47 protein-coding genes and 1 tRNA gene (1 of these 48 only partly in view) are annotated in these 56,988 nt (G+C 65.0%); 27 read left to right on the top strand and 21 right to left on the bottom strand.

Features of this window, described 5'->3' with window-relative positions; genetic code table 11:
• The 5 genes from ACHWUQ_RS06880 to ACHWUQ_RS06860 all read left to right on the top strand — a co-directional run.
• A protein-coding gene (locus ACHWUQ_RS06880; protein ID WP_239810913.1) for an ABC transporter ATP-binding protein crosses the window boundary here: on the top strand, window positions 1-121 show its 3' end. The gene continues 659 nt to the left of window position 1, outside the view; only the last 121 of its 780 coding nucleotides appear in the window; its start codon lies beyond the left edge, outside the window; the stop codon is at window positions 119-121.
• Window positions 122-123: 2 nt separating this feature from the next.
• Window positions 124-855, top strand: coding sequence for an ABC transporter ATP-binding protein (locus ACHWUQ_RS06875; RefSeq protein ID WP_021027916.1), 732 nt, complete (start codon window positions 124-126; stop codon window positions 853-855).
• 450 nt (window positions 856-1,305) lie between these two features.
• On the top strand, window positions 1,306-1,953 hold the full coding sequence (locus ACHWUQ_RS06870) for a DUF47 domain-containing protein (protein WP_133854979.1): 648 nt from the start codon (window positions 1,306-1,308) through the stop codon (window positions 1,951-1,953).
• Window positions 1,954-1,984: 31 nt separating this feature from the next.
• On the top strand, window positions 1,985-2,995 hold the full coding sequence (locus ACHWUQ_RS06865; protein WP_239810915.1) for an inorganic phosphate transporter: 1,011 nt from the start codon (window positions 1,985-1,987) through the stop codon (window positions 2,993-2,995).
• A 71-nt stretch (window positions 2,996-3,066) separates the two neighbouring features.
• Window positions 3,067-3,996, top strand: coding sequence for an alpha/beta hydrolase (locus ACHWUQ_RS06860; RefSeq protein ID WP_394680699.1), 930 nt, complete (start codon window positions 3,067-3,069; stop codon window positions 3,994-3,996).
• Window positions 3,997-4,017: 21 nt separating this feature from the next.
• On the opposite strand, the gene ACHWUQ_RS06855 is transcribed toward ACHWUQ_RS06860, so the two are convergent.
• Together ACHWUQ_RS06855 and ACHWUQ_RS06850 are read right to left on the bottom strand one after the other, a co-directional pair.
• A complete protein-coding gene (locus ACHWUQ_RS06855; protein WP_312417234.1) occupies window positions 4,018-4,497 on the bottom strand; it encodes a hypothetical protein in 480 nt (159 codons plus the stop codon).
• A gap of 17 nt (window positions 4,498-4,514) precedes the next feature.
• A complete protein-coding gene (locus tag ACHWUQ_RS06850; protein ID WP_394680698.1) occupies window positions 4,515-5,042 on the bottom strand; it encodes a GNAT family N-acetyltransferase in 528 nt (175 codons plus the stop codon).
• 107 nt (window positions 5,043-5,149) lie between these two features.
• On the opposite strand from ACHWUQ_RS06850, the gene rpsP reads away from it, so the two are divergent.
• From rpsP to ACHWUQ_RS06820, 6 genes are all read left to right on the top strand, one after another.
• Window positions 5,150-5,401, top strand: coding sequence for a 30S ribosomal protein S16 (rpsP, locus tag ACHWUQ_RS06845; protein ID WP_116927508.1), 252 nt, complete (start codon window positions 5,150-5,152; stop codon window positions 5,399-5,401).
• Between the two features lie 103 nt (window positions 5,402-5,504).
• A complete protein-coding gene (rimM, locus tag ACHWUQ_RS06840) occupies window positions 5,505-6,077 on the top strand; it encodes a ribosome maturation factor RimM (RefSeq protein WP_239810920.1) in 573 nt (190 codons plus the stop codon).
• 39 nt (window positions 6,078-6,116) lie between these two features.
• Window positions 6,117-6,893, top strand: coding sequence for a tRNA (guanosine(37)-N1)-methyltransferase TrmD (gene trmD / locus ACHWUQ_RS06835; RefSeq protein ID WP_312833627.1), 777 nt, complete (start codon window positions 6,117-6,119; stop codon window positions 6,891-6,893).
• Between the two features lie 133 nt (window positions 6,894-7,026).
• A complete protein-coding gene (rplS, locus tag ACHWUQ_RS06830) occupies window positions 7,027-7,410 on the top strand; it encodes a 50S ribosomal protein L19 (RefSeq protein WP_027011119.1) in 384 nt (127 codons plus the stop codon).
• 90 nt (window positions 7,411-7,500) lie between these two features.
• Window positions 7,501-8,244 (top strand): CoA pyrophosphatase, encoded by a 744-nt coding sequence (locus ACHWUQ_RS06825; RefSeq protein WP_239810922.1) that lies wholly within the window; start codon window positions 7,501-7,503, stop codon window positions 8,242-8,244.
• 47 nt (window positions 8,245-8,291) lie between these two features.
• On the top strand, window positions 8,292-9,269 hold the full coding sequence (locus ACHWUQ_RS06820; protein WP_239810923.1) for a CobD/CbiB family protein: 978 nt from the start codon (window positions 8,292-8,294) through the stop codon (window positions 9,267-9,269).
• A gap of 133 nt (window positions 9,270-9,402) precedes the next feature.
• Here the strand turns inward: ACHWUQ_RS06820 and ACHWUQ_RS06815 are convergent, their stop codons facing one another.
• Complete coding sequence (locus tag ACHWUQ_RS06815) at window positions 9,403-10,569, bottom strand: MFS transporter (RefSeq protein ID WP_394680697.1); 1,167 nt, start codon at window positions 10,567-10,569, stop codon at window positions 9,403-9,405.
• 154 nt (window positions 10,570-10,723) lie between these two features.
• Between ACHWUQ_RS06815 and ACHWUQ_RS06810 the strand changes: the two genes are divergently transcribed.
• Window positions 10,724-11,704: a LysR family transcriptional regulator gene (locus ACHWUQ_RS06810; protein ID WP_394680696.1), complete on the top strand. Its 981-nt coding sequence runs from the start codon at window positions 10,724-10,726 to the stop codon at window positions 11,702-11,704.
• A gap of 17 nt (window positions 11,705-11,721) precedes the next feature.
• Here the strand turns inward: ACHWUQ_RS06810 and rsgA are convergent, their stop codons facing one another.
• Genes rsgA through ACHWUQ_RS06795 form a run of 3 tightly spaced genes read right to left on the bottom strand, consistent with a single transcriptional unit; the run spans window position 11,722 to window position 14,361 of the window.
• Window positions 11,722-12,705: a ribosome small subunit-dependent GTPase A gene (gene rsgA / locus ACHWUQ_RS06805; RefSeq protein WP_312833621.1), complete on the bottom strand. Its 984-nt coding sequence runs from the start codon at window positions 12,703-12,705 to the stop codon at window positions 11,722-11,724.
• A 5-nt stretch (window positions 12,706-12,710) separates the two neighbouring features.
• The gene (locus tag ACHWUQ_RS06800) at window positions 12,711-13,055 is read right to left on the bottom strand and encodes a 4a-hydroxytetrahydrobiopterin dehydratase (RefSeq protein WP_394680695.1); all 345 of its coding nucleotides are present in this window, start codon (window positions 13,053-13,055) and stop codon (window positions 12,711-12,713) included.
• Window positions 13,048-14,361, bottom strand: a complete 1,314-nt coding sequence (locus tag ACHWUQ_RS06795; RefSeq protein ID WP_394680700.1) for a M48 family metallopeptidase — start codon at window positions 14,359-14,361, stop codon at window positions 13,048-13,050. The genes ACHWUQ_RS06800 and ACHWUQ_RS06795 overlap by 8 nt, the downstream gene beginning before the upstream one ends.
• Before the next feature lie 36 nt (window positions 14,362-14,397).
• Between ACHWUQ_RS06795 and orn the strand changes: the two genes are divergently transcribed.
• Window positions 14,398-15,009, top strand: a complete 612-nt coding sequence (orn, locus tag ACHWUQ_RS06790) for an oligoribonuclease (RefSeq protein WP_312462791.1) — start codon at window positions 14,398-14,400, stop codon at window positions 15,007-15,009.
• Here orn and ACHWUQ_RS06785 read toward each other — a convergent pair.
• Window positions 15,002-15,757, bottom strand: coding sequence for a hypothetical protein (locus ACHWUQ_RS06785; protein WP_394680694.1), 756 nt, complete (start codon window positions 15,755-15,757; stop codon window positions 15,002-15,004). The genes orn and ACHWUQ_RS06785 overlap by 8 nt on opposite strands.
• A gap of 388 nt (window positions 15,758-16,145) precedes the next feature.
• On the opposite strand from ACHWUQ_RS06785, the gene ACHWUQ_RS06780 reads away from it, so the two are divergent.
• Window positions 16,146-18,194 carry a DEAD/DEAH box helicase gene (locus tag ACHWUQ_RS06780; protein WP_394680693.1) on the top strand — a complete coding sequence of 683 codons (2,049 nt, stop codon included), beginning with the start codon at window positions 16,146-16,148 and terminating at the stop codon, window positions 18,192-18,194.
• Window positions 18,195-18,312: 118 nt separating this feature from the next.
• Here the strand turns inward: ACHWUQ_RS06780 and ACHWUQ_RS06775 are convergent, their stop codons facing one another.
• The 6 genes from ACHWUQ_RS06775 to ACHWUQ_RS06750 form a co-directional block, all read right to left on the bottom strand.
• Complete coding sequence (locus ACHWUQ_RS06775; protein WP_394680692.1) at window positions 18,313-19,551, bottom strand: multidrug effflux MFS transporter; 1,239 nt, start codon at window positions 19,549-19,551, stop codon at window positions 18,313-18,315.
• A 169-nt stretch (window positions 19,552-19,720) separates the two neighbouring features.
• Window positions 19,721-20,263: an ATP/GTP-binding protein gene (locus ACHWUQ_RS06770; protein ID WP_239810932.1), complete on the bottom strand. Its 543-nt coding sequence runs from the start codon at window positions 20,261-20,263 to the stop codon at window positions 19,721-19,723.
• A gap of 19 nt (window positions 20,264-20,282) precedes the next feature.
• Complete coding sequence (locus ACHWUQ_RS06765) at window positions 20,283-21,179, bottom strand: hypothetical protein (protein WP_394680691.1); 897 nt, start codon at window positions 21,177-21,179, stop codon at window positions 20,283-20,285.
• 321 nt (window positions 21,180-21,500) lie between these two features.
• The gene (locus ACHWUQ_RS06760) at window positions 21,501-21,986 is read right to left on the bottom strand and encodes a copper chaperone PCu(A)C (protein ID WP_394680690.1); all 486 of its coding nucleotides are present in this window, start codon (window positions 21,984-21,986) and stop codon (window positions 21,501-21,503) included.
• 159 nt (window positions 21,987-22,145) lie between these two features.
• Window positions 22,146-22,221: transfer RNA gene (locus tag ACHWUQ_RS06755), tRNA-Lys, on the bottom strand.
• A 171-nt stretch (window positions 22,222-22,392) separates the two neighbouring features.
• Window positions 22,393-23,370, bottom strand: a complete 978-nt coding sequence (locus tag ACHWUQ_RS06750) for a GMP reductase (protein ID WP_239810935.1) — start codon at window positions 23,368-23,370, stop codon at window positions 22,393-22,395.
• A 293-nt stretch (window positions 23,371-23,663) separates the two neighbouring features.
• On the opposite strand from ACHWUQ_RS06750, the gene ACHWUQ_RS06745 reads away from it, so the two are divergent.
• Both ACHWUQ_RS06745 and ACHWUQ_RS06740 read left to right on the top strand, forming a co-directional pair.
• Window positions 23,664-26,117, top strand: coding sequence for a UvrD-helicase domain-containing protein (locus ACHWUQ_RS06745; RefSeq protein WP_394680689.1), 2,454 nt, complete (start codon window positions 23,664-23,666; stop codon window positions 26,115-26,117).
• 311 nt (window positions 26,118-26,428) lie between these two features.
• Window positions 26,429-27,562 carry an FUSC family protein gene (locus tag ACHWUQ_RS06740; protein WP_394680688.1) on the top strand — a complete coding sequence of 378 codons (1,134 nt, stop codon included), beginning with the start codon at window positions 26,429-26,431 and terminating at the stop codon, window positions 27,560-27,562.
• Window positions 27,563-27,612: 50 nt separating this feature from the next.
• Here the strand turns inward: ACHWUQ_RS06740 and ACHWUQ_RS06735 are convergent, their stop codons facing one another.
• The 3 genes from ACHWUQ_RS06735 to ACHWUQ_RS06725 form a co-directional block, all read right to left on the bottom strand.
• Window positions 27,613-28,410 (bottom strand): BPSS1780 family membrane protein, encoded by a 798-nt coding sequence (locus ACHWUQ_RS06735; protein ID WP_394680687.1) that lies wholly within the window; start codon window positions 28,408-28,410, stop codon window positions 27,613-27,615.
• Between the two features lie 136 nt (window positions 28,411-28,546).
• Entirely contained in the window at window positions 28,547-29,503 is a 957-nt protein-coding gene (locus tag ACHWUQ_RS06730; RefSeq protein ID WP_312417264.1) for a homoserine kinase, read from the bottom strand.
• A 124-nt stretch (window positions 29,504-29,627) separates the two neighbouring features.
• Window positions 29,628-30,002, bottom strand: a complete 375-nt coding sequence (locus ACHWUQ_RS06725) for a hypothetical protein (RefSeq protein ID WP_394680686.1) — start codon at window positions 30,000-30,002, stop codon at window positions 29,628-29,630.
• A gap of 52 nt (window positions 30,003-30,054) precedes the next feature.
• Here ACHWUQ_RS06725 and polA point away from each other — a divergent pair, with 52 nt between their 5' ends.
• Together polA and ACHWUQ_RS06715 are read left to right on the top strand one after the other, a co-directional pair.
• Complete coding sequence (polA, locus tag ACHWUQ_RS06720) at window positions 30,055-32,856, top strand: DNA polymerase I (RefSeq protein WP_394680685.1); 2,802 nt, start codon at window positions 30,055-30,057, stop codon at window positions 32,854-32,856.
• 233 nt (window positions 32,857-33,089) lie between these two features.
• Window positions 33,090-34,058, top strand: coding sequence for a ZIP family metal transporter (locus tag ACHWUQ_RS06715; RefSeq protein WP_394680684.1), 969 nt, complete (start codon window positions 33,090-33,092; stop codon window positions 34,056-34,058).
• 21 nt (window positions 34,059-34,079) lie between these two features.
• On the opposite strand, the gene ACHWUQ_RS06710 is transcribed toward ACHWUQ_RS06715, so the two are convergent.
• Both ACHWUQ_RS06710 and ACHWUQ_RS06705 read right to left on the bottom strand, forming a co-directional pair.
• Complete coding sequence (locus tag ACHWUQ_RS06710) at window positions 34,080-34,868, bottom strand: LytR/AlgR family response regulator transcription factor (protein ID WP_394680683.1); 789 nt, start codon at window positions 34,866-34,868, stop codon at window positions 34,080-34,082.
• A gap of 65 nt (window positions 34,869-34,933) precedes the next feature.
• Window positions 34,934-35,968 carry a sensor histidine kinase gene (locus ACHWUQ_RS06705; RefSeq protein WP_239810944.1) on the bottom strand — a complete coding sequence of 345 codons (1,035 nt, stop codon included), beginning with the start codon at window positions 35,966-35,968 and terminating at the stop codon, window positions 34,934-34,936.
• Between the two features lie 122 nt (window positions 35,969-36,090).
• Here ACHWUQ_RS06705 and argH point away from each other — a divergent pair, with 122 nt between their 5' ends.
• From argH to pbpC, 4 genes are all read left to right on the top strand, one after another.
• Complete coding sequence (gene argH / locus ACHWUQ_RS06700) at window positions 36,091-37,548, top strand: argininosuccinate lyase (protein ID WP_394680682.1); 1,458 nt, start codon at window positions 36,091-36,093, stop codon at window positions 37,546-37,548.
• Window positions 37,549-37,590: 42 nt separating this feature from the next.
• Window positions 37,591-38,577 (top strand): Bug family tripartite tricarboxylate transporter substrate binding protein, encoded by a 987-nt coding sequence (locus tag ACHWUQ_RS06695; RefSeq protein WP_394680681.1) that lies wholly within the window; start codon window positions 37,591-37,593, stop codon window positions 38,575-38,577.
• A gap of 175 nt (window positions 38,578-38,752) precedes the next feature.
• Window positions 38,753-44,722 (top strand): MG2 domain-containing protein, encoded by a 5,970-nt coding sequence (locus ACHWUQ_RS06690; protein WP_394680680.1) that lies wholly within the window; start codon window positions 38,753-38,755, stop codon window positions 44,720-44,722.
• Window positions 44,719-46,986: a penicillin-binding protein 1C gene (gene pbpC, locus ACHWUQ_RS06685; protein ID WP_394680679.1), complete on the top strand. Its 2,268-nt coding sequence runs from the start codon at window positions 44,719-44,721 to the stop codon at window positions 46,984-46,986. The genes ACHWUQ_RS06690 and pbpC overlap by 4 nt, the downstream gene beginning before the upstream one ends.
• A 52-nt stretch (window positions 46,987-47,038) precedes the next feature.
• Here pbpC and ACHWUQ_RS06680 read toward each other — a convergent pair whose 3' ends face one another.
• Both ACHWUQ_RS06680 and ACHWUQ_RS06675 read right to left on the bottom strand, forming a co-directional pair.
• On the bottom strand, window positions 47,039-47,359 hold the full coding sequence (locus ACHWUQ_RS06680; RefSeq protein ID WP_230772580.1) for a heavy metal-binding domain-containing protein: 321 nt from the start codon (window positions 47,357-47,359) through the stop codon (window positions 47,039-47,041).
• A gap of 18 nt (window positions 47,360-47,377) precedes the next feature.
• On the bottom strand, window positions 47,378-48,652 hold the full coding sequence (locus ACHWUQ_RS06675; protein ID WP_394680678.1) for a lytic murein transglycosylase: 1,275 nt from the start codon (window positions 48,650-48,652) through the stop codon (window positions 47,378-47,380).
• Window positions 48,653-48,849: 197 nt separating this feature from the next.
• Between ACHWUQ_RS06675 and xdhA the strand changes: the two genes are divergently transcribed.
• The 4 genes from xdhA (at window position 48,850) to ACHWUQ_RS06655 (ending at window position 55,032) form a co-directional block, all read left to right on the top strand.
• Window positions 48,850-50,451 carry a xanthine dehydrogenase small subunit gene (xdhA, locus tag ACHWUQ_RS06670; protein WP_394680677.1) on the top strand — a complete coding sequence of 534 codons (1,602 nt, stop codon included), beginning with the start codon at window positions 48,850-48,852 and terminating at the stop codon, window positions 50,449-50,451.
• 1 nt (window position 50,452) lies between these two features.
• A complete protein-coding gene (gene xdhB, locus ACHWUQ_RS06665; protein ID WP_394680676.1) occupies window positions 50,453-52,876 on the top strand; it encodes a xanthine dehydrogenase molybdopterin binding subunit in 2,424 nt (807 codons plus the stop codon).
• A 97-nt stretch (window positions 52,877-52,973) separates the two neighbouring features.
• A complete protein-coding gene (locus tag ACHWUQ_RS06660; protein ID WP_230772563.1) occupies window positions 52,974-54,275 on the top strand; it encodes an NCS2 family permease in 1,302 nt (433 codons plus the stop codon).
• A gap of 121 nt (window positions 54,276-54,396) precedes the next feature.
• Window positions 54,397-55,032, top strand: coding sequence for a YbhB/YbcL family Raf kinase inhibitor-like protein (locus tag ACHWUQ_RS06655; RefSeq protein WP_394680675.1), 636 nt, complete (start codon window positions 54,397-54,399; stop codon window positions 55,030-55,032).
• 50 nt (window positions 55,033-55,082) lie between these two features.
• On the opposite strand, the gene ACHWUQ_RS06650 is transcribed toward ACHWUQ_RS06655, so the two are convergent.
• Complete coding sequence (locus tag ACHWUQ_RS06650; RefSeq protein ID WP_394680674.1) at window positions 55,083-56,744, bottom strand: L-lactate permease; 1,662 nt, start codon at window positions 56,742-56,744, stop codon at window positions 55,083-55,085.
• A 63-nt stretch (window positions 56,745-56,807) separates the two neighbouring features.
• On the opposite strand from ACHWUQ_RS06650, the gene ACHWUQ_RS06645 reads away from it, so the two are divergent.
• Window positions 56,808-56,988, top strand: a 181-nt coding sequence (locus ACHWUQ_RS06645) for a hypothetical protein (RefSeq protein ID WP_394680673.1), incomplete at its 3' end; no start/stop codon positions are given.

Here is a 56,988-nt window from a genome sequence, read left to right as displayed (position 1 = left end):
GGGCCTGTGCGACCGGGTGACGGTGCTCGACTACGGCAAGCGGCTGGCCGAGGGCTCGCCGGCCGAGGTGCAGAAAGACGAAAAAGTGATTGAGGCCTATCTGGGCACCGGAGGACACTGAGCATGGTTGACAAGACATCCAACCCCGTACTGCTGAAGGTGCGTGGGCTGAAAGTGGCCTATGGAGGCATTCAGGCCGTCAAGGGCGTCGATTTCGAGGTGCATGAGGGCGAGCTGGTGTCCCTGATCGGCTCCAACGGCGCGGGCAAGACCACGACGATGAAGGCGGTGACGGCCACACAGGCGATCAATGACGGGCAGATCGAGTTTCTGGGCGAGAACCTCAAGGGCCGGGGCGCCTGGGACCTGGTCGCCAAGGGCCTGGTGATGGTGCCCGAAGGGCGTGGCGTCTTCACGCGCCAGACCATCACCGACAACCTGATGCTGGGCGCCTATCTGCGCAAGGACAAGGCAGGCATTCAGGCCGACATCGAGAAGATGTTCAACATCTTCCCGCGTCTGCGCGAGCGCAAGGACCAGCTGGCCGGCACCATGTCCGGCGGTGAGCAGCAGATGCTGGCGATGGCGCGCGCGCTGATGGCGCAGCCCAAGCTGCTGCTGCTCGATGAGCCGTCGATGGGGCTGTCGCCGATCATGGTGGACAAGATCTTCGAGGTGGTGCGCGATGTCTATGCGATGGGCGTGACCATCGTGCTGGTCGAGCAGAACGCCAGCCGTGCGCTGGCCATTGCCGACCGGGGCTATGTGATGGAGTCGGGCATCATCACGATGACCGGCCCGGGCCAGCAGCTGCTGGCCGACCCCAAGGTGCGTGCCGCCTACCTGGGCGAATAGCCGCCGGGCCGATCCGCGCTCCCCACAGCACTGCATGCCAGTGCTTTTTTTATCGCTGCCGCATCGGGATACGCATCCAGCCGGCAGCCCCAGGTCGTGCGCAAGCACCGGGCGGCAAGGGCGGGGAGGCGCGCTTTGGAGGGCAGCGCCAGCGCGCCTGGTTCGCTCTGGAGAAGGTGCAAAGGGCAGGGCGCAGCCAGCGCTGTTTGAGGCACGGCGGCCTCAAGTGCGACAAAGAAATGACAATTGCATTTAAAATTGGTGAATTTTGCAGTGCAGCAATGCGCCGTGAATGACAGATTTTGCGCACGGCCAACCGCTGACACCGCTGACAATTCAAGGGGTTGCAGGGTCGTGACGGGGCCCGGGGGCCGGGCTGGCAAGCCAGTGTCCGGCCGGGAGTGCGCAGGTTCTTTTCCTTTTTTGCATTGAAACCGAATAGGTGCACCCATGCTCTTTGGCAAACTCTTGCCGCGCGAAGGCAATTTCTTCGAACTGTTCAACCAGCACGCTGACCGCATCGTAGAAGCGGCCCACGCGTTTTCCCAACTGGTCGCCAATTACAACGACCCCCACCTGCGCGAAAAATACAACCAGGACGTGGACAACGCCGAGCGCGCTGCCGACCGCGTCACCCATGAGGTCAACCGCACCTTGCACAAGACCTTCATCACCCCCATCGACCGCGAGCAGATCCACTCGCTGATCAATACGATGGACGATGTGGCCGACCTGATCCAGGACTCGGCCGAGACCATGGCACTCTACGATGTGCGCCATATGACCGAAGAAATCACCCGCCTGACGGACCTGAGCGTCAAGTGCTGCGAGCGCGTGCGTGATGCCGTCAAGATGCTCGACCGCATTGCCGATCCGGCCACCACCGAAGCGGCCATCAAGACCTGCGAAGAGATTGACCGCCTCGAGAGCGACGCCGACCGCGTGATGCGCTCGGCGATGAGCAAGCTGTTCCGCGAAGAGCCCGATGTGCGCGAGGTGATCAAGCTCAAGGCCATCTATGAGCTGCTCGAGACCATCACCGACAAGTGCGAGGATGTGGCCAACCACATCGAAGGCATCATCCTGGAAAACTCCTGATCCGTTGCAGCAAGCAGGAGACTGAACTTCCATGGAACCGATGCAAACAGCCCTGTGGGTGATTGTCGTGCTGGTGGCGCTGGCCATCTTGTTCGACTTCATGAACGGGTTTCATGACGCGGCCAACTCGATTGCGACCGTTGTCTCTACCGGCGTGCTCAAACCCACCCAGGCGGTGGTGTTTGCGGCATTTTTCAACTTTGTGGCGATCTTTGTCTTCCACCTGAGCGTGGCGGCCACCATCGGCAAGGGCATTGTTCACCCGGGCATTGTCGATACCCATGTGATCTTTGGCGCGCTGGTGGGCGCGATCGCCTGGAACCTGATCACCTGGTACTACGGCATTCCGTCCAGCTCCTCGCATGCGCTGATCGGCGGCATCGTGGGCGCGGTGATTGCAAAGGCGGGCTCCGGTGCGTTGGTGGCCAGCGGTATCTGGAAGACCGTGGCCTTCATCTTCGTGTCGCCGGTGCTGGGTTTCCTGCTGGGCTCGGTGATGATGGTGATCGTGGCCTGGCTGTTCCGCCGCACCACGCCGGGCCGGGTCGACAAGTGGTTCCGCCGCCTGCAGCTCGTCTCTGCCGGTGCCTACAGCCTGGGGCACGGCGGCAATGATGCGCAAAAGACCATCGGCATCATCTGGCTGCTGCTGCTGTCCACGGGCTACGCCTCGCCCAACGATGCCGACCCACCGTTGTGGGCCATCGTCTCGTGCTATGCGGCCATTGGCCTGGGCACGATGTTCGGTGGCTGGCGCATCGTCAAGACCATGGGCCAGAAGATCACGAAGCTCAAGCCCGTGGGCGGCTTCTGTGCCGAAACCGGTGGCGCGATGACCTTGTTCATTGCCACGGCACTGGGCATTCCGGTCTCGACCACGCACACCATCACCGGTGCCATCGTCGGTGTCGGCTCCACCCAGCGCATGAGTGCGGTGCGCTGGGGGGTGGCGGGCAACATCGTCTGGGCCTGGGTGCTGACCATTCCGGCCAGCGCCTTTGTGGCAGCGTTTGCTTACTGGGTAAGTTTGCAAATCTATTGATGGCGGATGGTTGATAGCCAAAACGCGGCTGGCGGATATGATCTGCCAGCCGTTTTACTTTGGACATCACCATGGCCATGCGCGATTTGCCTTTGACTCCGTTATTTTTCCCGCTGCATCCCCTGGGCTGGGTGGCTGCCGCCATGGCCTTGCTGTGCTTGGGGGGCGTTGCGGTGGCCTGGTTGCTGGCAGGGTGGCTGGCTCAGCCACACCGCCAGCACATCGGTGCAGCGCCCCCGGAGCTGGGCGCCGTAGCGGTGGAGATCGCATCTGCAGACGGTGCGGTACGGGGCTGGTATGCCCCCGGTGAGCCCGGCCGGGGCGCCGTGCTGCTGCTGCACGGCATACGATCCGACCGCCGTGCGATGCTGCCACGGGCGCTGGCCCTGCAGCGCATGGGCCATGGCGTATTGCTGATGGATTTGCCCGCGCATGGCGAGAGCGACGGCGGCATGCTGTCGTTCGGCCCCCGTGAGGGTCTGGGGGTTGCCCAGGCACTGACCTGGCTGCAGGAGCAGCTGCCGGCGGAAAAAGTAGCGGTGATCGGCGTGTCCTTGGGTGGTGCGAGTCTATTGATGGCCGAGCTGCCGCAATCACCCGATGCCGTGGTGCTGGAAGGCGTGTTTCCCACCCTGCGGGCGGCAGTGGACAACCGGGTGCGCGCTGTGCTGGGCCACTTGGCGCCATTGGCGCGGATCGCCACGCCTTTGTTGCTGTGGCAGATGCCGCTGCGCCTGGGCCTGGAGCCGAATAAGCTGCGGCCCATTGACCGCCTGGCGAGCTGGACCCTGCCGGTGATGGTGCTGGGCGGCACGGAAGACCGCTACACCCCGCCTGCTGAAACCCGGCAGATGGCAGAGGCTGCAAACCAGGCCAGGCGATCGCCGCAGCCGCTATGGCTGGTGCCGGGCGCAGCCCATGTGGACTTGCACCAGTTCGCGCCGCAGGCCTATGAGGAACAGGTGTTTGGCTTCTTGCAGGCGCATCTGCACACGCGCTGAGGGCCTGGCGCCGCCCATTCCTTATTGCGAAATCTTGCGCGCTTCCTCGATCTGGTACTGGAAGTAATGCTCAAAGCTGTAGGCCAGGCTGGCCATCAGGATCGTGGTGCCGATCAGCAGCGACGCCACAATGCCGAAGATCGTCAGCCAGCGGGTGCGGCCGGGCAGTGCGTCTTCGGGCAGCCCGGGGTTGTGGCGTGCGTTCCACTTCTCGGGCGCCATCAGCCCGTAGATGATGGCCACCAGCGCGCAGGCCGCAATGGTGAAGCCCAGCAGCGGCACCAGCAGCCAGCTGACCTGGTCGTCAATGCCATGGCTGGCAATGCGCTCCATGCCATACAGGCCCAGCGCCGTGGGAATGGGCAGCATCCAGCCGATCATGTCACCCAGGCCATACAGGTAGAAGCGGTGCAGACCCAGCGGCCCCCCCAGAAAGGCCAGCCAGGTGGCCAAGGTCTTGCTCTTGCTGCGCGGCATCGCGTGGGTGAGGGGGTGGCTCATAAGGCGGGTAGGGTGGGTTAGGTGGTGGGGGCGCTGTGGTCTCCGTCGCCCAGGGTTTTTTCCATCATCACGATATCCAACCAGCGGCCAAATTTCCAGCCCACCGAGCGCATCACGCCCACCTGGGTAAAACCGGCTGCGCGGTGCACGCCGACCGAGCCGAGGTTGTTGGAGTCACCGATCACGGCGATGAGCTTGCGCACACCGGCAGCCTCGCAGTGCGCGATCAAGGCGTTCATCAGCAGGCGCCCCAGGCCCCGGCCATGTTGGCCATCCGCCACATAGATCGAGTCTTCGGCCGAGAAGCGGTAGGCTGGCCGCGCCTTGAACCAGTTCGCATAGGCATAGCCGAGGATCTGACCATCAGCATCCTCGGCCACCAGGTAGGGGAGCTGGCGCGACAATACCTCGTCTCGGCGCCGGGTCATTTCCTCTTCGCTGGGGGCTTCGGTCTCGAAGCTGCCTGTGCCATGCAGCACATGGTGGGCATAAATGCGGGTGATGGCGGGAAGGTCCTGGAGGGTACTGGCACGAACACTTGGCATGATTGAAAGAAGTTTGTATAATCTGCGGCTTTACTGCGTGTCGCTGGCCGGGTGGCTAGTTGCGTGTCTCAAACGTGGTAAGAAAACTAACCACCCGAAGGATTATTATGGTCGTAATTCGACTCTCCCGCGGCGGCTCCAAGGCCCGTCCGTTCTACAACATCGTCGTTGCTGACAAGCGCGTGCGCCGTGACGGCTCGTTCATCGAGCGCGTGGGTTTCTACAACCCACTGGCCAAGGAAGGCGTTGAAGGTCTGCGCGTTGCTCTGGACCGCGTGGCTTACTGGAAGAGCGTTGGTGCTCAGGCTTCCACCACCGTGGACCGTCTGGTCAAGCAAGCTGCTGCCAAGGCTGCTTAATTTGCCTCTCTCGTCACGGGTGGTGCTCCGGTACCATCCGTGCATGCGGGCCGCTGCTGCGATGAGCACTGCGGCCCGTTTTTTATTGCCCTGTTGAACTGCCATGCCCGCTACCGAGTTGTTGTTAAGCCCTGCCACCTTGCCCGATGACGCCATTGAAGTGGCGCGCATCGCCGATGCCTGGGGCGTCAAGGGATGGTTCAAGGTGATTGCCCTCAGCCCCGACCCGCAGGCGCTGCTCAAGTCCAAGCTGTGGTTCATCCAGCCCCCAGAGAAGGGCGCGCGCCACTTCCAGGGTGTGGCCCAGCTGGAGATGCGCCAGGCGCGGTTCCATGGCGATGGCATGGTGGGCTGGGCCCAGGGCGTGGACGACCGTGACCAGGCGGAAAAACTCAAGGGTGCGCGGGTGTTCATCTCGCGCGCCGATTTCCCCAAGACCGAAGACGGCGAGTACTACTGGGTGGACCTGCTCGGTCTGGCCGTGGTCAACCGCGAAGGTATTGCACTGGGCACCGTCAGCGACCTGATGGCCTCCGGCCCGCAGACCGTGCTGGTGCTGAACTACGAAGAAGACGGCAAGACGCAGGAGCGCCTGATCCCGTTTGTCGACGCCTTTGTCGACGAGGTCTCGCTGCCCAACAAGCGCATCACGGTCGACTGGCAGCCGGACTACTGATCGTGCCGGGCACACAGGCCGCCAGCGGGGAGAATTTCCATGCGCTTTGACATCATCACCTTGTTCCCCGAGCTGTTCAGCCCCTTTGTCGAGGTGGGCGTGACGCGCCGCGCCTACAGCAGCGGCCAGGTGGCAGTGCAGTGCTGGAACCCGCGCGACTACGCCCCGGGCAACTACCGCCGCGTCGATGACCGCCCCTTTGGCGGCGGCCCCGGCATGGTGATGATGGCCCAGCCGCTGGCCGATTGCCTGGCCGCCATCCGCGCTGCGCGTGCCGAGGCCGAGCCTGCGCCGCTGGTGCTGTTCTCGCCGATTGGCGAGCGCATGGACCATGCCCAGGTGCAGCGCTGGTCCGATTCGCAGGGCGCCATTTTGCTGTGCGGCCGCTATGAAGGTGTGGACCAGCGCTTTATCGATCGCCATGTCGATAGGCAGTTGAGCCTGGGCGATTTTGTGCTCTCCGGTGGCGAGATCGCTGCGATGGCCCTGCTCGATGCGGTGGCCCGCCTGCAGCCGGGCGTGCTGCATGACGAGGGCAGCCACCAGTTCGACAGCTTCAACCCGGCGCTCGATGGCCTGTTGGATTGCCCCCACTACACCCGCCCGGAGGTCTGGGAAGGTGAGCCGGTGCCTGCGGCGCTGCTGTCGGGCCACCATGCCAATATCGAGCGCTGGCGCCGTGAGCAAAGCCTGCGCAACACGGCCATGCACCGCCCTGAATTGCTGGACCAGGCGCGCAGCCGCAACCAGCTCAGCCGCAAGGATGAGCAGCTGCTGGCCAGTGCCGATTTGGTGAATTTGGCAAAACCGCTATAATTGCGGGTTTTACGATCCTCTACACGGCCGCTTTTTTCAATGGTGAGAGAAGCAACACGCCGCAACTGCCCCGTACACCGTGCTGGGCGCGGCTGCCAAATTCATGGCGCGCGTATGATCGTTGGATGAAACCATGAACCTGATCCAGATTCTCGAGCAAGAAGAAATTGCTCGCCTGAACAAGACCATTCCTGAATTTGCCCCTGGCGACACCGTGATCGTGAGCGTGAACGTTGTTGAAGGTACGCGCAAGCGCGTGCAGGCTTACGAAGGCGTGGTGATTGCCAAGCGCAATCGCGGTCTGAACAGCGGCTTCACCGTGCGCAAGATCTCCAGCGGCGAAGGCGTGGAACGTACGTTCCAAACCTACAGCCCCATGATCGCCGGTATCGAAGTCAAGCGCCGCGGCGATGTGCGCCGTGCCAAGCTGTACTACCTGCGTGAGCGCAGCGGCAAGTCGGCTCGTATCAAGGAAAAGCTGCCAGCACGCAAGGCAGCACCTGTGGCAGCTGCGTAATAACGCTGCGACAGAGCCCAGTGCTGAAAGCCGCTACAGTGCAAGCTGTGGCGGCTTTTTTACATGGGCCGCTGCTTGCTGCCCCCGTCTATGTCTCACCTATCCTCTCCCTCGCCTTCGTCATCCCCCGCCGCCGCTACCCGGGTTTCGTCCGTGCTGGACCCGCGCCGCGCGCCGGTGGTGCAGATCGATTCGGCCCTGCCGGCGGTCGCCCCGCGCATGTTGCTGGCCGATTCGCTGCGCCAGGCCTTTGCCGCCCACCCCCATGGTGGGGAACCGGAGATCTTCCGCGAGCGCAGCTGGACGGACCGCCCCCCCGCCAAAGCCGCCGTGCTGGTGGCGCTGGTGCAGCGCCAGGAGATGCATGTGCTGCTGACCCAGCGCAGCGCCAGCCTGAGCAACCATTCGGGGCAGATTGCGTTTCCGGGCGGCCGCCAGGACCCGGAGGACCGCGATATCAACGACACCGCGCTGCGCGAGGCCTGGGAAGAGGTGGGGCTGGCGCGTGAGCGCGTCGAAATCATTGGCCGCCTGCCCGAGTACGCCACCGGCTCGGGCTTTGAGGTGACGCCCATCGTCGGGCTCGTGCAGCCACCGTTTCACCTGCAGGCCAACCCGGGCGAGGTGGATGAGGTGTTTGAGGTGCCACTGTCCTTCTTGATGAACCCGGCGCACCACCGCTGGCAGCAATTGGACACGCCGGAGTTCAGCCGCCGCTGGCTGTCGATGCCCTATGACGACCCTGCGTCGGGCCACCAGCGCTTCATCTGGGGGGCTACGGCCAGCATGCTGCGCAATTTGTACCGGTTTTTGGCGTTTCCACCCGCGTTGTAGTTTGTAACGGCTTGTGTGATACATCACAGCCGGTATGATCACTGTCCATGAGTTTTTTCGCCACGCTGATGGCCCTGCTGCTGGAGCAGGCCAAGTCCCTGTCTCGTGACAATCCGGTCTATGCCGGCGTGCGGGCCTGGGTGCAATGGCTCAGCCGCAACCTCGATGCAGGCGAACAGCGCCACGGCTGGCTGGCCTGGAGCGTCGCGGTGCTGCTGCCCACCGCGCTGGCCATGGGCATGCACTGGCTGCTGGTCGCACTGGTGGGCTGGCCGCTGGCGATGGCCTGGCATGTGCTGGTGCTCTATGTGACCCTGGGCTTTCGCCAGTTCAGCCACCATTTCACCCGTATCCGCCATGCGCTGGAATCCGGCGACGAAGAGCAGGCCCGCCAGTACCTGGCCGATTGGCAGCAGGTCAACGCCGATGATCTGCCACGGCGCGAGATCGTCCGCCATGTCATCGAATACTCGGTACTGGCCGCGCACCGCCATGTGTTTGGCGTGCTGGCCTGCTACTCCATCGGCTCGGCGCTGGGCCTGGGGCCTGCCGGCGCGGTGTTTTTCCGCATGGCTGAATATGCGTCGCGCTTTGCGCGCAAGTCGCCCGAGCCGGCCGCCCTGGTGCAAGGCGCTTTCGAGACGGTCGCCGCCAAGGCCTGGACGGTGGTGGACTGGCTGCCCTCCCGGCTGACCGCGCTGAGCTTTGCCGTGGTGGGCAATTTCGAAGAGGCCATCGACGGCTGGCGCTTTCAGACCCAGCATTTCCCCAATGACAACGACGGCGTGATTCTGGCCGCCACCGCCGGCGCCATCGACGTTCGCCTGGGCGGCGTGGCCTTGCGTGCCCGCAGTGTCGATATCGATGCCGCTGCGCCGCTGCAGATCCAGGGCGATGGCGCCACCACCCCGGGCCGTGACCCGGAAGTGGCCCACCTGCGCAGCGTGGTAGGCTTGGTGTGGCGCTCCGTCGTGGTCTGGATGTTGCTGCTCGCGCTGCTCACCCTGGCGCGCCTGTTGGGCTGAGCCGCTAACACAACCCTTGATACGTCGTTGCCTGTCCGGCCGCGCCAAGCCTTGTCGTACTACTGTACTGCCTGCGGCTTGGCGTGTAGTCTCAACCGCAAACCTGCGGTTTGCTGGGCCGTGTTAACGGCTACTAGGCAGTCTGCAGCGCAGCGCTTGGGCTGCGGCGCTGGCCCATCGCCACCAGCACCAGGCCGATGGCCGACAGCGCTGCAGCACCCCAGATGATCGACAGCAGGCCTGCGCCGGCAATCAGGCTGCCGCCCACCCAGGCACCCAGTGCATTGCCCAGGTTGAAGGCCGCAATGTTCAGGCTGGAGGCCAAGGTGGCGCCCTGGCTGCCCACACCTTGCATCACCCGCATCTGCATGGGGGCAACGGTGGCGAACGCGACAACGCCCAGCACCGTCACATAGGCCATGGCCACGCCGGCCGAGATGCCAAAGGCCCAGCGGCCTGCCAGCAGCACGGCTACCAAGGCGCCCAGGGTGATCCACAGTGCACGCACCACGCCCCGGTCGGCCAGCTTGCCACCGGCGATATTGCCCACGGCCGAGCCGGCACCAAACAGCAGCAGGCTCACGGCCACACCGGTGTTGCCCATCTGGGTGATCTGCGACAGCAGCGGCTCCACATAGGTGTAGAGCGCAAACACGCCACCAAAGCCGAAGACCGTCATGCCCAGGCCCAGCCACAACGGCGTGCTCGCCAAGATGGAGAGCTCATCGCGCAGTGCAGCAGGCGCAGCTTGCTGGAGCTTGCTGGGCACAAAGGCGGCCAGAATGCCCAGGGCTACGACACCGACACCCGCTACGGCCGCAAAGGCCATGCGCCAGCCAAAATGCTGGCCGATCCAGGTGCCGGCCGGCACGCCCAGCAAGGTAGCCAGGGTCAGGCCCGAGAACATCAGCGCAATGGCCGAGGCCTGCTTGTCCTTGGCCACGAGGCCGGTGGCGACGACGGCACCGACGCCAAAGAAGGTGCCGTGGGTGAGCGAGGTCAGCATGCGCGCGCCCATCAGCCAGCCGTAGCTGGGGGCCATCGCTGCGGCGATGTTGCCGGCGATGAAGATCAGCATCAGGCCCAGCAGCAGCCATTTGCGCGGCCAGCTGCGGGTGGCCAGGGTGAGCACGGGTGCGCCAATGGCCACGCCAAACGCATAGCCGGAGATCAGGGTGCCGGCCGTCGGGATGCTGATGCCCAGGTCCTGGCTGACCTGGGTGAGCAGGCCCATGATGATGAATTCGGTGGTGCCGATGCCAAAGGCACCGGCGGCGAGCGCCAGCAATGAGACAGGCATGAGAGTTTTCCTTGTGTGATGCGATGGCCGGTGGCCTTGTTGAGGAGATGGATTGTGAAGCGCCGCCGCATTCTTGTGTAGCCGGAACAGTGGAAAGGTATTTGTTCCCACATGGAATAAATAGGTGCAGAATTTGCCACCACCATCTGCAGCGATGACGCTTTTGACCATGCGCAACCCCGCCTTTCCCGCCAGCCCGACCTTTGAGACCAACCGCTCCGGTGAGCTGGAGGTGTTTGTGCAAGTGGCCGAGCACGGCAGCTTCTCGGCTGCGGCCCGCCACCTGGGCGTGTCGCCGTCGGCCACCAGCAAGATCGTGGCCCGCATGGAGGCGCGGCTGGGCGCGCAGCTGCTGCTGCGCAGCACGCGCCGCGTGCAGCTGACACCGGAAGGCCGCCAGCTCTACGAGCGCGGCCAGCGCGTGCTCGCTGACCTGCAGGAGGCCGAAGCGGCTGCATCGCTGCGCAGCACGCCCAAGGGGGTCGTGCGCATCAACTCCAGCTCATCGACGGGGCAGGCCATCCTGGTGCCGCTGATGGCCCGGCTGATGCAGCAGTACCCCGGCCTGGTGCTGGATCTGAGCTTTACCGACGAGGTGGTCGACCTGATGGAGGCGCGGGCCGATATCGCGATCCGCTGGGGCAAGCTGCCGGCCTCGGACATGGTGGCGCGGCTGCTGGGCCATACCCGGCAGGTGATGGTGGCGGCACCGGCCTATCTGGATGCGCATGGCGTGCCCACGCACCCTAATGCGCTGGGCGGCCATGTGCGCATTGGCTGGAACTACCAGCGCACGGTGCCGCACTGGCCGTTCCGGGTGGCGGGGCAGGATGTGGAGGTGCCGATTGGCGAGCTGCTGCGCGTCAACGATGGCGATGTGATGCGCAACCTGGCGGTCGAAGGCGTGGGCCTGGCGCGGCTGTCGCTGTTCCATGCCTGGCACGATATTGCTGCAGGCCGGCTGCAGGTGGTGCTGGAGGCCTTCAACACCGGGGTGCTGGAGCCCATCCATGCGGTCTACCTGGGCAAGCCCGAACGCCTGCCGTCGCGCACGCGGGCGGTGCTTGATTTTCTGAAAGCCCATGTCGACCTGGCCCATGCCGAGACCCTGCCCAAGCAGTGGTGCCGGGGCTGAAGTCTGGATAAACAGCTTCAGTAGGCGCTCAGGTTGAGCTCGTCAAACAGCTCGCTGTAGATGCGGTAGCGGTTTTCGCTGATCGGCAGTTCGGCATGGCCGTTTTGTACCGCGTTGATCACGCCGCAGCCGGGCTCGTGCAGATGGGTGCAGTTGTAGAACTTGCATTCCTTGGCATGGGCGCCGATGTCGGGCATGCAGGCGGCCAGCTGCGTGGGCGCGATGTGGTACAGGCCAAACTCCTGGAAGCCGGGTGAGTCGATCAGCGCCGTCTTGCGCGCCTCGTCCACCCAGTACAAGGTGGTGCTGGTGGTCGTGTGCTTGCCGGTGTTCAGCGCCTGCGAGATCTCGTTGGTCGCGACATTCGCATCCGGTATCAGCAGGTTGATCAAGGTGCTCTTGCCGACGCCCGAGGGGCCGAGCACCAAGGTGGTCTTGCCTTCGAGCAGGCCGTAGATGGCGTCGCGGTCTTCCTCGTCAGCGCCTTCCAGCGCGAAGGGCAGCACCATGTAGTGTGGCGGGTCTTCGGCCTGGTCGCGCATGGTGCGGTAGGGCTCCAGCCGCTCCCAGGCGCGCAAAAAGGGCTCGCCCAGGTCCATCTTGTTGAGCGCGATGATCGGCGTGATGTGCGCTGCCTCGGCCGCAATCAGCGCCCGGGCCAGCTGCACCTCGCTGAAGACCGGCTCGGCCGCGATCAGGATCAGCAGCTGGTCCAGGTTGGCGGCAAAGGTCTTGGTGCGGATGTCGTCCTGGCGGTAGAAGACATTGCGGCGCTCCAGCACTTTCTCGATCGTGCCCTCATCGCCCTGGCCGGGCGGCGGGGCCAGCCAGCGCACCTGGTCGCCGACGACGGCTTGGCTCTTCTTGCCCCGAGGGTGGCAGATGCGGCGCACGCCGTCAGGCGTCTCCACCACGCAGTGGCGGCCATAGCTGGCGACGACCAGGCCGGTCTGGGTACCACTGTGGCTGGGGGCGCTGGCGCGTCTTGCAGGTTTGGCCATGTCTCTCAGGCCAGCTGCAGCATGGCTTCGATGCGGCGCGCGCATTCGAAGTCGGTGACCGACAGCCCCTGCACATCATGGGTGTTGAAGCGCACCACACAGCGGTTGTAGTGCACCGACAGGTCCGGGTGGTGGTCCTGCGTATGGGCCACCAAGGCCACGCCGTTCACAAAGGCCATGGTCTCGTAGTAGTTGGCAAAGCGGAAGGTCTTCTCGATGGCCACATCGGCGCCATCACCGCTCAGCACCCAACCGGTCAGTTGGCTCAGCTGTGTCACCACCTCGGAGGCGGACAGCGCGCGGCGGCTCTGGGTGGACCAGTCTTGTTTGGGCAGATGGGTTTCAGTCATGGGCCAATTGTTGCATGTGGCGGATACGCTCTACGGCAGGCGGGTGCGAATAGTAATAGCGCACATAGACCGGATCGGGCGTCAACGTGGAGGCATTGTCCTCGTAGAGCTTGAGCAGGGCGGACTGCAGATCGGCCGCGCGCGTCTGCTGGAGGGCATAGGCATCGGCCTCGAATTCATGCTTGCGCGAGGACTGCGCCATCAGCGGTGAGACAAAGCTGCTGAATACCGGAATCACCAGCATGAACAGCAGCAAGGCCAGCGCATCGTTGGGGCTGGAGCCGGGCAGGCCCGGGATGTTCAGGTTGGGCGTGACGCCCAGGCCGGTATAGAACCATCCCTGCTGCGACAGCCAGCCCAGCAGCGCAAAGCCCAGCAAGGTCAGGCCGAACAGGCCCAGCATGCGCTTGATGATGTGCTTGTGCTTGAAGTGTCCCAGCTCATGGGCCAGCACGGCTTCGACCTCGCCGCCATTGAGCTTTTGCAGCAAGGTGTCGAAGAACACGACGCGCTTGCTGGCGCCAAAGCCGGTGAAGTAGGCATTGGCATGGGCGCTGCGGCGGCTGCCATCCATCACAAACAGCCCCTTGGCCGCAAAGCCGCAGCGCTGCATCAAGGCCTGCACCCGGGCCTTGAGGCTCTCGTCTTCGAGCGGCTGGAACTTGTTGAACAGCGGTGCGATGAAAGCCGGGTAGATGACCATCAGCAGCAGGTTGAAGCCCACCCAGAAGGCCCAGGCCCAGAGCCACCACCACTGGCCAGCCGATCCCATCAGCCACAGAATGACGGCCAGGATGGGCAGGCCCACCAATGCGCCCATGGCCGTGCCTTTGAGCAGATCGGCCAGCCACAGGCCGGGCGTCATCTTGTTGAAGCCAAAGCGCTGCTCCAGCACAAAGGTCTGGTAGTAGCTGGCTGGCAGATCGATGAGGCCGCTGATCAGCGCAAAGGCGGCGACCAGGGCCAGCTGCTGCCACATGCCGCCGCCCAGTGCATCCAGCAGACTGGCGTTGAGCAGATCCAGGCCACCCAGCAAGGTCCAACCCAGCAATGTGGCGGTGCCTATCGCCAGGCCCAGCAGCCCAAAGCGCGTTTTGGCGATGGTGTAATCGGCCGCCTTGTGGTGCGCCGCCAGGCTGATGCGGTCGGCAAAGAGGGCCGGGACGGCATCGCGGTGGGCGGCCACATGGCGCATCTGGCGGCTGGCCAGCCAGAGTTTGATCAGCACACTGGCGGCCAGTGCGATCGCGAATATCAGGGTGAGCAGCAGCGATGGAGTCACAAGTGGGGGTGTTGGTGGGGGAATACCGGACAGTGTAGGGCATAGGCGACAATCGCCCCCATGCAAAACAAGAACACCCTGGATACACAGGCCGACCCCGTGCCTGAGCTGGCCAAGTCCGATCTGAACCTGGTCTGGCTGGACTGCGAAATGACCGGTCTGAACCCGCAGGAGCACCGTGTGATCGAGATCGCGCTGGTGGTCACCAATGCCGACCTGAGCGTGCGTGTTGAAGGCCCGGTGATTGCGATCCACCAAAGTGATGAGGAACTGGCCAAGATGGATGCCTGGAACCGGGGCACCCATGGCCGCAGCGGGCTGACCGAGCGGGTCAAGGCCTCGGCGATTGACGAGGCCGCTGCGCAGGCCGAGGTGCTGCGCTTCATGAAGCGCTATGTGCCCAAGGCCAAGGTGCCCATGTGCGGCAACAGCATTGGCCAGGACCGCCGTTTTCTGGCGCGCTACATGCCCGATCTGGAGGCCTATTTCCACTACCGCAATGTCGATGTGAGCACGCTCAAGGAGCTGGCACGCCGCTGGCGCCCCGAGCTGGTCACCGGCTTCAAGAAAGCGCAAAAGCACACTGCGCTGGCCGATGTGCATGAGTCGATTGACGAGATGCGGTACTACCGCCAGCATTTTCTGCAGCTGGCGCCCGCAGCAGCTACCTGAGGTCGAAACGGTTGACCTGGCTGGTTTCGGTCACCAGGGTATCGGTTCTTCCGGCCTGGTGGGTAACGGCGATTTCTTGGAGGGTGAGCCCACGGTAGGGGCCTGCCGCTGCCACCCAGGTCGTGGTCCGCGTCTCCCGGCTCGCACCGGGTTGGCCTTCCTGGCTGGCTGCCACGGTGCTGACGAAGCGGCATGCCTCCACGGTTCCAAGAGCGGCCGTGATGGTTTCCCGGCCTGCGTAGGTTCGCGTCTCGGCCAGCGTGGTCACGGTCTTTGTTTCTCCGTCCGCATTCGAGAAGCTCTCCGTTTGCACGATGGTTTGTGAGGTGGTCTGGCCGGGCTCCATCGCGATGACCGACTGGCGCGGCGGGGCCAGGCTTTGCCGGCTGGTGGAGCCGATATTGAATGCGTTGTAGCCGTGGTACAGCAGCGCTCCCCCTTCGATGCTGTAGTGCAGGCTGGTGCGCCCGCTGTTGGGTGCGGGATTGATATAAATGTTGTTGATGCCGTTTTCCTCCGTCTGGCTGGTGACCCAGTGGTAGACAAGGGAGGTCAAAGCCGGCGCATCATTCAAACGGCTGCTCTGGCTGACATAGATTTGCGTGTCCTTGCGGTAAAAACCGGCATTGAAGCAGTCGCTGGAATTCTTGGCTTCTTCTGAACTGTCTCCGCCACCGCCACAAGCGGCCAACAGGGCTGCACTGAGCAGGCCGGTCATCGCGATGAAAGTTCGTGGATGGCGGGTCATGCGGTCTCCTTGTAGGGGTGTATCCCGAAACATCGTAGAGGCCAGGGAGCGCTGGTCAATCACAATGGCTTGGTTTGTTGCGTTTTCCCCTAGGTCTGGGCTTGGGTGTCCAGCAGCGCTGTTGTTGCACAGATGTCCTACGCTTGATGCGGGAAAACCCGAAACGTGCGATAATTTGCGCTTCCCCGCCAAAACTGGCGGTTGATACGCACATCTCCCTTCATTCTCTGGGCGTCCAGGCCATGCGATTCGCAGCATGGCCGATTCGAACAAGCCCGCGGCAATCTGTATGGCCGTTACCGTTTGATGGTTGATGTTTTTAAACCATGAACGGTACGGAACTGCGTCGCGAAACGCGCAGCGGCCGGCCTATTGCTATTGTTCAAAAATGACGCAAGACCTCCATCTGCAGGGCGAAACCGCGCCTGCGCAAAACACTGTTGACGCTACCCAAGAGATCGTCAATACCACGCCCCTGTCCGCTGAAGCCATCGGCGCTTCGCAAGAAGGCAACACCGAGCTGGTGGCTGAGACCGAAGCCGAAGCGCTGCCTGAAGAGCCGAACGGCTTTGTCGAGCTGGGCCTGGCACCCGAGCTGTTGCAGGCCGTCAAGGACCTGGGCTACACCCAGCCTACCGCTGTGCAACGGCGCGCCATTCCTTTGGCGATGATTGACGAAGGCAACGACAACCAGCATTTCACCGATCTGATGGTGTCGAGCCAGACGGGCTCCGGCAAGACCGCTGCCTTCCTGCTGCCCGTGCTGCACACGCTGATCCAGCAGCAAGGCCAGGCCGAAGCTGCTGAGCGCGCTGAACACGAACGCCTGGTGGCAGAAGCCCTGGCCCGTGGCGAGCAAGCGCCCAAGCGCGCCAAGCGCAAGAACCCGCTGAGCCCCCGCAATTTCAAGGCCGCCCAACCTGGCGCGCTGGTGCTGTGCCCCACCCGTGAGCTGGCCCAGCAGGTGGCCCACGACGCGATTGAACTGGTGCGCCACTGCCGTGGTCTGCGCGTTGCCAACATCGTGGGCGGCATGCCTTACCAGCTGCAAATCGCCAAGCTGCAAAATGCCGACCTGGTCGTCGCGACGCCTGGCCGTCTGCTGGACCTGCAGCGCTCGATGCAGATCAAGCTCGACAAGGTGCAGTTCCTGGTGGTTGACGAAGCCGACCGCATGCTGGACCTGGGCTTCTCGGACGACCTGGCCGAAGTCAACCAGCTGACCGCACAGCGCAAGCAGACCATGATGTTCAGCGCGACCTTCGCGCCCCGCATCCAGCAGTTGGCCATGCGCGTGATGCATGACAACGGCTCTGGCGTGCAGAAGATCACCATCGATTCGCCCCAGGAAAAGCATGCCAACATCAAGCAGGTGCTGTTCTGGGCCGACAACTCCCAGCACAAGCGCAAGCTGCTGGACCACTGGCTGCGTGATGCCTCGATCAACCAGGCCATCGTGTTTGCATCCACCCAGGTGGAGTGTGACGGCCTGGCCAACGACCTGCAGCAAGAAGGCTTCTCCGCTGTGGCATTGCACGGGGCGCTGAGCCAAGGCCTGCGCAACCGCCGCCTGATGGCGCTGCGCAATGGCCAGGTGCAGATCCTGGTGGCAACCGATGTGGCTGCCCGTGGTATCGACGTGCCCACGATCACCCACGTGTTCAACTACGGTCTGCCGATGAAGGCCGAAGACTACACCCACCGCATTGGCCGTACCGGCCGTGCTGGCCGCTCGGGCCTGGCGATCACCTTCGCCGAGTTCCGTGACCGCCGCCGTGTGTTCGATATCGAGGCTTACACCAAGCAGCAGTTCAAGCCGGAAGTGATTCCAGGCATGGAGCCGCAGCAACGCTTCCCTGCACGCAGCGAAGGCGCGCGTGGCGCAGGCCGTGGTGGTGACCGTGGCCGTCCAGGTGCGGGCCGTGGTGGCGAGCGCCGTGGCGGTGGCGGCTTTGGTGCCGACCGTGGTGGTTTCGGTGCCCGCCGTGACGGCGAAGGCTATGGCCGCAAGCCAGGCTTTGGCGAGAACGCTGGTTTTGGTGGTGCTCCACGCGGTGGCGACAGCCGTCCGCGTTTCGAGCAGCGCGATGACCGCGCACCACGCTTTGAGCAGCGCCCTGACCGTGGCGGCGACCGCTTCCAGGACCGTGGCCCGGACCGTTTCCAGGATCGCGGCGCTGATCGCTTCCAGGACCGCGCACCCCGCCCCGAAGGCCGCAGCTTCGACCGCGCGCCTGAGCGCCGTGGCGACCGCTTTGGCGGCGACAACCGTGGCGCTGACAGCCGTGGCCCACGCAGCGCAGGCCCCCGCCATGCCGGTGGTGGTGACTTCGCCCAGCGCCGCCCAGGTGGTGAAAGCCGCTTTGGTGGTGAGCGTGGTGGCCGTCCCTACAGCCCCGCCGGTGGTGACCGCAAGCGCACCGAGCGCAGCCGTTAATCAGCGCATCGCGCAATGACAAAGAGCTTCCCGAGGGAAGCTCTTTTTTTTGCCTGCCGCTCAAGGCGGCTCGTGGATGGCGGGACCTTGGCGCCTGGTGTGGCGCATCCGTCAGGCGTCAGACCGCGTTGTGGCGGCCTATGTCGGGCCAGCGGTGGTGAAAATAGATCCAGCTGACCAGGCCGGTCAGCATCAAGCCCATCGACGCGATGGCCAGTGCCACGGTCGAATGCATGACCAGGGGCGCGAGCACACCTGCGACGATGCCATTTGCCACCGACGTGACGACGGCCTGCAGCGAGGAGGCGAGGCCCCGGCGCTCCGGGTGCAGATCCAGCACCAGCAGGGTGACCACCGGGGTCATCAGCGCCCAGCCGAAGGAATAGATGCCCAGCGGCAGCAAGGCCCAGGCCGGGTGAGGGGGCAGCACCAGATTCAGCAGCAGGTAGATGCAGGAGGTCAGGAACATGATCAGAAAGCCGTGGCGTACCTGGCGCTTCGGGGGTATCTTGCCCGCCAGCCTGCCGCTGACCCAGGCGCCCAGCATGATGCCGCCGATGGTGCAGATGAAGAACCAGAAGAACTGGGTCGGCTGCATGTGCATGTGGGTGCCCAGAAAGGTGGGGGCCGACAGGATGTAGATGAACATGCCATTGAACGGCACACCGCTGGCGGCAGCCAGCAGCAAGAAGCGCGGGCTGCTGCACAGCTGCCAGTAGCCGCGCATGAGGTTGCGCACATCAAAGGCCTGGCGTTTTTCGGGCGGCAGACTCTCGGGCAGCAGGCGCCAGTTGTAGGCCCACAGCAGTGCGCCGATGGCCGTCAGCAGCCAGAAAATGGATTGCCAGCTGGCATAGGCGATGAAGACGCCGCCGATCATCGGCGCCACTGCAGGCGCGATGCCGAAGTAGATGGTGATCTGGCTCATCACCCGCTGGGCCTGGGCAGGCGGGAAAAGATCGCGCACCACCGCACGCGAGACCACAATGCCGGCGCCGGTGGTGCAGCCCTGCAGCGCACGGAACAGAATCAGCTGCGCGGGCGTCTGGGCCAGCGCGCAGCCGGCCGATGTCAGCGCGAAGGCGGCCAGGCCCCACAGCACGACGGGGCGGCGGCCAAAGCTGTCCGACAGCGCACCGTGGAACAGGTTCATGAACGCGAAGCCAAACAGATAGGCCGACAGCGTCTGCTGCATCTGCAGCGGCGAGGCGTTGAGCGATGCCGCAATCCCCTCAAAGGCGGGCAGGTAGGTGTCGATCGAGAACGGGCCGAGCATGCCCAGCAGGGCCAGCATGACCGCCAGGATCCATTGGGGCGGGGGCGGTGTGGTTGCGTCTGCAGGGCGTGGTGGGTTCATGGCCAGCGCGCCACCGGCCCAGAGGCAGGGGGCGTCGTCAAATAGAGGTGAAGACAGGGCTGCGCTGCAGCCTGGGGCCTGCCCGGTGCGCAGGCAACAGGCGCCGAGCTTACCTCAAGCGCCGGGGTGCTGCAGTCGCTGCGGTATAGGAGCGCACTGGGCGAGCTGCTCAACGGGGCTGCACTTCGTCAGGCAGCATCGCGGCGATGATGTCCAGGGTGTCGAGCATTTGCGAAGGGTTGCGCGGATCGGCGCTGAGCACGGGCACGACGCACTCGGCATGGGCCGACAGCCGCACGGTGAACATCTCCTGCTGCGCGGCGGATGCCGGGCGCGCAATCAGCACCACGATGGCCTGGATGTTGGGTGCCGCATGGCACTGCTGTATCAGGTTGATGGTCTGCTCCATCGCCTGAGGATCATGGATATCGACCATGACGATAGCGCCAAAGGCCAGGGACAGCGCCCATTCGCGCACAAAGTCGTAGCGCTCCTGGCCGGGGCAGCCGTAGACCTGCAAGGTGTCCTCATCGTCGAGCTTGATTTCGCCAAAGTCGAGGCCCACCGTGGTGGTCTCTTTCGCATGGGCTTGCTTGTCCAGGTTGGGGACGTCGCATTCGATCGCCAGGCTGCCGCAGAGGCTGCGGATCGCCGTGGTCTTGCCGATACCCATGGGGCCCAGCAGCACGATGCGTTTGATGGGGTGGTGCATGCGGTCCTCCCGTCAGGTGTTAATGCGGGTCGCTGGCGCGGTTCTGGTGGATCCAGCGGCTCAGTTGTCGGAAAAGGCCCAGCTTGGCCGCTGCCGGGCCGGGCTCGGCGGCGTGGGCTGCTGGGGGCGCGGGGGTGGCCATGGCAACGGCTGGGGTGGCTGGGGGTGGCGCTGTCTCCACGAGCACGCCCTTGCCCCGCAGGACCTGGAGCACGCGCAGGATCTCCGCGCGCTCGAGCTGCGTGCGATCGGCCAATTCGTCCAGGTCACGGTCACCGGAGATCATCGCTGCCAGCAACTGCCGGTGCGCCTGGCCCGCCATGCTGCCGGTCAGCTGGGTCCAGCGCTTGATGCGAAACCGGGTGCCGGCCGCCGGCAGCTTGCCAGGCGCAGCAGGCACAGCCGTGGCGTTCGCCACCGTCACATCGGCCGCCGGCTCCGGCAGCGGCTCGGCGACCACGGTCGGCAGGCTCAGGTCGGTGGCCTTGAGGAAGGCCGCATCGGCATTCTTGAGCTGTACGTCATGCCCCAGGGTCATGCTGTGCTGGCGGCGGTTCTTCAGCGTCTCGCGCAGGCGCTTGCCATGGGCTTGCACGCTGAGGTGTTCGAGCACCTGGGTCAGGCGTCCCACGCTGTAATCGGGTGGCAACTGGGCATCGATCTGGTCGGGCCACTGGGCGCGTGCCGCCTGGGCCTGGTCGTCGGTCGCAATCAGCAGCACGAACGAACCGTGGGAGCGGTTCTGGATGGCGTCGGGCGCGCTATGGGCGTCGATCACCCACAATTCGGTAGCAGGCTTGGCGGTCTGAGAAGGCTGTTTGTCACGCCAGTGCTTGGCCGCGACCTCGAACAAATAGCTAAAGCGCAGTTGATGGGCTTCACTCAAATGGGCGGCATGCAGGATCAACTCGGACATAACAACTCTCCCTGGCACATTCACCTTCAAGCGTTGCGAAACCGCAGTTCGCGCCAGGCATTCGCTTGGCGTGGACGCTGTTCCATTTTCAAAGCTTGTAATAATATGTCAATGTTGTAGATCTATTAATAATCGGTAATTAATTAATAGCTACTATAGTTTGATCTTGGTGCCAGATTAGGCGGGGGATGCCTGAAAAGTGTAACTGCCTTTCCGGGCAGCTCTGTGGCCCAGCGTTGGCAACGCGACAGAGATGTTTGGCAAGGCTTATTTAGTATTCAAATAAACAACAGGCCAGTGCGGGCCTGCGGTGGTCGCCGGTCAGTGCTGGTGTTGGTGGCCACCTGGCGCGGGCTGGCCTGCGGCTGCCGGGGCCAGCGCGCGTACCGGGGCGGTAACGGCAATGCTCTCCTTGGCGCCGTCAGCGTGCACCACGTCCAGCGTCAGCTCGACATTCTCGCCAGCGACCAGCGGCTTTTTCAGGCCCATCAGCATGATGTGGTAGCCGCCCGGCTTCAGCGTCACGGTCTGGCCGCTGGGCAGCTTGACGCTGGGCACTGCCCGCATCTTCATGACGTTGTCCTGCATGCGCATTTCGTGCACTTCAGCGCTGCTGGCGGCGTTCGTCTTCACGCCGACGAGTTGGGCGTCGTCATGCGCAGAGCGCAGCTCCAGGAACACGCCGGAGGCCTGCTGCTGTGCGACGGTCGCGCGCGCCCAGGGATTGCTGACCGTGACATGGGCAAAGGCGCTGGAAGCGGTTGCAAACGCGAAGGCGGCGAGCAGGGAGGGGAGCAGGGGGCGCATGGTAGAGGACGGAGAGAAGTGGCAGGGGGGATGAATGATGGCTGCATTCTACAAGTGCAGCTGAATGGGCGCTTCCAGCCACTGCGGTAGTACGGCAGGCAGCGGGGGTGGGGAAGGCAATAAAAAACGGCCTAGGCGAAAAGCCTAGGCCGTCAAGAATGGTGGGCCCTGAGTGATTCGAACACTCGACCAACGGATTAAGAGTCCGCTGCTCTACCAACTGAGCTAAGAGCCCACATTTTCTGCTGTCAGCAGTGCGCTGCAGCAAGCCTTGTATTATGCACTAATTTTTACGCCTGCTCGGAAAAATCCCCATATCAACCCTGATTTTTTCCGGCAGGCCGGGTGCCGCAGAGGCAAAAACGGCCCGTACGCTGCCGGGCCGTGCCTGTCTGCGGCGCGCGGTTTACATCAACAGATGTTCGCCCGCATTGTCGCCGCCCAGGATCACATAGTTGACCTTGCGGATGTCCATCAGGTGCTTGCCGCCTGCGTAGCTGATGGAGGACTGCACATCCTGCTCCATCTCGGTCAGCGTGTCCTGCAGCTTGCCCTTGATGGGTTCGAGGATGCGCTTGCCTTCGACGTGCTTGTACTCGCCTTTGTTGAAATCGCTGGCCGAGCCGTAGTACTCCTTGAACAGCTCACCATCGAGCTCGACCGTCTTGCCGGGCGATTCTTCATGGCCGGCAAACAGCGAACCGATCATCACCATCGTCGCGCCAAAGCGGATGCTCTTGGCGATGTCGCCGTGGCTGCGGATACCACCGTCGGCAATGATGGGCTTGGTCGCCACACGTGCGCACCACTTGAGCGCCGACAGCTGCCAGCCGCCGGTGCCAAAGCCCGTCTTGAGCTTGGTGATGCAGACCTTGCCCGGGCCCACGCCCACCTTGGTGGCATCGGCGCCCCAGTTTTCCAGATCGATGACCGCCTCGGGGGTGGCCACATTGCCGGCGATCACAAAGGCCTCGGGCAGCTTGTCCTTGAGGTAGATGATCATGTTCTTCACGCTGTCGGCATGGCCATGGGCGATGTCGATGGTGATGTATTCGGGGCAGATGTCGTCGGCGACAAAGCGGTCCACCACCTCGTAGTCCGCCTGCTTGACGCCCAGCGAGATCGAGGCGAACAGGCCTTGCGACTGCATGGCCTTGGTGAAGGCCACATTGTCGATGTCAAAGCGGTGCATCACATAGAAGTAGCCGTGTTGCGCCAAAAACTTGCAGATCTTCTCGTCCAGCACGGTCTTCATGTTGGCAGGCACCACCGGCAGGCGGAAGGTGCGGTTGCCCAGGACCACGCTGGTGTCACATTCGGAGCGGCTTTCCACGCGGCACTTGCGGGGCAGCAGAAGAATGTTGTCGTAGTCGAAGATTTCCATTTGATTCCAAGCTCCATAAAAGGTCGCAGCGAACCATTTCGCAGCGATGGGGCGCTTGGCTTGGAGACCGGTCGGGCAGGGCGCTTCGCGTTGGAAGACCCTCTTTTGCGCTGTTGCAGACACAAAAAAACCGGGTCACAAGAAACTTGGGCCCGGTGACTGATTCTAGCAGCAAGCACCGGCTTTGCAAAAGCCTTGCCGGCCGCTGCAGTATGTGCCCTCGCTGCGCGCGGCCCGTGGGCGCATCGCGTGCCGGCAGCTCGCCAGCTTGACGTTCTCCCTACAATGGGGGGATGGATTCGAATGATTTGTTTGCACTGCCGTCCGATGCGGGTGGCGATGGGCATTTGCCGCTTCTCAATGGCCTCAACGACGAGCAACTGGCCGCTGCCACCTTGGAAGGGGGCCATGCGCTGATCCTGGCCGGTGCCGGCTCGGGCAAGACCCGGGTGCTGACCACGCGCATTGCCTGGCTGCTGCAGACGGGCCGTGCCACGCCGGGCGGTATTCTGGCGGTCACATTTACCAACAAGGCGGCCAAGGAGATGCTGACCCGCCTGTCGGCGATGCTGCCCATCAATGTGCGCGGCATGTGGATCGGCACCTTCCACGGGCTGTGCAACCGCATGCTGCGCGCGCATTACAAGTCGGCGAATCTGCCGCAGACCTTCCAGATCCTGGACACGCAGGACCAGCTCTCGGCGATCAAGCGCCTGTGCAAGCAGTTCCAGGTCGATGAGGAAGCGCTGCCGCCCAAGCAGCTGCAGTACTTCATCAGCGGCTGCAAGGAAGAGGGCTTGCGCCCCTCCGACGTGCAGGCGCGCGACATGGCCGAGCGCAAGAAGGTCGAGCTCTACCAGCTCTACGAAGACCAATGCCTGCGCGAAGGTGTCGTGGATTTTGGCGAGCTGATGCTGCGCTCCTATGAGCTGCTGCGCGACAACGCTCCCATCCGGCAGCACTACCAGCACCGCTTTCGCCACATGCTGGTCGACGAGTTCCAGGACACCAACCGCCTGCAGTACCTGTGGCTCAAGCAGCTGGCGGGCGAGATGGTGGGCGGCCAATTCCAGTCCCACAGCAGCGTGATTGCCGTCGGCGACGATGACCAGAGCATCTATGCCTTCCGTGGCGCGCGGGTGGGCAACATGCAGGATTTTGTGCGCGAGTTCGAGGTGCGCCAGCAGATCAAGCTGGAGCAGAACTACCGCAGCTACAGCAATATCCTCGACAGCGCCAACGCGCTGATCAGCCACAACAGCAACCGGCTGGGCAAGAACCTGCGCACCGACCAGGGCCCGGGCGAGCCGGTGCGGGTGTCCGAGAGCGCCACCGACATGGCCGAGGCGCAGTGGATGGTCGAGGAGATCAAGTCGCTGATCAAGAGCGATGGCTTTGCGCGCAGCGAGATCGCCGTGCTCTACCGCAGCAATGCCCAAAGCCGGATTCTGGAAACCAGCCTGTTCAACGCCGGCGTGCCTTACCGCGTGTATGGCGGCCTGCGCTTTTTCGAGCGTGCAGAAATCAAGCATGCGCTGGCCTATCTGCGCCTGCTGGAGAACCCGCATGACGACACCAGCTTCATGCGGGTGGTGAACTTTCCGCCGCGCGGCATTGGCGCCCGCACCACCGAGCAACTGCAGGAAGGGGCGCAGGCCGCCGGTTGCTCGCTGTACGACGCAGTGACGGCCGTGGCCGGCAAGGCGGGCACCAAGCTGCAGTCCTTTGTCGCGATGATCGATGTGCTGCGCGAGGAAACCCAGGGCAAGACCCTGCGCGAGACCATCGAGCGCATGCTGGTGGTGAGCGGCCTGATCGAGCACTACCAGACCGAAAAGGAAGGCGCCGACCGCATCGACAACCTGGGCGAACTGGTGACCGCTGCCGAAAGCTTTGTCACCCAGGAGGGCTTTGGCAGGGATGCCGTGGCCATTCCGCTCGATGAGCAACAGGCCATGGGCGTGCCCGGCAGCGGCCAAAGCCCCGTCAGCCAGGGGCTGGACCCGGATGCGCCGCTGCTCGACACTCCGCTGCCCGATGCGGCCAATCCGGCCATCGTGAACCCGGACACCGGCGAGACCTTGTCGCCGCTCGTGGCCTTTCTGACCCATGCGGCGCTGGAGGCGGGCGATAACCAGGCGCAGGCGGGCCAGGATGCCGTGCAGATGATGACCGTGCATGCCAGCAAGGGTCTGGAGTTTGACGTGGTGTTCATCGGCGGGCTGGAAGAGGGCCTGTTCCCGCACGAGAATGCGATGACCGACACCGGCGGGCTGGAGGAAGAGCGCCGTCTGATGTATGTGGCCATCACCCGGGCGCGCAAGCGCCTGTACCTGAGTACCTCGCAGACGCGCATGCTGCACGGCACCACGCGCTACAACGTGCGCAGCCGCTTTCTGGACGAGCTGCCCGAAGGCGCGCTCAAATGGCTCACGCCCAGGCATTCCGGCTTTGGCAGTGGCATGGGCAGCCTGGCTTACGGCGGGGGCGGCGGCGGCGGTCGCTCGTCGGGCGGTGGCTATGGTGATTCCGCGCCCAGCATGTGGGGCAAAACCCCCGTGCCGGTGCAAAAGGCCGAGCCCGCGCATGGCATCAAGAAGGGCGCCAATGTGTTCCACAACAAGTTTGGCGAAGGCAAGGTGCTGGCGGTCGAAGGCACGGGCGACGATGCCCGTGCCCAGGTGAATTTTCCGCGCCATGGCACCAAGTGGCTGGCGCTGTCGGTGGCCAAGCTCACGGTGGTCTGAGCTGCGCGCGGGTCTCAGCCCGCAGTGCAAGCCTGGCAGGTGTTGGGGTGATAGTGGGCGCCAACCTCGGGCTTGCATTTAATAGTTGCATAGGATACTATATGGGCTGCTCATCCGCTTGAGCAGCCCCGCCGCATTCTGGTGCACCCCTGCTGCCCAGGCGGCGCTGGCCGTCCTCCATCCGCGCAGGGGGCGGCGCCCGTGCTGCTTGCCGGCGGGTGAGTCGCCACTTCCATGTCCCAGCCACATGCGCTGGCCGCACCGCCGGCCGGTCTGCGCGTTCGCCAGTCGCTGGGTAGACGAGAATGCCCATGACCCCTGTCCGCAAGATTGACGTTTCCACCCCTTCCGTAGGCCGCCCCCAGGCGCTGCGCCATCTGCTGTCGCCGCGCCAGCTGCGCGACAGCGCGCGTCTGCAGCCGCTGCCGTCGCTGCATATTGCGCTGATCGCGGCCATGCAGGCGGCGCTGGCGGTGCTGCTGGCCTTGGTGGTGGCGCGTCTGTCGCCCTGGCCCCAACTGGTCGGCCCGTTGGGGCTGGGCGCATTGGCGGCGCTGTTTGGCCGCTTTGCGGCGCCGGGCCGGCGCATGCGCATCGTCGGCATCTGCGCGGCCATGCTGTGTGCAGCGGTGTTTCTGCCGTCCCTCGCGTCCTGGGCCGGGCTGCCCGCCCAGGGCATGGTCTGGCTGCTCGCGCTGGTGGCGGGCGCGGCCACGTTGGCGGTCAGCCACTGGCGCCTGGGTGGGCCGGGCGCGGTGATTGTGGTGTTCGCCGCCGGTGCCTCGCTGGCGCCGGTACACAGCGGGCAGCAGCTGCTGGAACGCACCTTGGGTACCTTGGCCGGTGGCCTGTTGGCGGCCCTGGTCTGCTGGGCCACCGATGGCCTGCGCCACCAGGCGGTGCAGCGGGTGCAGCTTCCTGCGCAGCCGCTGCGGCCCTGGCCCGCCGAGCTGGCTGCTGCCGGCCGCATGGTGCTGGGTGCCGGTCTGGCGGCCTGGGTGGCCCAGGCGGCGGGCTGGCAGCATCCGGCGTGGGCGGCAATCGGCGCGACGGCGGTGATGCAGGGCAGCCACCTGCACATCACGATGAACCGCGCGCTGCAGCGCATGGTGGGTACGATGCTCGGCGCGCTGGTGGCGGGTCTGATTCTGTCGCTGGAGCCGTCCTTCTGGTGGATCGCTGCCAGCATCGTCGTGCTGCAGTTCATCACCGAGGTGAGCATTGGCTACAACTACGCGCTGGGCCAGATCACGGTCACGCCGATGGCCTTGCTGATGACGCATCTGGCCTCATCGCCCCAGGCGCCGCTGGGCATGCCGGTGGAGCGGGTGCTCGATACCGTGCTGGGCGCAGCGCTGGGCATTGTGTTTGCGCTGGTCCTGTCCAGCGTGGAAGACCGGGCGCACCTGCACCGCCTGCACCATGGCGAAGGCCCGCAGCCATGAAAAAAGCCCGGCTGTAGGGCACAGGCCGGGCGGGGATGGGTGGGGCAGTTTTAAAGTGCGACGCTGTCCAACTGCTCGGGCGCTTCAAAGCAGTCTCGGAAGCTGAACACCACCGAAGTCAGAAACATCGTCGCCAGCATCAGCGAGCCGGCAATGGCGATGGCTGCCGCTGCCCAGGCGCCCAGCAAGGTGCCCAGCAGTGCAGACAGCAAGGCCATGGCAATGCCAAAGCCAATGCCGACAGCCATCCAGGCCAGGCCAAACATCGTGAAGGCGCCGATATTGCGGCTGCAGGCAATCAGGCTGAAGAACACCGCCTTGATGGCAGGCACACGGTGCCAGTAGATGAGGCCCGGCGCATGCCAGAACAGCAGCGACAGCGGGATGTACAGCAGCATGGTGGCGAACATGGCCTGCTGGAAGGCCGGTTGCTCGACGATCTCACGCGTGATCTCGCCGCCCATCAGGTTGAGGCGGGCAAACTGGCCGCCGTCGAACAGCGCGGAAAAGCCCAGCACCAACAGGAACGACAGCGCATAGAACACGCCCAGCACGACAAAGGAATTGCGCCGTTCCTTGTCGACGCGCAGCGCAGCCAGTACCACTGCCAAGGTCGGGCGCGTGCCCTGGGCCGTCAGCGCGGCGCCAATCATCATGCACAAGGTGGAGACCGGCAGCAGCGCCAGCGCGATGAAGGTGCCGGCAATCGGGATGGCCCCGATCAGCGACATCACCATCATCGACAGAAAGAACAGCGAGGTCAGGGCCAGCGCCTGGGTCTTGAAGGTTTTGAAGCCGTCTTGCACCCAGGTCACACCCTGGCGGGCAGTGGCGATACGAAGTTTCATGCACCAGCGCGCTGCAGCGCAGGCTGCAGCGATAAAAATCAAAGGGGATGGCGCACTGTAACCCATGCGCCCAAGGGGCAGGAGCCCATGTGGGCATGGCGTGCGCGGGCGGGCCCCGGTGGCTTGGAACCGGTTCCTAGACCAGTTGGTATGGCGTGGCCAGGCGCTCACGCAGCACGCGCTCGAAATGGGTCGGGTCATGGGGCTTGAGCAGCGAGGCTTCGCGCGGCAGGTAGAAGTCCCAGAGGCGCGAGATCCAGAAGCGCAGCGCGCCTGCGCGCAGCATGGCATTGAGCAGCTCGCGCTCGCAGGCCTGCAGCGGACGTACCGCCTGGTAGGCGGCGAGCAGTGCATCGGCACGGGCCTTGTCGATGGCGCCGGTGGCCAGGTCGATGCACCAGTCGTTGATGACCACGGACAGGTCAAACAGCCAGGTATCGACACCGGCGAAATAGAAATCAAAGATGCCCGTCAGGGTGTCGCCCTCGAACATGGCGTTGTCGCGGAACAGGTCGGCATGGACGGGTCCGCGTGGCAGCGCCGTATAGGCCGAGCTTTGTGCCACATGGTTCTGGTAGGCCAGCTCGCTGCGCAGCAGTTCGGCGGTGGCGGTGTCCAGGTAGGGCAGCACCACCGGCACGGTCTCGTTCCACCAGGGCAGGCCACGCAGATTGGGCTGCTGGCGCGGGTAGTCGAGCGCGGCCTGGTGCATTCGGGCCAGCACCTCGCCCAGCGATTGGCAATGCGCCGCCTGGGGCGCCAGCTGGCTCTTGCCGGGCAGCTTGCCAACGATGGCCGCCGGCTTGCCCTCGACCTGCAGCAGGATGTCGCCGGTCTTGCCATCGGCCTGGGGTTCGGGCACGGGAATGCCGGCCTTGGCCAGGTGCTTCATCAGGTACAGGTAGAACGGCAACTGGTCGGCGCGCAGGCGCTCGAACAGGGTCAGCACGTACTCGCCCTGGCTGGTGGTCAGAAAGTAGTTGGTGTTTTCAATACCGCCTTCAATACCGCGCAACGAGACGAAATCGCCCAGTGGGACGCGCTTGAGCAAGGCCTTGGCAGCCTTGTCGGATACTTCGGTGAAAACAGCCATGGATGTATATCGTCGCTACAAAAACAAGGCCAGCCTCTGTGGCTGGCCTGGCCCGCAAGGCGGGTGCAAAGAAGCGATTATCGCAAGCCCCGGCGGCGCCGGGCTTTTCGCTCTGGTATCGCGCTCAGAAATTACCGATGTTCCAGACGCGCTTCTTGCTCTGGGTGTCGCCAAAGCCATCGGGGCGGGCGCGGGCGCCGTCGGTCGGCTTGACCTCATAGCCGGGCATGTTGCCCATCTTGGGCTGCACATGGATGCTCTGGGTCTGGCCACCAATGCGCACCTCGTCGATACGGCTGCCCGCATCTTCCACCCGGATGTATTCGGCCTTCTGGTTGTACTTGTCGTTCGCGGGCGCCGCGTCGGCAGGGGCCGCAGGCTGTGCAGCGGGCTGGGCTGCAGGCTGCTCGGCAGGAGCGGCGGGTTGCTGGGCCAGCGCAGGGGCTGTCAGCACCAGTGCCAGGGCCTGGGCGATGAAAGAAGTGGTAATTGCGCGCATGGCTCAATTGTAAGTTGTCGCCCGGCGTTTGCGTACCGGGCACAATGTCAATATGCGTAATCCTCCTACTTTAGTGCTGGTGGACGGTTCCAGCTATCTGTACCGTGCCTACCATGCGATGCCCGACCTTCGTGCGGTTCCCGGCGACTCTGCCAGCCCGGCTACCGGGGCCATCCGGGGCATGATCAACATGATGCAGGCGTTGCGTAAAGACATACAGGCCGACTACGCCGTCTGTGTTTTCGACGCCAGCGGCCCCACCTTCCGCGACGATCTCTACACCGAGTACAAGGCCACGCGCTCGCCAATGCCCGATGACCTGCGCTCGCAGATTGCGCCCATCCATGAGGTGGTGCAGCTGCTGGGCTGGAAGATTCTGGCGGTGCCCGGGGTCGAGGCCGACGATGTCATTGCCACCCTGGCCCGAATGGCATCGCAGCAGGGCATCCAGGTCATCGTCTCCAGCGGCGACAAGGATTTGAGCCAGCTGGTCAACGAGCATGTGACCATCATCGACACGATGAACGGCAAGCGCCGCGATGTGGCCGGGGTCACGGCCGAGTTTGGCGTGCCGCCGTCGCAGATGGTCGAGTACCAGGCCTTGGTGGGCGATACGGTGGACAACGTGCCCGGCGTCAGCAAGGTAGGCCCGAAGACGGCTGCCAAGTGGCTGGAGGAACACGGCTCCTTGGACCAGCTGATCGCCAAAGCCGACACGATCAAGGGTGTTGCCGGCCAGAACCTGCGCGATGCGATTGCCAGCGGCCAGCTGGCGCTGAGCCGCCAGCTGGTGACGATGAAGACCGATTGCGCGCTGGACGACTACATCCCGGGCCTGCCCGCCTTCGATGGCATTACGCTGGGCGAGCCGGATGCCGCCGGCCTGGCACCGTTCTATGAGCAGTACGGCTTCAAGGGCCTGGCGCGGTCGCTGGGTTCTGCCGCAGCGCCCGCTGCGGGCAAGGCCGCAGCCGGCCCTGCCGGCCAGGCCGGTCTGTTTGACAGTGCCGATGCCGCGGTGACCGAGGTCGCCATCGAGGCCCAGCAGCGCGATGTGGTCTACCACACCATCCTGACCGAGGCCGATCTGGATGCCTGGTTGCTCAAGCTGCAAACGGCCGAATTGGCGGCGCTGGATACCGAAACCGATTCGCTCGATGAAATGCAGGCCCGCATCGTCGGCATCTCGTTCAGCGTGCAGGTGGGCGAGGCGGCCTACATCCCGCTGCGCCACGAGGGCATGGACGTGCCCGAGCAGCTGCCGATGGATCTGGTGCTGGCCAAGCTCCAGCCCTGGCTGGAAGACGCCAGCAAAAAGAAGCTGGGCCAGCATGTCAAATATGACCAGCATGTGCTGGCCAACCACGGCATTCGCGTGCAAGGCTATGCGCATGACACCATGCTGCAGTCCTATGTGCTGGAGGCCGACCGCCCGCACAACCTCGGCAGCCTGGCGCTGCGCCACACCGGCCGCACGGGCATCAGCTACGAAGACCTCTGCGGCAAGGGCAAGGGCCAGATCCCGTTTGCCCAGGTGCCGGTGGACAAGGCTGCCGCGTACAGCTGTGAGGATTCCGACCAGACCCTCGATGTGCACCGCGTGCTGTGGCCGCGCATCGAAGCCCATCCTGGCCTGGCGCATATCTATGCGCTGGAGATGGAGACCAGCGAGGCGCTGTTCCGCATCGAGCGCAATGGCGTGCGCATTGATGCGCCCGAGCTGGCGCGCCAGAGCAATGACCTGGGCCGCCGCATTCTGGCGCTGGAAGCCGAGGCCTACGAGATCGCCGGGCAGCAATTCAACCTGAGCAGCCCCAAGCAGCTCGGCGAGATCTTTTTTGACAAGCTGGGCCTGCCGGTGGTGAAGAAAACCGCCACCGGCGCGCGCAGCACGGACGAAGAAGTGCTGGAAAAGCTGGCCGAGGATTACCCGCTGCCAGCCAAGATCCTGGAGCACCGCTCGCTGTCCAAGCTCAAGGGCACCTACACCGACAAGCTCGCGCAGATGGCGCTGCCCAGCGATGGCCGCGTGCACACCCACTATGCGCAGGCGGTGGCTGTCACCGGCCGCCTGTCGAGCAACGAGCCGAACCTGCAGAACATTCCCGTGCGCACCGCCGAAGGCCGCCGCATCCGCGAAGCCTTTGTCGCGCCCGAAGGCAAGCTGATTGCCAGCGCCGACTACTCGCAGATCGAGCTGCGCATCATGGCGCATCTGTCGGGCGACGAGGCGCTGCTGAATGCCTTTCGCGATGGGCTGGATGTGCACCGCGCCACCGCCGCCGAGGTGTTTGGCGTGGCATTGGACCAGGTCAGCAGCGAGCAGCGCCGCTATGCCAAGGTCATCAACTTTGGCCTGATCTACGGCATGAGCAGCTTTGGTCTGGCCAAGAACCTGGGCATCGAGACCAAGGCCGCTGCCGCCTATATCGACAAGTACTTCCAGCGCTACCCCGGCGTCAAGCGCTACATGGACCAGACCGTCGAGCTGGCCCACACGCAAGGCTATGTCGAGACCGTGTTTGGCCGGCGCCTGGTGCTGCCCGAGATCAATGGCGGCAACGGCCCGCGCAAGAAAGCGGCCGAGCGCGCCGCCATCAATGCGCCGATGCAGGGCACGGCAGCCGATCTGATCAAGAAGGCCATGGTGGCCGTACAGGCCAAGCTCGATGCCCAGAAGCCCGAGGTGCTGGTCATCATGCAGGTGCACGATGAACTGGTGTTCGAGCTGCCGGCGGCCGAGCAGGACTGGGTGCGCACGGAGATCCCGGCCATCATGGCCGGTGTGGCCGACCTGAAGGTGCCGTTGATCGCCGAGATCGGTTTTGGCCCGAATTGGGAAAAAGCGCACTGATGCGGATACCCAGCGCTGCCTGGCGAAGGCAGCCGCTGAGGTTCCAGATGGACCGCCCCAAGCCCCGGCATGCGCCCAGGATTTGGGGCGGTTAATGCAACTGCGTTGCAACTAAGTGCTACCATGCGCGGCATGTTGGATGGGGCAGGGTGCCCGGTGGCTGCGCAGGCGCGCGGTGCTGCACTGGGGTGATGGCGTTGTTTGTTGAGCCGGCCCCGCTGAAGGATGGTTTCATGACTTTGATCGCAATCGTGCTGGCGACCCTTGCTGCCGGTTTGGGCAGCGTGTGGGTGGCCGCAGCGCTGATGCGCACAGGTATCGGCAGCCAGGGCCGCTTTGGTGCCCAGCACCTGCTGAGCCTGGCCGCAGGCGCCTTGCTCGCTACCGCCTTTGTGCATTTGCTGCCCGAGGCTTTCGAGAGCCAGATCAACCCCAAGGCCTTGTTTGTGGTGCTGCTGCTGGGTCTGGTATTTTTCTTTTTGCTGGACAAGGCCGAACTCTGGCACCACGGCCATGAGCACCGCCATGCGCTGCCTGAAGAGCGCGGCCATGCCCATGGCGGCCATGCGGAAGGTGACCGTGCGGATGGCGAGCACGCCGATGGCCAGCATGGCCATGCGCACCACCACCACGGCCACACGCACAACCACAGCGCAGGCGGCTGGTCGCTGCTGACCGGTGACAGCGTGCATTGCTTTGGCGACGGCATCCTGATTGCGTCGGCCTTCATGGCCGATAGGTGGCTGGGCATCGTGGCGGCCATCTCGGTGCTGGCCCATGAGGTGCCGCACCATATGGGCGACCTGGTGGTGCTGTCGGGCAATGGCAGCCGCAGCCAGAGCAAGGTGGCCTTGCTCAAGCTGTCGCTGGCCGGTGCGGTGACGGCGCTGGGCGGCGTGGTTGGCTATTTCCTGGTCAGCTCACTGGCAGACTTTCTGCCGTACTTCCTGGCCATTGCATCGAGCAGCTTTATCTATGTGGCACTGGCCGATCTGATTCCGCAGCTGCAACGCCAGCTGACGGCCAAGCAGACGGTGCAGCAGGTGGTCTGGCTGGCCATCGGCATGGTGGTGGTGAGCGCGGTCAGCACCTGGGCGCATGGCGACCATGACCACCATGGCCATGCACACGGCCCGGCCGAGCAGCATGAGGCCCATGGAACGCAGGACGCGCATGGTGACCACGACGGTCACAAGCACTGAGACAGAAGCGAAAGGGTAGGGTCAGCCTGCGCGCAGGCCACTGCCCTTGTTGGCCAGCAAGGCACGCACCACCGGCAGCTGGCGCCGCGAGACCAGCAGCACATCCGGGATGCCAAACAGACGCAGCTGCCAGCCCTCGCTGTCGTCTGCATCACAGGCCTTTTCCAGGCAGCGGATGGCGGACGGTGCCACCAGTGCATTGCGGTGCACGCGCAGATAGCGCTTGGTAAAGCGCGTTTCCAGATCATTGAGGCTGCCCGACCACAGATACTCATGCGTGGCGGTGCGCACAGTCACATATTTCAGCTCGGATTTGAAATACAGCACATCGGCCAGGCGCACCCGTTCGGTACGGCCCCGGTCGGTGATCAGCAAGGTGTCGGCATCCAGGTCGGGCTCGGGCAGGGCAGGGGCCAGGCGCAGTGCATGGGCCTGGGCGACCAGGGCCACCTTGTGCAGCGCGGCAACCAGGCGCTCGCGCCGCACCGGCTTGGTCAGGTAGTCGGCGGCATTGACCTCGAAAGCGCTCAGCGCATGCTCGGGGTGGGCGGTGACAAAGACCACCGCCGGCGCCGGGGGCTGCTGCTGCAGCTGGCGCGCCAGCTCCATGCCGCTCAGCCCAGGCATGTGGATGTCCAGCAGCAGCACATCAAAGGCCTGGCCCAAGGCGGCGGCACTGGCCAGCGCCTGCAGCGCCTCGGGCGCATTGGCGGCCTCGTGCACAGCGGTTGGCGCTGGTGTCATCTCGACCAGCAAGCGCCGCAGCCGGCTGCGGGCCAGGGCTTCATCATCCACAATCAATACTCGCATGGGCGCCTATGCTAGCGGAGGCGGGGCCTGGCTGCCAACACCGGCCGTCGTGTATTTGCGCCCGCTCAAGCGGGGATGCTGATGCGCACCATGTAGATGCCGTCCTTGCTGGTCGCCTTGAAGTCGTACTCCAGGTCATAGAGCAGGCGCAGCCGCTTTTTCACATTCAGGATGGCGGTGCCGGTGCCGGCACGCCGCTCCGGCTGCGGGGCGCTGAACGGGCGCGGCGTGGTGTTGATGATCTGGATCTGCACCATATTGCCCCGCCTGCGCGTGGCAATGCTGATGCGGCCATGGCCGTGGCTGGGCTCGATGCCGTGCTTGACGGCGTTCTCCACCAGCGGCTGCAGAAACAGCGGCGGCACGGTGGCGTCATCGGCGCGCGAATCCAGGTTCCAGCGCACGGCCATGCGGTCCTCAAAGCGGATCTGCTCGATCGACAGGTAGCGGCGCGCCAGCATCACCTCTTCGGCCAGGGTCGAGGCCTCGCGCTTTTCGGTCAGCGCATGGCGGAACAGGTCGCTCAGGTCCTCCAGCATGGCTTCGGCCTTGTGCGGGTGGTCCTGCACCAGCGCAATGGCGCTGTTGAGCGCATTGAAGAGGAAATGCGGGCGGATGCGCGCCTGCAGCTCGGCCAGCCGCGCGGTGGTGGCCGCCGGCGTGCGGGCCTGGGCGCGCCACTGCAGGCCCACCACGACCATCGCCGCCAAAAAGCCGCCCGCCGCAGCGCTGGCCAGCCAGGCGGTGTGTGACGACAACGTCGCCCATTGGTAGAGCATGGCCGCCAGCAGCCCGCAGGCCACGCCCAGCGCGGCGCCGGCCAGGTACTGCACGCGCGTGCTGCAGCGCTGCAGCTGCTTTTTCTGCTGGCAGGCCAGCACCAGCCACAGCAGGCTGGCCGGCAGCACCACGGCGGTGAGCAGTGCCAGCTGAAAGAACCAATCGAGCAGGCTGCTGGTGCCAAAGGCCGCCGCAATCGCCACCACGGTCTCGACCAGGGCCACCGTGCGGCCGATCACACTGGCGGTGCAGGCATCAAACACATAGGCCGTGCCGACGATGGCTTCGCGCGGTGCTGGATTAGTTGATGTTGCTGGCATGGTCGTGCAGGGTCGATAAAATCCTGGTTTTTCGCCCAGGGCTTCGGCGGGCCACAGGCACAGCACCGGAGGCTGTGTTTCCGCAGCGCAACTGGCAGCTTAACCCGAATACTGCGACCTTCATGTCTACACCACACGCTTCGTCTCCTTCGCACAACCAGCTCGATTCCAAGTCCGAAGCCTGGTCGGCGCTGTTCTCCGAACCCATGAGCGATCTGGTCAAGCGCTATACCTCCAGTGTGTTTTTCGACAAGCGCCTGTGGCAGGCCGACATCCAGGGCAGTCTGGCCCATGCACAAATGCTGTGTGCCCAGAAGATCATCGGCGAGCAGGACCTGGCCTCCATCGAGCAGGGCATGGCGCAGATCACCTCGGAAATCGAAGCGGGCAGCTTTGAGTGGAAGCTGGACCTGGAAGACGTGCACCTGAATATCGAAGCGCGCCTGACCCAGCTGGTGGGCGATGCCGGCAAGCGCCTGCACACCGGCCGCAGCCGCAATGACCAGGTTGCCACCGATGTGCGCCTGTGGCTGCGCGGCGAGATCGATCTGATCGAAGGCCTGCTGGGCGAGCTGCAGCTGTCCCTGGTGGAAGTGGCCGAAAAGAACGTCGACGTGATCCTGCCCGGTTTTACCCACCTGCAGGTGGCCCAACCGGTGAGCTTTGCCCACCACCTGCTGGCCTATGTGGAAATGTTCAAGCGCGATGCCGAGCGCATGCTGGACGTGCGCAAGCGCGTCAATGTGCTGCCGCTGGGCAGCGCCGCGCTGGCCGGCACCACCTACCCGCTGGACCGCGAGCGCGTGGCCCGCACGCTGGGCATGGAAGGCGTGTCCCAGAACTCGCTGGACGGCGTCAGCGACCGCGACTTTGCCATTGAATTCACCGCAGCGGCGTCGCTGTGCATGGTGCACATCAGCCGCCTGTCCGAGGAACTGATCATCTGGATGAGCCAGAACTTCGGCTTTGTGCGCATTGCCGACCGCTTCACCACCGGCTCGTCGATCATGCCGCAGAAGAAGAACCCCGATGTGCCCGAGCTGGCACGGGGCAAGACCGGCCGCGTGGTCGGCCACTTGATGGGCCTGATCACGTTGATGAAGGGCCAGCCGCTGGCTTACAACAAGGACAACCAGGAAGACAAGGAGCCGCTGTTCGACACCGTCGACACCTTGAAGGACACCTTGCGCATCTTCGCCGAGATGATCGGCGGCCAGGTGAACCCTGCGACCGGCACCAAGGAGGGCGGCATCACCGTCAACGCCGACAACATGCGTGCCGCGGCGCTCAAAGGCTATGCCACTGCCACCGACCTGGCTGATTACCTGGTCAAGAAGGGCCTGCCTTTCCGCGATGCCCACGAGACCGTGGCCCATGCCGTCAAGCTCGCCTCGCAAAAGGGCGTGGACCTGACCGAGCTGCCGCTGGCCGAGCTGCAGGCCTTCAACCCCAACATCGAAGCCAATGTCTTCGAGGCACTGAGCCTGGAAGGTTCGCTGAACGCCCGCAATACGCTGGGTGGCACGGCGCCTGCCCAGGTGCGCACGCAGCTGGCCAAGCACCGCACACGTCTGGCATAAGCCTTGCTTGAACGGTTCTTCTTTGATTCCTGAAAGCCCAGCATGTCCTTGCGCCGCCGCCATTTCTCCCAACAACTGCTGGCCGCTGCTGCGGCCGGGTGGCTGGCCAGCCCCAGCTGGGCGGCGGGCTACAACAAGGGCAAGCCGGTGCGGCTGTTGGTGGGCTTTCCACCGGGCGGCGGCACCGACGTGATCGCACGCCTGCTGGCCGAGAAGATGAAGGACAGCCTGGGCACCTCGGTGGTGGTGGAGAACAAGCCCGGCGCGGGCGGCCAGATTGCGGCCCAGATCCTCAAGGCCTCGCCGGCCGATGGCGCCACCTTCTTCGTCACCCACGACCACACCATCTCCATCCTCCCCCAGGTCGTCAAGAACCCGGGGTTTGACCCGCATGCGGACTTTGTGCCGGTGGCGGGATTTGCCAGCTTTGTCAATGCGATTGCGGTCTCCGACGGCCTGGGCGTGCGCACGTTCGAGGCCTATCTGCAGTGGCTCAAAAAGCAGGGCGGCAAGAGTGCGGTGGGCATTCCAGCCCCGGCATCGACGCCGGAGTTCCTGGTGCGGGTGCTGAACCAGCGCTTCAAGACCGATCTGGTGTCCGTGCCGTACCGGGGCAGCGCGCCGATGCTGGCCGACATGATGGGCAACCAGATCCCCGCCGGCATTGGCTCGGTGCAGGATTTCATCGAAAGCCACAGGGCCGGCAAGATCCGTGTGCTGGCGGTACTGGGCGGCAAGCGCCAGCAGGCCTTGCCCGATGTGCCCACCTTCAGCGAGCTGGGCTTGCCGGGCCTCGAAGACATGCCCTACTACGGCATGTACGCTGCGGCCGGCACGCCAGCCGAGATGGTGCAGGCCGTATCGCAGGCGGTTGCCAAGGCCGTGGCCGCCCCCGATGTGCAGGAGCAGCTGGTCGGCATGGGGTTGAGCGTGGGCTACATGACGCCCGAGCAGCTGCTCGCACGCGAGCGCGCCTATTCGGCCGTCTGGGTCCGCATCATCCGCGACAGCGGCTTCCAGCCGCAGTGACCTTCGCTGGCGCTGCTGGGCAGCAAGGCATCCATCGGCAGAGCCCCGGCAAGCCATTAGCCTAATAAATAGCATCTTCTTGTTGCCAAATGAAACACCTGGCTGCCCTGGGCGGCCAGCCAACACTGGCGCAGGCTAATTTTGGTACGCTCTCACCATCCTAGGGGAGAGCTCCGTGAATACAACATTACAACGCTGGCTGGCGGGCGCCGGCTGGGCTGCGCTGGGCCTGTCGGCCCATGCCACAAGCATCACATCGGTGTCACCGCAGGGCGAGGTGGCCCGGGTCCGGCAAATCGTGGTCAAGTTCGATGCGGCCGTGGTGCCGATGGGCGATCTGCGCGCGGCCGCGCCGGTCCAGCTGGACTGCGACAACAAGCAGGCCCAGAGCCAGGGCACCGGCCGCTGGACGGGGCCCCGCGAATGGGTGTTCGACCTGGCCGATGACCTGCCGCCCGGGGTGCGCTGCACCGTCGAGAAGGTCGCCAACCTCAAGGATGCCGCTGGCGAGCCCGTCAAAGGCGCGGCCAGGTACAGCTTTGGCACCGGTGGCCCGTCGGTGACGCGCATTGTTCCCGGCAGCTACCAGGCGCTGGACAGCCGCCAGTTCTTCGGCCTGCAGTTCAATGCCGATGTCGTGACCTCGACCGTAGAGGCCAGCACCTGGTGCACCGTCAAGGGCATTGGTGAGCGCATTCCGGTGCGCCTGTTGAGCGCCTCGGAGTCCGGCGACTTCATGCAAAGCCAGTTTGGCCGCGATAGCTTGCAGCAGCGGCCACGCCGCCATGTGGCCCTGCAGTGCCAGCGCGCGCTGCCCGAGGGTGCGCAGATGAGCCTGGTGGTGGGCGCGGGGGTGAGCACGGACAACGGCGTCAAACAGACGCGCGAGCGCCGCTTTGACTACCAGGTGCGCCAGCCGTTCACCGCCGAGTTCAGCTGCGAGCGCGCCAATGCGCAGGCGGGCTGCCTGCCGATCCGCCCGCTCAATGTGTTCTTCAGCGCCGGGGTGGACCGCAAGCTGGCCGAAGGCGTGTTCCTGGAGACATCCAAGGGCCGGGTCCAGCCCAGCTTTCCCGATGACGGGGATGCCGGCGAAGTCAACCGCCTGCAGTTTGCGCCGCCGTTTGCCGAGAAGGAGACGATGCGCATCGTGCTGCCCCAGGGCTTCAAGGACGAGTCCGACCGGCCGCTGGCCAATGCCAACCTGTTCCCGCTGAAAGTGCAAAGCGGCCTGATGCCGCCGCTGGCCAAGTTTGCCGCCTCGCCCTTCGGCGTGGTCGAGCGCTTTGCCGAAGGCGACAAGGGGCCGGCCATGTTCCCGGTGACCTTGCGCAATGTGGAGCAGGACCTGCAGATCAAGGGCCTGTCGATCGAGGACAAGGGCACCGTCGCAACCCTGCAGCTGCAAAGCGATGCCGACATCATCCGCTGGTACCGCAAGCTGCAGCACTATGACAACTGGCAGGTCAGCCGCAAGCAGGCGGCGCAGGACAGCAAGATCCCGCTGCCCAATGTGCTGCCCGATGGCGATAAGAACAATGTCGAAACCCGCATGCTGTCGCTGCTCGAAGGCCAGGCCGCTGGCAAGAAGCTGGCCCTGCCCAAGACCGACAGCAAGGACCCGCGCCCGTTCGAGGTGGTGGGTATTCCGCTGGAGACCGGTTTCCATGTGGTCGAGATTGCCTCGCCGATGCTGGGCGATGCGCTGCTCAATACCGACTACGACAGCGCCCGCCGTGTGATGTATGTGCGCAGCTCGGCGCTGGTGACCAACCTGGGCGTGCACTTCAAGCTCGGCCGTGAGAACGCGATGGCCTGGGTGACCAGCCTCGACAAGGGCAAGCCGGTGGCCAATGCCCAGGTGCGCATCTCTACCTGCGACGGCAAGACCCTGGTGCAGGGCACCACCGACAAGGACGGCGTGGCCCGCTTCGACAAGCTCGACACCCAGGCGCAGGTGCGCTGCGAGGGTGGCGCTGACAGCGACACCAGCTCGGCCTACTTTGTGAGCGCGCGCGCGACGGTCGATGGCCAGCAGGACATGGCCTTTGTCTGGAGCGACTGGCAGCGTGGCATCGAGAGCTGGCGCTTCAACCTGGAGACCGACAGCAGCCCCGTGCAGGATGTGGTCGCCCATACCGTGCTCGATCGCAGCCTGTTGCGCGCCGGCGAAACGGTGTCGATGAAGCACCTGATCCGCAGCCAGACCATGGGCGGCCTGGGCCTGCCCGGCAAGGAGCAGTTGCCCGACCAGGTGGTCATCACCCATGTGGGCAGCAATGACGAGTTCGAGCTGCCGCTGAGCTGGCAGCGCCCGGGCCAAGGCCTGTCGGCCGTGTCGGAGTTCAAGATTCCCAAGTCCGCCAAGCTGGGCACCTACCGCATCACGCTCAAGGGCGGCAAGGGCAAGTGGGGACCGACCGAGATGCAGACCACCTCGTTCCGGGTGGAAGAGTACCGCCTGCCGGTGTTCAAGGGCAGTGTGACGCCGGACCAGCCAGCGCCTATCGTGCAACCGGGCAAGCTCGGTGCCCAGGTGCAGCTGTCCTACCTCTCGGGCGGCGCAGCGGCCAAGGAGGCCGTCAAGGTATCGGCCGCGATCCAGTCGCATGCGGTGAGCTTTGAGGACTACGACACGTTCTCGTTCGGCCGGCCCTATCTGAGCCGCAAGCTGCCCGGCGCGGGTAACGACGGAGAAGACTACAGCAATGACCGCCGTGTGATTGCCGACAAGCTGGCGCTGACCCTGGATGCCAATGGCGTGGGCAAGGCCGAGATCGCGCAGGTGCCCAGCTCCGTGGCGCCGCAGGATCTGCTGCTGGAGGCGAGCTTCTCCGACCCCAATGGCGAGGTGCAGACCATCAGCAACCACAGCGTGATCTGGCCCGCCTCGGTGGTCGCCGGCATCAAGGCCGAGAACTGGGCCTCCACCGACAAGAAGCTGAGCTTCCAGGCGCTGTCGCTGACGCCGTCGGGCAAACCCGTCTCCGGTGTCAAGCTGCAGGTGCGGGCAGTGGCGCGTATTGTCACCTCCACGCGCAAGCGCATGGTGGGCGGCTTCTACAGCTACGAGAACCATGAGAGCTACAAGGACCTGGGCGTGGTCTGCAGCGGCAAGAGCGATGCCAAAGGCCTGCTCGATTGCAGCACCCAGCTGAGCGAAGGCGGCGAGACCGAGCTGATCGCCGAGGCCACCGATGACAAGAACCGCAGCTCCAAGGCCGCGACCTCGGTCTGGGTGACCAAGCAGGGCGAGCTGTGGTTTGGCGGTGAAGACACCGACCGCATGGACCTGCTGCCGGAAAAGAAATCCTACAAGGTGGGCGACACCGCGCGCTTCCAGGTGCGCATGCCCTTCCGCGAGGCAACGGCGCTGGTGACGGTGGAGCGCGAAGGCGTGCTGTCCAGCCAGGTGATCACCCTGCGCGGCGATGATCCCACGGTCAACCTGAAGGTGCAAGAGGGCTGGGGCCCGAATGTCTATGTCAGCGTGATGGCGCTGCGTGGCCGCCTGCGCGAAGTGCCCTGGTACAGCTTCTTCACCTGGGGCTTCAAGTCGCCGCGTGAATGGTGGACCTCGTTCTGGTACGAGGGCAAGGAATATGTGGCGCCCACCGCGCTGGTGGACCTGTCCAAGCCCGCTTACCGCCTGGGCGCGGCCGAGATTCGCGTCGGCATTGCCGACCGCCAGCTGGCCGTGACCGTCAAGAGCGACAAGGAAAGCTACCGCATCCGCAACACCGCCAAGGTCACGATCGAAGCCAAGCTGCCCAATGGCAAGCCGGCTGCGGGCGCGGCTGTGTCGGTGGCGGCCGTGGACCAGGCCTTGCTGGAGCTCAAGAGCAATGACACCTGGGCGCTGCTCGAAGCCATGTACCAAAAGCGTTCCTGGGGTGTGGAGACCTCCACCGCCCAGATGGAAATCATCGGCCGGCGCCACTACGGCCGCAAGGCGGTGGCGGCAGGCGGCGGCGGTGGCAATGGCCAGACGCGCGAGCTGCTCGACACCCTGCTGCTGTGGCAGCCCAATGTGGTGCTGGATGCGAATGGCCGCGCCGAAGTGGATGTGCCGCTCAACGACGCCCTCACCAGCTTCAAGATCGTCGCCGTGGCCGAGAGCGGGCTGGAGCTGTTTGGCACCGGCACCACCCAGATCCGCACCACGCAGGAGCTGCAGATCATCAGCGGCCTGCCGCCGCTGGTGCGCGACGGCGACCGCTATGACGCCCAGGTCACCCTGCGCAACACCACCAGCAAGCCCATGCAGGTGCTGGTGACCCCCAAGGCCACGTTGCTGCAGCTGGAGCCGCAGACGGTGGAAGTGGCCGCCAACGAGGCCCGCACCGTGAGCTGGAGCGTGACGGCACCTGCCGACATGTCGCAAAGCCGCCAGGGCGAGCTGCTCTGGGAGATCAGCGCCAAGGACAAGCAGGGCGATGCCGCCGATGCGCTCAAGGTCAGCCAGCGGGTGGTACCCGCCGTGGCGGTGGAGACCCTGCAGGCCACGTTGCTGCAGCTCGATGGCAGCCTGGATATGCCCGTCAGCGCACCGGCCGATGCCTTGCCCGGCCGTGGCGGCCTGAAGCTGTCGCTGGTGCCGCGCCTGGCAGAAGGCCTGCCCGGCGTGCGTGACTGGTGGCGTGCCTACCCTTACGCCTGCCTGGAGCAGACCACGAGCAAATCCATCGGCATGCAGGATGCAGCGCTGTGGAAGAGCACGATGGAACGCCTGCCTACCTATCTGGATGGCGATGGCCTGGCCAACTACTTCCCGCCGCAACCGGGCAGCAGCAACACCGGCAGCGATGCGCTGACCGCCCACCTGCTGCAGGCCGCTTTCGAGATGAAGCGCATCGACCCGGCCTTCGCGATCCCCGCCGCGCCGCTGGGCCGCATGCAGGATGCGCTGGCCCGCTTCATCGATGGCCGCATCGAGCGCAAGTTCTGGAGCCCGCGCTCCGACCTGGAAGTGCGCAAGCTCGCTGCCATCAACGCGTTGGCGCTGTATGGCAAGGCGCAGCCGCGCATGCTGACCAGCATCCAGATTGCGCCCAACGACTGGCCCACCCAGACGGTGGTGGACTGGCTGTCCATCCTGGGCCACATGAAGGATGTGCCCAACCGCAGCAAGCTGCTCGAAGAGGCCAACCAGATCCTGCGTGCGCGCCTGAGCTACCAGGGCACCAAGGTGCTGTTCGCCAACGAGAACAACGACTACTGGTGGTGGCTGATGCAAAACGGTGACACCACCCTGGCGCGTTTCCTGCTGGTGGTGATGGACGATCCGGCCTGGAAGGACGACATGCCGCGCCTGGCCAGCAGCTTCATCAGCCGCCAAAAGAGCGGTGCCTGGACGACGACCACCGCCAACCTCTGGGGGGCGCTGGCGCTGGAGCGCTTCTCGCGCACCTATGAATCCACGCCGGTAACCGGCACGACCGAGGCCAGCATGGCCGGCAAGTCCGGCACCGTGGACTGGAGCCGCGTGACCAAGGCGCAGGACGCCATCGAGCTGCTGGCGCAGGGCGGCAAGCGCACGCCCGGCCCGACCGAGCAGGTCGCGCAGTGGTTGAACAACACCATTGACCTGCCTTGGGCCAGTGGCAACCAGAGCCTGAAGGTGCAGCAAAAGGGCACCGGCAAGCCCTGGTTGACGGTGCAGTCGCAGGCGGCCGTGCCGCTCAAGCAGCCGCTGTCGGCCGGCTACACCATCAGCAAGACGGTGGTGGCGGTGGAGCAGGCCAACAAGAACCTGCCCGCCGGCCAGTACACCCGGGGCGATGTCCTGCGTGTGACCCTGGAGGTGAATGCCAGCGCCAACATGACCTGGGTGGCGATCACCGATCCGATCCCGGGCGGCGCCACCATCCTGGGTAGCGGCCTGGGCCGGGACTCGGCGCTGTCCACCGCCGGCGAGAAATCGACCGGCTGGGGCTGGAAGGCGTTCGAGGAGCGCTCGTTCGAGAACTACCGCGCCTACTACGGCTACCTGCCGCAGGGCAAGCTCAGCCTGCAGTACAGCTACCGCGTCAACAACACCGGTGAGTTTGCGCTGCCATCGACCCGCGTCGAGGCGCTGTATGCGCCCGAGATGTTCGGCATGGCACCCAATCCGAAGGTGACGGTTGTGCCCGTGGCGCCATGAGGCTGCGCGCTATAACCCGCTGGCGGCTGCTGGCCCTGGCCTGCCTGGTGCATGCACCACTGGCCCAGGCTGTGCCCAGCTTTGGCGAGGTGCGCCAGGACTTCAGCTCGTCGGAGACGCGGGTGCTGTCACGCGAAGGCGAGTTGCTGCAGCGGGTGCGCACCGACAGCACGGTGCGCCGGGGCGACTGGGTGGCGCTGGGCGATGTATCGGCCGCGTTGCGCACCGCCATGCTGCTGAGCGAGGACAAGCGTTTTTACGAGCACAGCGGCGTGGACTGGGCGGCGGTGACCGCTGCGGCCTGGGGCAATCTCTGGAACCAGCGCACGCGCGGGGCCAGCACCATCAGCATGCAGCTGGCCGGCCTGCTCGACGGCGACTGGCGGCGCAGCAATGGTGGCCGCTCGGTGGTGCAAAAGGTCGGCCAGACGGTGGCGGCCCAGGTGCTGGACCGGCGCTGGCAGAAGACCCAGATCCTGGAGGCCTACCTGAACCTGGTGCCTTTCCGGGGCGAGCTGGTGGGCATTGATGCGCTGTCTCGCACGCTGTTCGACAAGGCCCCCCATGGGCTGGATGACCGTGAGGCGGCGGTGGCCGCCGCGCTGGTGCGCGCGCCCAATGCGCGGCCCAGCCAGGTGGGCCAGCGCGCCTGTGGCGTGCTCAGGGAGATGCGGCGTGATCCCAAGGTGGACTGCGAAGCGATCGTGTTCTTCACCGAGATCGCGCTGAAAAAGCGCGCCTTTGATGCCAGCGAAGGCATTGCGCCGCACTTCAGCCGCATTGCATTGCGCGAGGCACGGCAACGCGCAGATGGAAAAAACCAGCCGGCGGCCATGGCCAGCCTGCGCACTACCTTGAGTGCGCCGCTGCAGCGCTATGCGGTCGATATTCTGGGCCAGCACCTGCAGGCGTTGCGAAGCAGCAATGTGCAAGATGGCGCTGTGCTGGTGCTGGACAACGCGAGCGGCGAGGTGCTGGCCTGGGTGGGCTCATCGGGCGCACTGAGCCAGGCCCATGCGGTGGATGCGGTGCTGGCGCCGCGCCAGCCGGGCTCCACCCTCAAGCCCTTTCTCTATGGCCAGGCGATTGCCGAGCGCAAGCTCACCGCTGCGTCCTTGATTGAGGATTCGCCAGCCCGCATTCCGACGGCCAGCGGCCTCTATATTCCGCAGAACTACGACCGCAGCTTCAAGGGCTGGGTGTCGGTGCGCACGGCGCTGGGCGCGTCGCTCAATGTGCCGGCGGTACGCACCCTGGTGATGGTGGGTGTCGACGATTTCTTTGACCAGCTGGTGCGCCTGGGCATGCCGATGCGCGAGAGCGGCAGCTATTTTGGCTACAGCCTGGCGCTGGGCAGCCCCGACATTCCGCTGGTGCAGCTGACCAATGCCTACCGCGCACTGGCCAATGGCGGGCGCTACAGCCCGGTGGCCTATGCGCGTGGCGGCAAGCCGCAGTTCCGCCAGGCGATGGATGCGGGCGCCGCCTATGTGGTGGGCGATATGCTGGCCGATGGCAATGCCCGCGTGCGCACCTTTGGCCTGGACAGCGTGCTGGGCACCCGCAGCTGGGCGGCGGTGAAAACCGGCACCAGCAAGGACATGCGCGACAACTGGGCGGTCGGCTGGTCAGACCGCTATACGGTGGGCGTCTGGGTGGGCAATGCCAGTGGCGAAGCCATGCATTCGGTCAGCGGCACCAGCGGTGCGGCGCCGGTCTGGGCCAGCATCATGGCCTTTTTGCACCAGGGCCAGCCCAGCCGTGCGCCCAAGCCGCCCCCCGGGCTGCATGAGCAATGGGTGGATTTTGGCCCCGCACCGGCGGGCCAATCGGGCGCCGGCTTTGCGCTGGAGGCGCGGCGTGAGGAGTGGTTCCTGGCCGGCACCGGGCAGCCCCGCTTTGCGCTGGATGGCCAGGCGACCGGGGTCGACGAGATGGTGGGCGGCCGCAGCTTTGCCGGGCGGCCCACCGAGGCCCGTGGCGCCGATGCAGCGGCTGCGGTGCGCATTCTGGCCCCCGCGAATGGCACGATTGTCGCGGTGGACCCGGACATTCCACCCGAGCGCCAGCGCCTGCAGTTTGTCGCCGATTCGGCCGCTGCACGCTGGCGCATCGATGGCAAGGATGTCGCGCGCGGCGCGCGCTGGGCCTGGCTGCCCTGGCCGGGGCGCCACCAGGTGGAGCTGGTCAATGCGCAGGGCGAGGTGCTGGACAGCATCCGCCTGGAAGTGCGCGGCGCCGGTGTCAAACAGGCCAAGCGCTGAGCAGGGGCTGCAGCCATTCGCGAGGGGGCTGCAGCAATACCGGCAGGGGCTTTTAGTCGACGACGACGGCGGTGCCGCTGGCTGACACCATCAGCATGCCGTTGTCCTTGCCCAGCACTTCATAGTCCAGGTCGATGCCGACGACGGCATTGGCGCCCAGCGCCTTGGCGCGCTCCTGCAACTCGGCCAGCGCAATGTCTCTGGCCTTTTGCAGCTCTTTCTCGTAGGTGCCCGAGCGGCCACCGACGATGTCGCGGATGCCGGCAAACCAGTCCTTGAAAAAGTTGGCGCCCAGGATGGCCTCGCCATTGACGATGCCGCAGTAGCGGCTGATGCGCTTGCCTTCAACGCTGGGGGTGGTCGTGACAATCATGGTGTGACTCCAGCGCTATCAGTTGCCGAGCGCGCGCAGCAGCTTTTGGCCAGCGCGGCCATCGGCCTTCATGCCCAGGCGGTTTTGCTCGGCCTTGATGGCCTCGCGCGTCTTGGCCCCGATCATTCCATCGGGCTCGCCAATCGCATAGCCACGGGTCAGCAGCGCCTGCTGCAGCTCCTTGTTCTGCGCGCGCGACAGGCCCAGGTCATCGGTCGGCCAGGGGGTGACAAAGCTGATCCGGCTCTGTGAGGTGTCGGCCACCAGGTTGGACAGCTGGGCAATGGCCAGGCCATAGTTTTCCGAGGCGTTGTAGCTGTAGAGCGCATCAAAATTGCGCCCCACCAGGAAGGCTGGGCCACCGGCGGCGGGAATCATCAGGCCGGCCGATGGCAGCGAATCGGGCAGCGGATCGCCATTGGCCAGGGTGACGCCAGCCGAGCGCCAGAAATCCAGCGGCTTCTTGTTCTTGCGGCCGGCATCGGCGGTGCTGAAACCGCTGGGTAGCTTGACCTCAAAGCCCCAAGGCTGGCCCGGGCGGTAGCCGGCGTTCTTCAGGAACATGGCGGTCGAGGCCAGTGCATCGGGCACGCTGTCGACGATGTCGCGGCGGCCATCGCCGTCAAAGTCCACCGCGCTGCGGAAGAAGGTCGAGGGCATGAACTGGGTCTGGCCAAAGGCGCCGGCCCAGGAGCCCACCAGCTTGGACTCGGCAATATGGCCTTCTTGCAGAATGCGCAGCGCGCTGGCGAACTCGCCGCGGAAATAGGCCTGGCGGCGGCCAAAGCACGACAAGGTGCCCAGCGACTGGACCAGCGAGCGCCCGCCCAGGTTCTGGCCGAAGTTGCTCTCCACGCCCCAGACGCCGATGACGATCTGCGGGGAGACCCCGGTGCTCTGTTCGATCCTGTCCAAGGTGTCCTTCCACTTGGCATAGGCGGCGCGGCCTTCGGCCACGCGCTGCTCGTCGACCAGCACGGCGATGTAGTCCCAGACGGGCATTGTGAACTCCGGCTGGCGGTTGAGCAGCGGCAGCACCGTGGCATCGGGCTGGAGCTGGGCGGTGTACTGGTGGAAGGTGGCGGGGGTGATCGCGGCAAAGGCCTTGCTGCTGCGCAGCTCGCTGAGGCAGGACTGGAACTCGGCCTGGCTCAGGTTCGGCGGCTCTTGCGGCGCGCTGGTCTGGGCAAATACGGCGCAGGCGGCAAGGCCCAGGCTGACGGCGGTGGCGAGCTGGCGCATCGCAGGGTGGGGGCGGCGGAACATCATCCAGGCAATATACCTGCTTGCCATGGCCGCAGCCCTGGTAAACCCGCAAGTCACGACCATTGCTTACGTTTTTGGCGGGCGCAAGATGCGGGTAAACCCAAAAATATATGCGCTGCACCATAGCGCCTATCGCTGGCTTGTTATGGCTGGCGCTGCGCGGCACACTACGCTTGTACACAGTTTTGAAGACCCGGCGCGGCAATGCGCGACCGGGCCCCACCATGAGCCCCATGACCGCCCCACAAGCCATCCGTTTCTACCACCAAGGCCGTATCACCGAAGTTGAAGGCCTGGCCCCCACGCGCAGTGTGCTGGACTGGCTGCGCGAGGACGCGCGCTGCACCGGCACCAAAGAAGGCTGCAACGAAGGCGATTGCGGCGCCTGCACGGTGATGCTGGCCGAGCTGGCGGAGCCGGGTGATCCGCAGGCCGTGCAAGGCCTCAAGCTGCAGACCGTCAATGCCTGCATCCAGCTGCTGCCCAGCCTGCATGGCAAGGCGCTGTTCACGGTCGAAGACCTCAAGACCAGCTGCCGCCCCAAGGAGGCTGGCCAGCCCTGCAGCGAACTGCACCCGGTGCAGCAGGCCATGGTGGACTGCCACGGCTCGCAATGCGGCTTTTGCACGCCTGGTTTTGTGATGTCGCTGTGGTCCGTCTATGAGCAGCAGCAGGCACACCCCGGCCCCGCACCCACCCGCCAGCAGCTGGCCGATGCGCTGAGCGGCAACCTCTGCCGCTGCACCGGCTACCGGCCCATTCTGGATGCCGGCCAGCAGATGCTGGACCTGCCCGCCCGCCAGCTGGATGCGGCGCCCGTGGTGTCGGCCCTGCAGGCGCTGCGCAGCGATGCCGACTGGAGCTATGCCTACAGCCCCGGCGGCGGCCAGCCCCAGCACTTCCATGCGCCGGCCAGCATAGCCAGCCTGGCGCAGTTGCGCGCCGCGCTGCCCGATGCCCGCATGATCGGCGGCACCACCGATGTGGCCTTGTGGATCAACAAGCAGTTCCGGCCGCTGGGCGATTTGATCGCCGTCGGGCGGGTCGCGGAGCTGCGCCGCATCGAAGAGCGCGATGGCATGCTCTGCATTGGTGCGGGCGCCTCGCTGGAATCGGCCTGGGCCGCGCTGGCCCAGCGCTTTCCGCCGCTGACGGAGGTCTGGCTGCGCTTTGCATCGCCCCCCGTGCGCCATGCCGGCACCATGGGCGGCAATGTGGCCAATGGCTCGCCGATTGGCGATGCCCCGCCGGTGCTGATGGCGCTGGATGCCGAGATCGAACTGCGCCTGGGTGAGCGCCTGCGGCGCATGCCACTGGCCGACTTCTACCTGGACTACATGAAGAACCAGCTGGAGCCCGGCGAGTGGGTGCAAAGCCTGCGCGTGCCATTGGCGGTGCAGGCGCGCCAGGTGCGGGCCTACAAGATCAGCAAGCGCTTTGACTGTGACATCTCGGCGCTGTGCGCCGGCTTTTCGCTGCAGCTCGATGCCCAGGGCCAGGTGGAGACCGTGCGCCTGGCCTTTGGCGGCATGGCGGCCACCGTGCGGCGCGCCGCCAAGGCCGAGGCCGCACTGCTGGGCCAGGCCTGGACGGCGCAGGCTGTGCAGCGCGCCCAGGCCGCGCTGGCCGAGGATTTTCAACCGATGACCGATATGCGAGCGAGCGCGGCCTACCGCCTCAAGGTGGCGCAGAACCTGCTGCAGCGCCTGTGGCTGGAGACCCGGGCCGATGCCCCCTTGCCAGCCGATGCCACCACCGTCTGGGCCGCCATGCCGCACCTCGTCAGCAGCGCCCAGGCCCCGCAGGCCGCAGCCACCGGAGCCTGATATGAACACCTCGATCCCCAAGCATGTTCTGGCCGGCGCCGAAGCCTTTGCCGATTACCGCGACAACCACAAGGCGCGCATCGATGTGGCGCAGGAAACCCGGGCGCGCCAGCAGGGCCACCAGGTCGGCATCAGCCGCAGCCATGAATCGGCGCCTTTGCATGTGGCTGGCGAAGCCGCCTACATTGACGATATGCCCGAGCTGGCCGGCAGCCTGCACTGCGCGCTGGGCCTGTCGCCCGTGGCCCATGGCCGGCTGCTGTCGCTGGACCTGGACGCGCTGCGTGCGCAGCCCGGAGTGGTGGCGGTGCTGACGGCCGCCGATATTCCCGGCGTCAATGACTGCGGCTCCATCATCCATGACGACCCCATCCTCTGCGATGGCGAGATCCGCTACCTGGGCCAGCCGATGTTTGCGGTGCTGGCCGCCGACCGGTACACCGCGCGGCGCGTGGCCGCGATGGCGCGCAAGCTGGCCACGGTGGAAGAGGCCGAGCCGGTGTTGACGCCGCAGCAGGCCCATGCGCTGGGCCAGTATGTGATGCCACCGATGCAGCTGGTGCGCGAGACCGATGCCGGCGGCGCCAGCCAGGCCATCGCCCAGGCTCCGCACCGGCTGCAGGGCAGCTGGGAAGTGGGCGGCCAGGAGCAGTTCTACCTCGAAGGCCAGATCAGCTACGCGATCCCCAAGGAGGGCAGCGCGATGCATGTGTTCTGCTCCACCCAGCACCCCAGCGAGATGCAGCACCTGGTGGCCCATGCGCTGGGGGTTCAGGCCCATGCAGTGCATGTCGAATGCCGGCGCATGGGCGGCGGCTTTGGCGGCAAGGAATCGCAATCGGCGCTGTTTGCCTGCGTGGCTGCGGTGGCGGCGCGCAAGCTGGGCCGGCCCGTCAAACTGCGGCTGGACCGCGACGATGACTTCATGGTCACCGGCCGGCGCCATTGCTTCTGGTACGAGTACGACATCGGCTATGACGATGCCGGCCGCATTCTGGGCGCCGAGGTGACCATGGTGTCGCGCGCCGGGCATTCGGCCGATCTGTCGGCGCCGGTGATGACCCGCGCGCTCTGCCATTTCGACAATGCCTACTGGCTGCCCAATGTGCGCATGCGCGGCTTCATGGGCAAGACCAATACGCAGAGCAATACCGCATTTCGCGGCTTTGGCGGGCCGCAGGGCGCGATCGTGATGGAGAACATCATGGACTCCATCGCGCGGCAGCTGGGCAAGGATGCGCTCGATGTGCGCCGCGCCAACTTCTATGCCAAGGACAGCGGGCAGTGCACGCCCTATGGCCAGGAGGTGGACGACAACATCATTGACGAACTGGTCGCGCAGCTGGAGGCGCGCAGCGACTACCGGGCCCGGCGCGCGCAGGTCGATGCCTTCAATGCCAGCAGCCCGGTGCTCAAGCGCGGCCTGGCGCTGACGCCGGTCAAGTTCGGCATCTCTTTCAACGTCAAGCATTTCAACCAGGCTGGCGCACTGGTCCATGTCTACAACGATGGCTCCATCCTGGTCAACCATGGCGGCACCGAGATGGGCCAGGGCCTGAACACCAAGGTGGCCCAGGTGGTGGCGCATGAGCTGGGTGTCGCCTTTGAGCGGGTGCGGGTGACGGCCACCGACACGACCAAGGTGGCCAACACCTCGGCCACTGCGGCATCAACCGGCACCGACCTGAACGGCAAGGCCGCGCAGGACGCGGCGCGCCAGATTCGCGAGCGCCTGGCCGCCTGCCTGGCAGCCCGGCATGGGGCAGACCCGGCATCGGTACGCTTTGTCAATGACGAGGTGCATTGTGCGGGCCAGACCCTGCGTTTTGAGGCCCTGGTGAAACAGGCTTATCTGGAGCGGGTACAGCTTTGGTCCGATGGTTTCTATGCGACGCCGGGGCTGTCCTGGGATGGCGCGGCGATGCGTGGCCGGCCTTTCTTCTACTTTGCCTACGGCGCAGCCGTCAGCGAAGTGGTGGTGGACACCTTGACTGGCGAGAGCAAGCTGCTGCGCGCCGATGTGATCCATGATGTGGGCCAGTCGCTGAACCCGGCCGTGGACATCGGCCAGGTCGAGGGCGCGTTTATCCAGGGCATGGGCTGGCTCACGATGGAGCAGCTGGTCTGGCACCCCAAGACCGGTGCCTTGATGACCCATGCCCCCAGCACCTACAAGATCCCGACCGCCAACGACTGCCCGCCGGTGCTGAACGTGCAGCTGTTCGACGGCGCCAACCCGCACGAGACCATCCACCGCAGCAAGGCGGTGGGCGAGCCGCCGCTGCTGCTGCCGTTCTCGGTGCTGTTTGCGATACGCGATGCGGTGGCCGCGGCCGGCGCGCCCGGCTGTTGCCCGCCGCTGCGGGCACCGGCCACGGCCGAGGCGGTGCTGGACGCCATCGCGGCCGTGCAGGCAGGGCTTTGACGGCGGTGTCCGGCAGGTTGCGCCCGCAACTGCGATACTCGCCGCCTTCGATCTGAATCAGCTTCCATTGAACGATGCATAACCACAAGGAGCAGCCATGAGTGTGCTGGATAACTATTTCAAGCTGGGTGAGCATGGCACGACGGTACGGACCGAAGTGCTGGCGGGGCTCACGACCTTTCTCACCATGGCCTACATCATGTTCGTCAATCCTTCCATCCTGGGGGATGCGGGCATGCCCAAGGGATCGGTGTTTGTTGCGACCTGCCTGATCGCGGCGCTGGGCTCGGTGCTGATGGGCCTGTATGCGAACTACCCGATTGCGATTGCGCCCGGCATGGGGCTGAACGCCTACTTCGCCTATGTGGTGGTGCTGGGCATGGGCTATACCTGGCAGGCGGCGCTGGGGGCGGTCTTCGTCTCCGGGTGCCTGTTCCTGCTGGTGACCATCTTTCGCATACGCGATCAGATCATCAACGGCATACCGGCCTCCATCCGCGTGGCCATCACCGTGGGTATCGGTCTGTTTCTGGCGCTGATTGCGCTCAAGAGCGCCGGCGTGGTGGTGGAATCCAAGGCCACGCTGGTGACGCTGGGTGATCTGCATTCGCCATCGGTGATCCTGTTCACCTTGGGCTTTTTCCTGATCGTCGTGCTGGACCGCCTGCGCGTGCCCGGCGCCATCCTGATCGGCATCCTGGCCGTTACTGTGGCCTCGTTCATCTTTGGCGGCAACCAGTTCCAAGGGGTGTTTTCGGCTCCGCCGTCGATTGCGCCGACCTTCCTGCAGCTCGATATCAAGACCGCGCTGTCCAGTGGTTTTCTGAATGTGGTGCTGGTGTTCTTTCTGGTCGAGCTGTTCGATGCCACTGGCACCTTGATGGGTGTGGCCAAGCGCGCAGGCCTGTTGGTGCCCGGCAAGATGGAACGCTTTCACCGCTCGCTGCTGGCCGACAGTGGCGCGATCTTTGCCGGCTCGCTGCTGGGCACGTCCAGCGCGACCGCCTATGTCGAGAGCGCATCGGGCGTGCAGGCCGGTGGCCGCACGGGCCTGACCGCCGTGACGGTGGCCGTGCTGTTCCTGGCCTGCTTGTTCATCGCGCCGCTGGCCGGCTCGGTGCCCGCTTACGCCACCGCGCCCGCGCTGCTGTTTGTGGCCTGTCTGATGCTCAAGGAGCTGACCGAGGTCGACTGGGCCGACACCACCGAGGCCATTCCCGCCGCCATCACTGCGGTGATGATGCCCTTTACCTACTCGATCGCCAACGGCCTGGCCTTTGGCTTCATCTCCTACGCCGCCATCAAGCTGTTCACCGGCCGGGCCCGCGAGGTGCACTGGATGGTCTGGATCATTGCGGCGCTGTTCCTGTTCAAGTTCGCCTATATCGGCGGGCATTGAGCCTCGCCTGTCAGAGGCTGCCTGACTGACAGCTGCGCGGCAGCAACCTAGAATTTGCCAAAGTGTCCCGGCCCCGGCCGAGGCCCTTTGGCTTTTTTCATACCCGCAAAGGATTTAGCAGATGCAGCTCAGCAGCCACAGCTTTCAAGACGGCCAGGCCATTCCTGGCGAGTTCGCTTTTGCGGTGCCCGACGCCACCGCCCATGTCCTGCTGTCGTCCAACCGCAACCCGCACCTGGCCTGGCGCGATGTGCCCGCCGGCACCCAGTCCTTTGTCATCGTCTGCCATGACCCGGATGTGCCCAGCCGGGGCAACGATGTGAACCAGGAGGGCCGCACCGTGCCAGCCGATCTGCCACGGGTCGATTTCTACCACTGGCTGCTGCTGGACATTCCAGCCACCACCACCGAGATCGCCGCCGGTGCGCAGTCGGACGGCATCACCGCCCATGGCAAGCCCGGCCCCGCTGCGCCCCAGGGCCTGCGCCACGGCATCAACGACTACACCGGCTGGTTTGCCGGGGATGCGCAGATGCAAGGCGAGTACTACGGCTATGACGGCCCCTGCCCACCGTGGAACGACAGCCTGGTGCACCACTATGTGTTCACGGTCTATGCGCTGGCCACGCCGACCTTGGCCATCGAGGGCGAACTGACCGGCGCCCGGGTGCGCGCGGCCTTGGCCCAGGCCTCCGTGCTGGGCCAGGCCAGCATCACCGGCTTGTACAGCCTCAACCCTGCGGTGCCTGCCGTTTAACGGACCGATGCGGTGAACGGGGCTCCTTAGCGAGCCCCGTTTTGTTGACCTTACTTCACCACCATCAACGTGAAGGGGTAGACATAGGCCTGCAAGGTGACAAAGATGCCCACCAAGGTGGCGAGAGCCACCGAGTGGAAGAACACATAGCGCAGGATGTCGCCCTCGTGGTTGAACCAGCGCGTGGCGGTGGAGGCCACGACGATGGACTGGGCATCGATCATCTTGCCCATCACGCCGCCCGAGCTGTTGGCCGCGCCCATCAGGTTGGGCGACAGGCCCAGCTGCTCGGCAGCGACCTTCTGCATGCCGCCAAATAGCACGTTCGACGCGGTGTCCGAACCGGTCAGTGCCACGCCCAGCCAGCCCATCATCGTGCCAAAGAAGGGGTAGAGCACACCGGTGTTGGCAAAGGCCAGGCCCAAGGTGGTGTCGGTGCCGGAGTAGCGGGTGAGGGTGCCCAGCGCCAGCATCAGCACAATGGTCAGCAGCGAAAAACGCACCAGCCAGATCGTCTTGAAGAACTGCTTGATGAGGCCCAATGGGCTGTACTTCATCACCAGGCCGCCGACGATGGCCGACAGCAGAATGCCGGTGCCGGTGGCTGACAGCAGGTTGAGCACATAGACTGCGCCTTCCTTGGTGGGCTGGGGCACGACGGGCGGCACCTTCTCGATCATGTTGTGCAGGCCGGTCATCGGGAACGACGGTGCAAACAGGCCGTTGAGCGCGGCCTTGACCGACGGCAGGCCCCAGATGAACACGAACACGGTCAGGATGGCCCAGGGCGTCCAGGCGCGGATCACATCGGCGCGTGCATGTGCCACCACGGCACGTGGCTGGACCGTGGTGTCTTCGCTGGTGTCGCGGCCCTTGAGCGAGGTGCTGCGCCAGATGGTCCTGGGCTGCCACACGCGCAGAAAGCCGATCAGGCAGCCCATCGAGACGATGGCGGCAATGATGTCGACCAGCTCCGGACCGATGAAGTTGGACACCAGGTACTGCGGGATCGCAAACGACAGGCCGGTGACCAGGATGGCCGGCCAGATCTCCATCATCGCCTTGCGGCCGGCAAAGGCCCAGATCAGCCAGAAGGGCACCAGCACCGAGAAGAACGGCAGCTGGCGGCCCACCATCGCGGTGACCTCCATCACGTCATAGCCATGGACCTTGGCCAAGGTGATCACCGGCGTGCCCAGCGCACCGAAGGCGACGGGCGCGGTATTGGCAATCAGCGACAGGCCCGAGGCGGCCAGCGGCGAAAAGCCCAGGCCGATCAGGATCGCCGCCGTGACCGCCACCGGCGTGCCAAAGCCTGCTGCACCTTCGAAAAAGGCGCCAAAGGCAAAGGCGATCAGCAGCAGCTGGATGCGCCGGTCCTCGGTGATGCCGGCAATCGAGTCCTGCAGGATCTTGAAGCTGCCGTTGTGCTCGGTCAGCTGGTGCAGAAAGATGATGTTCAGCACGATCCAGCCAATGGGCAGCAGCCCCGTGAGGCCCCCAAAGACCGCTGCGCGGCCGGCCATATCGGCCGGCATGCCATAGACCACGATGGCAATAAGCAAGGCACAGACCAGGCCGGCGCCGGCCGCGATATGGGCTTTGAGGTGGAGAAAGCCCAGCCCGACGAGCATGACGACCACCGGCAGCGCCGCCAGCAGGGTGGAGAGCACCATATTGCCCACCGGGTTGTAGATCTGTTGCCAAACCATGCCTGACTCCTCGTTGTAGCGCAGCGCAAGCGCCGCCGGATGGTCGGGCTATAGACTGCAGTTATGACTGAGAACCTGCTTGTGATCTCCTCGCGCCGCGACAGTGGCTTTGCGGGATGGGATGCGAGGCGCAACACCGCAGCAATAGCCGCGCTATTGCGAGGATTTGCAACAACGCAGACCGCCCGCAAAACCACTGTCCCGAAGGGTTGGAGTGAAATCGGGCGATTTCTGCGCGCTGGCC

The sequence above is a fragment of the uncultured Comamonas sp. genome, from assembly GCF_964277875.1.
GTDB lineage: Bacteria > Pseudomonadota > Gammaproteobacteria > Burkholderiales > Burkholderiaceae_C > Comamonas > Comamonas sediminis.
This window is presented reverse-complemented; position numbering and strand designations above follow the sequence as displayed.

Bases quoted from the DNA above. Each gene is read 5' to 3' on its own strand.
- ACHWUQ_RS06875 (WP_021027916.1), top strand. From the start codon at position 124: ATGGTTGACAAGACATCCAACCCCGTACTGCTGAAGGTGCGTGGGCTG.
- ACHWUQ_RS06870 (WP_133854979.1), top strand. From the start codon at position 1,306: ATGCTCTTTGGCAAACTCTTGCCGCGCGAAGGCAATTTCTTCGAACTG.
- ACHWUQ_RS06865 (WP_239810915.1), top strand. From the start codon at position 1,985: ATGGAACCGATGCAAACAGCCCTGTGGGTGATTGTCGTGCTGGTGGCG.
- ACHWUQ_RS06860 (WP_394680699.1), top strand. From the start codon at position 3,067: ATGGCCATGCGCGATTTGCCTTTGACTCCGTTATTTTTCCCGCTGCAT.
- ACHWUQ_RS06855 (WP_312417234.1), bottom strand. From the start codon at position 4,497: ATGAGCCACCCCCTCACCCACGCGATGCCGCGCAGCAAGAGCAAGACC.
- ACHWUQ_RS06850 (WP_394680698.1), bottom strand. From the start codon at position 5,042: ATGCCAAGTGTTCGTGCCAGTACCCTCCAGGACCTTCCCGCCATCACC.
- rpsP (WP_116927508.1), top strand. From the start codon at position 5,150: ATGGTCGTAATTCGACTCTCCCGCGGCGGCTCCAAGGCCCGTCCGTTC.
- rimM (WP_239810920.1), top strand. From the start codon at position 5,505: ATGCCCGCTACCGAGTTGTTGTTAAGCCCTGCCACCTTGCCCGATGAC.
- trmD (WP_312833627.1), top strand. From the start codon at position 6,117: ATGCGCTTTGACATCATCACCTTGTTCCCCGAGCTGTTCAGCCCCTTT.
- rplS (WP_027011119.1), top strand. From the start codon at position 7,027: ATGAACCTGATCCAGATTCTCGAGCAAGAAGAAATTGCTCGCCTGAAC.
- ACHWUQ_RS06825 (WP_239810922.1), top strand. From the start codon at position 7,501: ATGTCTCACCTATCCTCTCCCTCGCCTTCGTCATCCCCCGCCGCCGCT.
- ACHWUQ_RS06820 (WP_239810923.1), top strand. From the start codon at position 8,292: ATGAGTTTTTTCGCCACGCTGATGGCCCTGCTGCTGGAGCAGGCCAAG.
- ACHWUQ_RS06815 (WP_394680697.1), bottom strand. From the start codon at position 10,569: ATGCCTGTCTCATTGCTGGCGCTCGCCGCCGGTGCCTTTGGCATCGGC.
- ACHWUQ_RS06810 (WP_394680696.1), top strand. From the start codon at position 10,724: ATGACGCTTTTGACCATGCGCAACCCCGCCTTTCCCGCCAGCCCGACC.
- rsgA (WP_312833621.1), bottom strand. From the start codon at position 12,705: ATGGCCAAACCTGCAAGACGCGCCAGCGCCCCCAGCCACAGTGGTACC.
- ACHWUQ_RS06800 (WP_394680695.1), bottom strand. From the start codon at position 13,055: ATGACTGAAACCCATCTGCCCAAACAAGACTGGTCCACCCAGAGCCGC.
- orn (WP_312462791.1), top strand. From the start codon at position 14,398: ATGCAAAACAAGAACACCCTGGATACACAGGCCGACCCCGTGCCTGAG.
- ACHWUQ_RS06785 (WP_394680694.1), bottom strand. From the start codon at position 15,757: ATGACCCGCCATCCACGAACTTTCATCGCGATGACCGGCCTGCTCAGT.
- ACHWUQ_RS06780 (WP_394680693.1), top strand. From the start codon at position 16,146: ATGACGCAAGACCTCCATCTGCAGGGCGAAACCGCGCCTGCGCAAAAC.
- ACHWUQ_RS06775 (WP_394680692.1), bottom strand. From the start codon at position 19,551: ATGAACCCACCACGCCCTGCAGACGCAACCACACCGCCCCCGCCCCAA.
- ACHWUQ_RS06770 (WP_239810932.1), bottom strand. From the start codon at position 20,263: ATGCACCACCCCATCAAACGCATCGTGCTGCTGGGCCCCATGGGTATC.
- ACHWUQ_RS06765 (WP_394680691.1), bottom strand. From the start codon at position 21,179: ATGTCCGAGTTGATCCTGCATGCCGCCCATTTGAGTGAAGCCCATCAA.
- ACHWUQ_RS06760 (WP_394680690.1), bottom strand. From the start codon at position 21,986: ATGCGCCCCCTGCTCCCCTCCCTGCTCGCCGCCTTCGCGTTTGCAACC.
- ACHWUQ_RS06750 (WP_239810935.1), bottom strand. From the start codon at position 23,370: ATGGAAATCTTCGACTACGACAACATTCTTCTGCTGCCCCGCAAGTGC.
- ACHWUQ_RS06745 (WP_394680689.1), top strand. From the start codon at position 23,664: ATGGATTCGAATGATTTGTTTGCACTGCCGTCCGATGCGGGTGGCGAT.
- ACHWUQ_RS06740 (WP_394680688.1), top strand. From the start codon at position 26,429: ATGACCCCTGTCCGCAAGATTGACGTTTCCACCCCTTCCGTAGGCCGC.
- ACHWUQ_RS06735 (WP_394680687.1), bottom strand. From the start codon at position 28,410: ATGAAACTTCGTATCGCCACTGCCCGCCAGGGTGTGACCTGGGTGCAA.
- ACHWUQ_RS06730 (WP_312417264.1), bottom strand. From the start codon at position 29,503: ATGGCTGTTTTCACCGAAGTATCCGACAAGGCTGCCAAGGCCTTGCTC.
- ACHWUQ_RS06725 (WP_394680686.1), bottom strand. From the start codon at position 30,002: ATGCGCGCAATTACCACTTCTTTCATCGCCCAGGCCCTGGCACTGGTG.
- polA (WP_394680685.1), top strand. From the start codon at position 30,055: ATGCGTAATCCTCCTACTTTAGTGCTGGTGGACGGTTCCAGCTATCTG.
- ACHWUQ_RS06715 (WP_394680684.1), top strand. From the start codon at position 33,090: ATGACTTTGATCGCAATCGTGCTGGCGACCCTTGCTGCCGGTTTGGGC.
- ACHWUQ_RS06710 (WP_394680683.1), bottom strand. From the start codon at position 34,868: ATGCGAGTATTGATTGTGGATGATGAAGCCCTGGCCCGCAGCCGGCTG.
- ACHWUQ_RS06705 (WP_239810944.1), bottom strand. From the start codon at position 35,968: ATGCCAGCAACATCAACTAATCCAGCACCGCGCGAAGCCATCGTCGGC.
- argH (WP_394680682.1), top strand. From the start codon at position 36,091: ATGTCTACACCACACGCTTCGTCTCCTTCGCACAACCAGCTCGATTCC.
- ACHWUQ_RS06695 (WP_394680681.1), top strand. From the start codon at position 37,591: ATGTCCTTGCGCCGCCGCCATTTCTCCCAACAACTGCTGGCCGCTGCT.
- pbpC (WP_394680679.1), top strand. From the start codon at position 44,719: ATGAGGCTGCGCGCTATAACCCGCTGGCGGCTGCTGGCCCTGGCCTGC.
- ACHWUQ_RS06680 (WP_230772580.1), bottom strand. From the start codon at position 47,359: ATGATTGTCACGACCACCCCCAGCGTTGAAGGCAAGCGCATCAGCCGC.
- ACHWUQ_RS06675 (WP_394680678.1), bottom strand. From the start codon at position 48,652: ATGGCAAGCAGGTATATTGCCTGGATGATGTTCCGCCGCCCCCACCCT.
- xdhA (WP_394680677.1), top strand. From the start codon at position 48,850: ATGAGCCCCATGACCGCCCCACAAGCCATCCGTTTCTACCACCAAGGC.
- xdhB (WP_394680676.1), top strand. From the start codon at position 50,453: ATGAACACCTCGATCCCCAAGCATGTTCTGGCCGGCGCCGAAGCCTTT.
- ACHWUQ_RS06660 (WP_230772563.1), top strand. From the start codon at position 52,974: ATGAGTGTGCTGGATAACTATTTCAAGCTGGGTGAGCATGGCACGACG.
- ACHWUQ_RS06655 (WP_394680675.1), top strand. From the start codon at position 54,397: ATGCAGCTCAGCAGCCACAGCTTTCAAGACGGCCAGGCCATTCCTGGC.
- ACHWUQ_RS06650 (WP_394680674.1), bottom strand. From the start codon at position 56,744: ATGGTTTGGCAACAGATCTACAACCCGGTGGGCAATATGGTGCTCTCC.